This window comes from Candidatus Paceibacterota bacterium (assembly GCA_041661305.1).
In the GTDB taxonomy this organism is placed as follows: Bacteria; Patescibacteriota; Minisyncoccia; order Phycocordibacterales; family VMEP01; genus VMEP01.
In genome coordinates this window covers 114283-170338 of the sequence record JBAZUR010000001.1, presented here as the reverse complement: position 1 = coordinate 170338, position 56056 = coordinate 114283, and the positions used below count along the sequence as shown (strand labels likewise).

The following is a 56056-nucleotide window of genomic DNA, read 5'->3' as shown; positions in this document are numbered from 1 at the left end:
CTGAGTGCACCCTGTGTACCCAGCGGGATATCGATAATACGCATAATTTCCACAACTATCATTTGTTGTAGGATCTATCAAATGCGCCGATAAAAAATTATTTGATACCAGAGCTGTAATAAATGTCCCATTACCAGAGGAGTCCCATCCACCACACCCCGCATTGTCAGAATCTGGATAACTACCGAAGTTATCGTAATAAAGATCAAGTGCAATTTGCATCTGACGCATCTCTGACAACCTTTTTGCGTCACGCGCCTTGCCGCGCGCCGTATTTAAACTCGCCAAAACCACACTCGATAAAATTCCTATAATTGCAATTACTACTAATAGTTCTATCAACGTAAACCCCCTACCCTCGGATTTTGTATTAGATTTTATATTCACGAAAACAAGGATGCTTCGCTCAGATAGCTACACAATGTGTTTAGCGAATCATTGTGGACCGTACAGGACTCGAACCTGCCACCCCCGCATTGCAAATGCGGTGCTCTACCAGATGAGCTAACGGCCCGCTTATAACCTACCTGCGTAAGCTACTTGAGTATATTACCTTATTATTTATTAAGGGCAAGTCGTATTATGTGGTCGACAAATTCTGACATATTTAATCCAATAACATCAAGAGATTTCGGCAAAAGAGACTCTTTGGTAAGTCCGGGTAAAGTATTAACTTCGAGAAAATAAATATGATTTCTGCCAATAATAAAGTCTGAGCGAGAATAATGTCTTAACCCCAGATGCTCATGAATTTTCACCGCCATTTCTTCGACCTTCTTTTTTATTTCTATTGGTAAATAAGATGGACATATTTCCCTACTCTTTCCACCATATTTCGCGTCATAATCAAAAAAATCATTCTCTTCTGGTGGGACAATTTCTACGACGGGCAAAGCGTATGTTTTTTCTCCTCGAAAATTATCAATAACTCCACACGTCACCTCGCGCCCCAAAATATGCTCCTCAAGCATTATCACATCCTCCTCTTTAAAACCTTCTTCAATTCCTTGCCTTAATTTTTCATAATTAGAAGCAAATGTCATTCCAATTGATGACCCACCAAAAATAGGCTTGATTATTCTTGGCTGTGAAATACTTTTAAATAAATTTAGAGAAAATTCTGCAATATCCAGCCCTTCTAATTCTTCACGTCTAAGTAAAATATGTTTTGGCGCCTTCATGCCAGCTTTCTCAGCAAATTCCTTTGAAATAATTTTATTCATTCCTAAGGAAGATGCTAATGCCGATGAACCCGTATACGGAATTTGAGACGCTTCTAATAATTGCTGGACTCTCCCATCCTCACCAAATTCACCATGTAATGCATTAAAAACGACGTCCACGTGACGCGAGAGGTCTCCAAATTTTGAACGTATTCCATTCACAACAAGCGTTCCGTCCTTCTCCATTAAAATATCAACTCCTTTATATTTATGAACCGGTAATACACCAAGAACACTACCTCCTGTTTTGAGGGAAACATCATATTCGTTTGAAACTCCTCCTCGGAGTACTCCGACTCTAATCGCTGACATAAGAATATTATAGCAAAATTATTGGAGCAAATACCTTTTATTTACTAATTTTATCTCTTAACTCTCTATGATATCGAATGGCAAATCGATGAGCCTCACTATTTACCAGAAAAATCTGCTGTTCCCTTCCTCCCCATGCGGTCATCGCCCCTAAAATCTCCCTTGGACGGTGTTTTTCATCCTTAACAACAGAAACAACAGGAGAATCAACCGCAAGGGCTTTTATAATTTTACACGCGACGTTTAACTGAGCCCGCCCCCCATCAATCACAATGAGATCTGGAAATTGCCACTCGGGATGATTAAATCTTCGCTCCAAAACCTCTGCGAGGGCGCCAGTATCATTTGCGCTTTTAAATCCACGAATTTTAAATTTGCGATAGTCTGCTTTTTTCACCTCACCATTCTCAAGGACCGCCATAACACCAACCATCTGCTTCCCTGAAATATGGGCGATGTCGTAGGATTCAATTCTAAAGTTACTTTCACTAGTGACGAATGGTTCACGTTTTATAAGTGCCACATCGTGAATATGTAAAAGTGAGAAAAGCATTCTTTTTAATCTGCCGGCTTCTTCAAATTTCTCCTTTTTTGCCATATTTCTCATCTCTCGCTTAATTCCCGAAATGAGTGCTTTCTTTTTTCCTTCAAAAAACAACTTCAAAAGACTAATGTGTTTTTTATATTGGACAGATGAAATCTCTCCAGTACATACTCCTGGGCACAATCCAATTTGTCTTTCAAAACAGGGTTTATTAAATCCGTTCTTAGGTGGTGCGCACTTATCTCTAAATGGAAAAATTTTACGAATTAATTTCATGGCATCACGCAAAGCACCACCACTTGGAAATGGGCCAAAAATAGTTTTTATTTTGTATCCGCCAGCCTTCTTATCAGTCCTTAGCTCATCAAAATCAATCTCCCTTTTCCTTAAAACCAGGACTCGTGGAAATTGTTCGTCAGTTATAACGACACAATTGAAACTCTTATCATCCTTCTCTCGGGTATTATATTTTGGTTTCCATTTCCTAATTAAATTCGCCTCAAGTAAAAGTGCTTCCAAAACAGAGTCGGTAACTTGCCAATCAATTTTACGCGCCTGTAAAACCATCGCACCAATTTGCGCCCCACGCATTTTATTTAAATCTTTTGAAAAATAACTCCGCACACGTTCTTTAAGCGAGGTTGCTTTACCAATATATAAAACCTCGTTACGCGCCCCTAAAAAGCGGTAAATACCCGGCTTTGTTGGCAATTTAAATTTTTTAAAATTATCAATAGTCATAATAATATTGATTTAACATAGGTTGCAATTTTGTAATTTATATAGTATAGTATTAGAAGGAAACGCTCAATCGAGCGTCGTTTTTGTTTCTGGTAAAGGAGTTCTTAATGAAAAAAATAGATTTTCGTGGTGGGGAGAAGGTTGCATCATTCATGGCCGAAATGACTGAAAGTGGCTGTCACGAGCTACATCAGTTGGCTTCACTTATCGTGAAAGCAGAGATCAGCGCGATAAGAATCGCACAAAACAATGTTGCGATTTACTTCTTCGGCACAGCAGATCCGGTCTTCATTCAAACTTCCGAAAACAGCCGAATCAGGGAGTTGTTCAAGGAAGACTGTGTCATCAGAAGTGAGCATTTCTGGCTCTGTATGGGAGAAATCTGTGGCCAGTTCGAGTCGCTACACGTGAAAGCGACGCGAGAACTCTGGGAAGAGTGGTGTCGGGCCATAAACCCGTTCATACACGAAGCTATCCCAAAAAGGAAGAAAAAAGTAGCCTGAAGGCAACCTTCTGGCAAAACTACTGGGGCGACGCTTATTGCGTCGCCCTTTTGTATTTATCTTTTCTAACCACGTAAAACTTTTTTCAAATATTTTCCAGTATGTGATTTAGTACTATTAGCGATATCCTCGGGTGTCCCCTTCGCAACAAGATTACCGCCACCATCTCCACCTTCTGGCCCAAAATCCATAACATAATCCGCGCTTTTTATAACGTCCATATTATGCTCAATAACAACAACCGTATTCCCCTTATCAACAAGTTTTTGTAAAATTTCTATCAGCTTCCGCACATCTTCATAATGCAGACCAACTGTTGGTTCATCTAAAAGATAAATTGTTTTTTCAACATGCGGGCGATAAAGTTCTGAGGAAATCTTTACGCGTTGCGCTTCTCCACCAGAAAGTGTTGTTGCTGATTGCCCAAGCTCCAAATATCCAAGTCCGACATCTGAAAGTGTCTTAATTCTGTCGTAAATTGCTGGAATATCTTCAAAAAAAGTGAGCGCCTCTTCGACTGTCATTTTTAAAATATCGTGAATATTTTTCTTTTTATATTTTACGTGGAGGGTTTCTTTATCAAACCTCTTTCCGCTACAGATATCGCAGGTCACATAAACTGTTGGCAAAAAGTGCATCTCCACTGCTATTTCACCATTTCCTTGGCATGCCTCGCAACGACCACCCTTAACGTTAAATGAGAACCTATTTGCTTTCCACCCACGCGTACGAGCTTCTTCTGTTGAAGCAAAGAGTTCACGGATATACGTGAATGAGCCGGTATAAGTAGCTGGGTTTGAACGTGGAGTTCTTCCAATCGGAGACTGGTTAATCATTATCACACGAGAAAGATATTCTGAGCCCGTAAAACCGGAACAATTGTATATTTGATTACTTCGATATCGGCGCTCCAGTCGAGCTTGTAGATTGCGATACAAAATTTCGTAAAGGAATGATGATTTTCCGGAACCAGACACGCCGGTCACAATAGAGAGTCGTCCGAGTGGAATATCAATGTTTAGATTTTTTATGTTAAACGCTTTTCCACCAGCAATTCGTAATGTTCCCTTATCTTTGTCACGGCGCCCGTCTGGCACTTCAATTTTTTTCTCACCGCGAAGATATGCCAGTGTTAACGATTTGGAATCATTTTTCTTGGCGGTTAATAATTCTTCTAAATCTCCTGCAACAACAATATTTCCACCGTGAATACCGGCCCCAGGACCAATATCGATAATATAATCTGACGAAAAAATAGTATCCTCGTCGTGCTCGACAACAATGATTGTGTTACCCATATTTCTTAAGTCTTGAAGTGTTTTAATAAGACGATCGTTGTCTCGCTGATGGAGTCCAATTGTTGGTTCGTCTAAAACATAAAGCGCTCCTACTAGCCTAGAGCCAAGTTGTGAGGCAAGTCTGATACGCTGTGCTTCCCCGCCAGAAAGCGTGTTGGCACGCCGATTGAGTGTTAGATAATCAAGACCGACATCAAGCATGAAAGTAAGTCTTGCTTCAATTTCCTTAAAAACTACACTGGCAATACTTTTTTCTTTGGCGGTTAATTTTAAGTTTTTAACAAATTCACTCGCCTTCAAAATAGATAGGTTTGTAAAATCAACAATATTTATACCATGACCTTTTGCTCCTCCGATATAAACATTAAGGGCCTCTGGACGAAGGCGAGCACCTTGGCAAGTATCACAAGGCTCGTCTCCAAATAAATGCTTGGTACCAAGACCATTACATTTAGGACAAGCTCCATATGGCGAGTTAAACGAAAACAATCTTGGCTCAATTTCTGGATACGAAAATCCATCCTTAGGACAAGAGAATCTAGCCGACATAATAAATTCTTCGCCTGAAACTACTCCCGAAACTAACCCTTCTGATTCACCGACTGCGCGCTCAATCGCCTCAGCAAGTCTTGTTTCTGCTTGTTTTTGATTGTCTTTAAACTCAACCACACCAATTTCATCAACAAGTACCTCAATTGTGTGTTTCTTTGTTTTCGAAAGCGCAATTCTTTCGCGAAGATTTTTTAATTCACCATCCACGCGTACCTTTGTGTAACCACGAGAAAGAAGATCGTAAAGCATTTGGTAATATTCCCCTTTTCGCCCGCGAACAAGTGGTGAAAAAATCTGCACTGTTGCATCGCTATATTTAACCCCTAAAACTTTTTTCTCTTTAAAGTGAGTGGCTGTTTCTATTTTCTCAACAACAAAACTAACAATTTCTTCCGTTGTTAATTTTTCAATTTTTTCTCCACACACTAAACAATATGGTTTCCCTATACGAGCATAAAGCACGCGAAGGTAATCATATATTTCAGTGATAGTTGCAACTGTTGAGCGGGGGTTGTTTGAACGAGATTTCTGGTCAATTGAAATTGCTGGAGACAAACCGATAATTTCATCGACGTCAGGCTTTTGCATTTGATGTAAAAATTGTCGCGCGTAAGCAGACAATGATTCAACATACCGACGCTGACCCTCGGCAAAAATAGTATCAAAGGCAAGAGACGATTTTCCAGAACCTGATAGCCCCGTAAAAACAACCAGCTTGTTACGTGGCATTTCAACGGTAACGTTCTTAAGGTTGTGAGTTCTCGCCCCCTTAACGATTATCTTATCAACGTGTTTTTTATCAGAATCTTTCATTTTAATAATTTCAAATGTTAATTTTAAATTTCAAAATAATGTCTTAAATATTAAAAATTTAATTGTTTATTTAAAAATTGAAAATTTGTAATTTAGCATTTACTTGTTATATATGACGCCAAAAACCGCCCTGTGGCCTGCCATAGGGGGTGTGTATGAATAAACTATATATTAATTTATTATAAATTGGAACTAACCCTTTTTTATCAGCATTTCTTTAAGCACTGCGATTTCATCTCGTAAAATAGCGGCGGACTCGAAATCAAGCTCTTTTACCGCCATGCTCATTTCTTTTTCTTTAAGCTTAATGAGTTTCTTAGGATTCTCTCTGAATACTTGTTCGTCTATATCCAGATTGAATTTAACAGCCTTTTCGTGATTACTTTCGAGATGTTCGGCGATATCATGAATTTTCTTTTTAATTGTCGTCGGAGTGATACCGTGTTTTTTGTTGTATGCAACCTGAATAACACGACGGCGATTTGTCTCACCTATCGCTTTCTTCATTGAGTCTGTTTCAACATCAGCATAAAGCGTCACTCGCCCCGCAGAATTTCTAGCTGCACGACCGATGGTTTGAATAAGCGAAACTGCGGAGCGTAAAAACCCTTCCTTGTCTGCATCCAAAATTCCAATAAAAGAAACTTCTGGCAAATCTAAACCTTCACGAAGAAGGTTTACTCCAACCAAACAATCAAATGTGCCTCGTCTAAAATCTGACAATATTTTAATTCTATCTATTGTCTTAATATCGCTGTGTAAATACTCTGCCTTAATACCTTTCTCTCTTAAATACACACTGAGCTCTTCTGCCATTTTTTTGGTCAAAGTCGTTGCAATAGAACGTTCATTTTTCAAAACAACCTTTTTCGTCTCAGCCATAAAATCTTCAATTTGTCCGCCATATGTGCCTTTTGAAGAAATTGGTTTTATCGTAATTTCAGGATCGACCAAACCGGTTGGACGAATAATCTGTTCAACTATCTGATCACTCGTCGTCATCTCAAGCTCACTTGGGGTTGCTGAGGTATAAATCACATCAGCAATCCGCTCCTCAAATTCCTTAAATGTCAGCGGGCGATTGTCTATTGCTGAAGGCAAGCGAAAACCGTGATCCACAAGAGTACTTTTGCGGGAAAAATCTCCCGCCTGCATTCCGCGAACCTGTGGGAGGGTCACGTGTGATTCGTCTATAACAGTAAGGAAGTCTGGCTTGCCATCTTTTGTTTTTGGAAAATACGAAAGAAGTGTGTCTGGTGCAGCACCGGCTGGTCTTCCTGAAAGAGGTCTTGAATAATTTTCAATACCTGAACAATAACCAACCTCACGAATCATCGCCATGTCATAATTTGTCCTCCGTTTTAACCTTTCGGCTTCAAGCAATTTCCCCTCTTTCTCAAATTTTTTCAAACTCTCTGCAAGTTCTTTTTTTATAATTTTTATTGCACGGTCTCGCTGTGATTTTTCTGTAAGGAAATGTTTGGCTGGAAAAAGAAAAACACTTTTTTCTTCACCAAGAATTTTTTGCGACACTGGGTCGACAATAATAATGTTTGAAATTTTACCATCGACAATATCAATATTTAAAACATAACGCTCTGATGTTGGCATTATTTCAACCCTCGAACCGATACTTCGAAACTCTCCGGGATTTATATCCGCATTTGTTCTTTCGAAATGAATACTGATTAAACGGCGGATTAATTCTAGCCGCTCGACACGATCCCCAACCTTAAGCTCAAGATTTTCTTTGCGATACTCTTCCGGGCTACCCAAGCCATAAATACACGACACTGAAGCAACAATTATCACGTCACGGCGTGACATTAACGCCTGCGTAGAAGCATGCCTCAAGCGGTCGATTTCTTCATTAATCTGTGCGTCTTTCTCAATGTACGTGTCTGTCACGGGCATATACGCTTCTGGTTGATAATAGTCATAGTAGGAAACAAAATAATGCACCGCGTTTTCTGGAAAAAATTCTTTGTACTCTTGAGCAAGCTGAGCAGCAAGAGTTTTGTTGTGAGCAATCACGAGTGTCGGTTTCCCTTCTTTGGCAATAACGTTTGCCATCGTGAATGTTTTTCCAGAGCCAGTCACACCAAGTAACGTCTGCTTTTTATAGCCTTTTTTTAATCCTTTAGTAAGCGCAGTTATAGCCTTCGGCTGGTCTCCGGCTGGGGTAAAGTGTTTTGATATTTTAAAAACTGACATATGTAAAATAAATAATACTGTAGTAAAGCAAAAAGGAAAGCCGTCGATATTTTCGACGGCAAACCGACAACAAATCGGATTAGCAAACAAAACCGCTTAATCGTGAACAAGCGCGGTAATTGATTTCTGGAACGGACTGTCTTTCGCCGAGAGGGAAATGTACCCAACTAAAATATAGGCAATGTGAGTAAAAAAGAAAGACCAGAGACTAACCGTCATCATCATAATAACCAAGCCGAGAGAAAAAGAACCAACGACACTCAGCTTGGAAAAAGATTTTATTGGCACCTTCCTTATCGGATGAAGCCAAAGAACCGAAAGGAGAGAGTATGTGTAAAGAAATCTCACACCATCTCCCTCCGCCCAAATTGTTGATACGACAACAATCACAAGGTGGATGATTGTTTGGAAAACAATCGCAAAACACCAAGTAAAAAGTAGACGTGACATAATCCCCCTCCAGAAAATGAAAGAATCTTTTTTAATGGTACAATAAAAATATCTTTACGTCAACTTACGATACTTCCCTAAAAATTCCTCTTTAAACTCTGTAAAATTATCGTCCAAAATTGATTGCCTAATTTTTTTCACCAAATTGACGATGAAGTGCAGATTATGAATAGAACCTAGTGTTGGACCAAGCATTTCTTTCGCTCTAAAAAGGTGCGCTATATAAGCTCTACTAAAATTCTTACAAGCATAACAATCACAGCTTTCTTCAATTGGTTTTAAGTCTTCTCTAAATTTAGAATTTTGCACTATTATACGTCCTTCGTTTGTATAAAAATTACCATTTCTGCCTTGGCGAGTTGGAGCAACGCAATCAAACGTATCACATCCGTTTTCTACTCCCAAGAATAAATCTTCTGGCTCACCCACCCCAAGCAAATGTCTTGGTTTGTCTTCCGGTAAAATTTCATTTACCCACCTTACAGCTGTCGCCATATCTTCTTTGACGAATGATCCACCAATACCAAAACCATCAAATGTTTTACCACCCACCTCAAGTTGAGCGAGGACCTTGGCACTTTCTTTTCTTAAATCTTCAAAACGCCCTCCTTGAACTACCCCAAACAACGCTTGATCATTTTTGGTGTGTGCTTCTAAGCATCTTTTTGCCCAGCGATGAGTTCTCTCCATCGCTTCCATTTGATATTCTCTCGGAGCCATCGGCGAAGTGCATTCATCAAAAGCAAAAATAATATCGGCTCCCAAATTTTGCTGTATCTCCATAGAACGTTCTGGAGTAAAACGATGCTCACTGCCATCCATAAAAGACCTGAAGGTTACACCCTCTTCATCTATTTGCGCGAGCTTCCCGCCAAAATTTCCCTCGTCTGTGTATTCTGCAATCTCTTCTCCTGTGGCAATTTTACCAACACTTTTCCCCATAGCAGCCCCGAGAGAGAAAACTTGGAAACCACCAGAATCAGTAAATGTCGGTCCGCTCCAATTCATAAACTTTCCCAAACCACCAGAATCTTTTACAAGTCTGTCTCCTGGCTCAAGATAAAGATGATATGTATTCGCCAAAACAGCCTGTCCCCCTAAGGCTAACACCTGCTCAGTTGTAAGAGACTTAACACTCCCTTTAGTCCCAACAACAATAAAAGACGGAGTTTCGAGTGTTCCGTGGGGAGTCTCAATTACCCCAGCCCTACCCAAAGCATTTGGTAACTTTTTATCAATAGTAAATTTAATCGGCTTCATTTGTTTAGCCTATGCACTTTGCCAAAATTTTACGATTAGGTCAAAAGATAAAACGTCTTTTAATAAATCTCAAAAATAAAAACAAAATTACGGCAATAATCCCATAGAAAATAAACTGGTTACCAAAAATATAACCAACTAACGTTAGTAAAAAAGAATACACGTAATTTAGTGGGCGCTTAACAGCAGACCATGTATCGGACCCTGCATCATTCTTGGCAATCTTCGCGCCTATCGCTTCTATGTTTTTTTGCACTTGCGCTGATTTGCTATCACTCCAAATCTTTACATCTTTTCGCGCCGATTCAACGACACTCGTAATAGAGCTTGTTGTCTCAACAACTGGAGCTGGAAAATTTTCAGTTGCATACTCTTTTGCAAAATTAATTTTTTGTTCAACAATTTGCTGGGCTGTACTAGTTGGGCTAGTTGTTTTTATTGGAGCTCCAATAAAATGCTCACTTTCTTCTGTTTTTGAGTATTCAAGAGTTGCTCCACTGCTTCCAATCTTGGACGTTCCAACAACTGCATAAACCTTGTGATAACCCTCAGCAACACTCCAATCAGCCGATGCAATTTTTGTACTACCAGTCGAAAGAGAGAACGCGACCTTATCCAACACTAAATCATTATCATAAAAAACAACCTCACCAGTAATTGTTTCTTTCCCTCCATTCCAAAGAATTGTATAAATTTTTACAACATCTCCTGGAGCAAAATCATTTTTTGAAAACCAAATATTACCAGGGGCAAAACCAGCATTCTTAACAACGGCGTCTACTGCCAAAGAAATCGTTGGCGTAAAAGCAAACAAAGCTAACCCAATAATTGTGGCTAAGATATATGTTTTTTTACTATACATATTAAATTTTATTTTTAATGTGCAAATATTGTCGCAGAAAACATAAAAAGAACTCCAACAATCGTTGCTAAGACTGCACGACCAGACGGTCTTTGACTGTGTGCCTCAGGTAAAACTTCTGATGCTCCAATATAAAGAAAGAATCCAGCAAAAAACCCGAGATAAATAAGAAGGATTTCTTGTGGAACACTAAAAAACAATGTTGAGATACCACCTAAGACAGGGGCAACCGCGACAATAGACAAAAACAACATAATTTTCTTTGCGGGGTTGTGATTTTGAAGCATGATTGTCACAGTATTTAAACCATCAGAAAATGCATGAGAGATCACACCAAGGGAAACGAGCATGCCTAATTCCGGAGAGACCTGAAAGCCTAGTCCAATACCAACACCGTCTAAAAATGAGTGTGCCGCGAGAGCTAAGGCCGAAACAACTCCAACTGTTGGATGAGTGTGTGGTCCGTATTGATCTTCGTTTGCGTGATGTACTAAAACAGCCTTCTCAAGAATGTGGAAAAGGAAAAACCCAGCTATAAGAGCAACCATTGGAACCATTGGATCGACCGCGAGCTCTTGAGTCATTTCCATAATTTCTGGCATCAAATCAAAAGCGACAACAGAAAGAAGAATACCTGCAGTAAACCCCAAAACTATGTGTAAGTGGTCACGATACCTAAAAGCAAGAAGACCTCCAAAAAAAGAGGAAATTAGTGTAAGAAAAATAAAAATAATAGCTGACATAATAGTTATATTAACACGCGAGCATTAATCATTAAATAGGTCTTTTTCCTCCTTCCTAAGAAGCTCGACCAACGCCTTAAAGTATTCCTCGACTTCACCAGAAACGGCAACCTTGTCTTTTTTGTGTTCAATAAGCATTTGTAGTCCAACTTTATGTAATTTCCAGGTTCGCCCCTTGTCCGTATAGATATTTAATACTGGCTGAATTTTGTCCAAAGCATAAACAAAGCGACTCTCTTTGTCTTCTCTTTTTTCATACTTTTCAATCAGCTGGTGCATGTCCTGAAATTCAGGGAAATTTTTCTCTAACTGTTCTGCCGCTTCTTTTTCCCTTTGCATCTTACTGCCTGTATGTGTTTTATCTAAAGAATAAATATAAGTATCGCCAGCGTAAACTTCGACAAAATCATGTACCAATGCGTACTTGATTACCAAATCAAGGTTTAGGTCTAGTTTGTTAGTAGAAATCACATACCACGCAAGCATAGCCAAATAGTAACTATGTTCTACGTCATTTTCGTTTCTCTCCTCTTCGTTAACCAAAAGAACCCGCTCAACAGAGCGAAATTTATTTAAAAGTTTTGTAAAATTAATTAACTTGCTAAGCATATAAATAGGGTTCTCATTAAAACATTAGTCGGGGTACAGGGAATCGAACCCTGTCTTCACGCACCCGAAACATGCGTACTACCGGTATACTATACCCCGAATTACAAACCCACCTTTAAATCTCCCTGTCTATCTCAAGCAACCTATCATATTTTGTATGTCTAGCAACTTGAGTTGGCACACCCAATTTCAGGCCAAAGGCACCAATTGCATAAGCAAAATCTGCAATAAAAGTATCCTCGGTCTCCCCGCTTCGATGTGAAGCAACAACCTTCCAACCAAAACTATTCGCTGTACGCACAGCATCCAAGGCTTCTGTAATCGTGCCAATTTGATTTGGCTTTATTATGACCCCGTTTATACTTTTTTTCTGGTTAGCCATTCGCATCAATTCAGAGTTTGTCACAGTAAGATCGTCCCCTGCAATTATCATCTTATCCCCATATGTTGCAGTCATTTTGGAAAAAGAAGTGAAGTCTTCTTCTCCGTATGGATCCTCAATGTAAGTGAGCTGGTAATCTTTTATTGCCGTCTCAAAAAGAATACCCCTCTCTTCTAGTGATAGTTTTGCATTCGCTCCTGCTACGTCTGTACCCAACGTAACAAAACCATCCTCGATAAGTTCCCCTGCTGCAGATTTGATTAGGCGAAAGGGCTCGAGGTTATCGCTCATTGCCTCTGGGGCAAAACCACCTTCATCGCCAAGAGGTAAAGCATCTCCAAACTTATCGTTAAACATTTTTTTAAGATTACTCCAAAGAGACGCCTGGACCTCAATCATTTCAGCAAAATTTGCTCCATCAATAATTGCCAGATACTCCTGAAAAGCGAGATTGTTTTTTGCGTGTTCACCGCCGTTTATTAAATTAACAAAAAGTCGCGGACGAGAATTATCCAAAATTGGAATACCTGTCATCTCTCTAAGATGTGCCCACAGTGGTATGTTACGCGCGACAGATGCTGCGCGGGCAACGGCGATTGAAACAGCGAGAATGGCGTTTGCTCCAAGTTTTTCTTTTGTTGGTGTTCCATCGAGCGCCTTAAGCCTAGCATCAATCTCTTTTTGCATAATACTCATCGAGTTCTTCAATGCAGGTGAAATAATTTCTTGAATATTTATCACTGCATAATCTGGAGAAACATAGTGGGCTTCTCCAGCCCCGCGACTTTTTCCTTGTGGAACAGAAGCAGAAGCAGTTATTCCGCCCGTAAGAGTAACCGTTGCTTGAACCGTTTCTTCCCCGCGAGAATCCTTAATAATTTCAGCTTTTATGTCGTCTATCTCGTACATGCTTTTATTTAACTACGTTTGATGGGGTGCCAGCCAAATAATTTTTTATGTTTTCTACGGTTGTGTCCAAAATACGGCGAAGAGCTTCTCCAGTATTGAAAGCGTTGTGTGGGGTCATTACAACGTTTGGCAAATCTATAAGCACATGATTAGCAACAATTGTTTTTAAATCATGACCCTCTCCGCTTCCTTTTTTCAAAAACTCCATCTCGTCCTTGATTACCGCTTCCTCCTCAAGAACATCGAGCCCTGCACCAGCAATTGTTCCATCTTTAAGTGCTTTTACCAAAGCTTGCGTATCAATAATTGGTCCACGACTTGTGTTAACAAGAATTGCAGTTTTTTTCATCAATGAGAATTTTTGCTCATTGAACATGTGGTGAGTTGTTGGAAGATACGGCACGTGAATAGTCACAACATCGCTCGCTGAAAGTAGGTCGTCAAAAGATTTATATTCAAACCCCAGCTCTTTTGCTAATTGTTCATTTGGGTATGGATCATAGGCCACAATATTCATACCAAACCCTTTTGCGATATTTATGGAAAAGCGCCCAATATGACCTGTCCCAACAACGCCAATTGTTTTTCCTCTTAAGTCAAAACCTTGAAGACCGTCAAAACTAAAACTACCTTTCTCTTTTATTCTGTCATATCCTTCAAAAATTTTACGTGACAGTGATAGTATTAGCGCGAAAGCAAATTCCGCGACAGTATTTTCGCCATAAGACGGAACTGAGGAAACTGTAATTCCTTTTTCTTTACATGTTGCTAGGTCGACGTGGTCATATCCAGTAGAACGAGTTGGAATAAATTTCAAATTTGGAAACTTGCTAATAACCTCACTGTCGACGGTAGAATCGACGAAGATTGAAACAATATCCGCACCTGCGTCAGCTGGAGTATGGCTTTTATCTAGTATTTCCGTAGAGAAAGACATCTCCACTCCGGGCACAGATTGCGACATTTTCTCTTTGAGATATTCCTCTTCCCATTGCTTCACACCGAAAAATGAAACTTTTGTCATGTTTATATTGTACTACATTAATTAATACCCAACTCTTTTTCCTTTTCCGCGACCACGCCACGTGTTTTTATTATTGTATCTGGATTAAGCGACATACTCTCAATTCCTGCTTCCACTAAAAATGCCGCAAACTCTGGATAATCTGATGGTGCTTGTCCACAAATACCGACGTATTTATTGCGAGCTCTACATTTTTTTATCGCTTCGCTAATCATCTTCTTTACGGCTTCGTTGTTTTCGTTTGCCACATGACTGACAATTCCAGAATCTCTATCTAAGCCGAGGGTTAGTTGCGCAAGATCATTTGACCCAATGGACATACCATCGAAAATATCCAGAAAGTCATCGGCGAGCATAACGTTCGATGGAATCTCACACATTACATAAACAGGAACACTTTTTTGCCCCTCTTTTGCCAAAGATTTTGCCACAAGTCCTGCCTCCGCCATAATTTCAAGGGTCTGTTTTCCTTCTTCAACTGTTCTACAAAACGGAACCATTGGAGTAACATTATCAAGACCCATTTCTTCTCTAACTTTTTTTATTGCTAAACACTCAAACTTAAAAGCTTCTTTAAATTTAGGGTCATAGTAACGAGATGCCCCGCGCCAACCAATCATTGGGTTTTCTTCCGACGGCTCATAAGCCTCGCCACCCAAAAGAGTTCTGTATTCATTTGTCTTGAAATCAGAGAAACGCACGATTGTCTCGCGTGGGTGAAAGGCTGCCGCAATTTTTCCAATTCCATAAGCAAGTCGATCAACATAAAACTGTGTTTTGTCAGTATAGCCAACAGTTTTTGCATCAATTTTTTTCTTAAGTGCCCCCGACAGTTTTTTATAATTTAAAAGCGCTAGCGGGTGAATGCCGATTTCTGAAGCAATAATAAATTCTTCTCGAGCAAGACCAACTCCATCAGCTGGCAAAAATGATTTTTCAAAAGCAGTATCAGGTGTTGCAATATTTAGAGAAATCTTTGTTTTTGTTTTTGGTATTGAAGCCAAATCATGGGTCACAATATCAAACTTAAGTGCTCCGGCCATAACAACCCCGTCCGAACCGGTTGTGTCCACAGTCACTGTCATTCCCGTTTTAATTTTTCGAGTTGCATCACTCGAACCAACAACTGCTGGAATCCCAAGCTCTCTAGCAACAATTGCTGCGTGAGATGTTCGCCCCCCTTTATCTGTAATAATCGCAGAAGCAATTTTCATAATCGGCTCCCAGTCTGGGTCTGTCATGTCAGTAACAAGAACTTCACCGTGCTTAAATTCCCCAATCTTTTTGGCGTCCATGATGATGCGCGCTTTACCAACGGCAATAGAACTACCAACTGACACACCAGCAGTTAATACCTTCCCTTCTTCCTTGCGGATATATTCCTTCACCTTAGAGAAATCGCGAAGTGCCTGCACTGTCTCTGGTCTCGCCTGTACGATAAAAAGCTCTCCAGTATTGCCGTCTTTTGCCCACTCCATATCCATTGGTGTCCATTTTCCACTTTTATCTGAGTAATGTTTTTCAATAATCATCCCCCATCTAGCAAGTTTTAAAACTTCTTCGTCGGAAAGACAAAATTTATTTCGCTCGGCTGGCGTTGTCTTGATAATTTTCACAGGGCGAATTCCTTTGGCCCCTGCTGAATAAATCATCTTGTCGGCTTTTTCACCAAGTGTTTTTGAAATAATTGCTTTTGGGGCAGTATCAATTGTATTTTTAAAAACAAAAAATTCGTCGGGTGTTACTTGCCCTTGAACAACCATTTCTCCTAATCCGTAGGAGCCGTTTATAACAACGGTGTCTCTAAATCCAGATTCGGTATCAACCGTAAACATAACTCCTGAAACCCCTTTATCTGAACGGACCATCCTCTGGACACCCACGGAAAGAGCAATTGTGAAATGATCAAAACCCTTATCAACACGATACGAAATAGCCCTGTTGGTGAAAAGCGAGGCAAAAGCCGCCTTTGTTGCTTGTGTCACATCCTTTGCTCCACGAATTCCTAAGTACGTTTCGTGTTCTCCTGCGAACGATGCACCAGGTAAATCTTCCGCTGTTGCAGAGGAACGAACAGCGACGTCAATATTTTTACCATACCTCTTTTCCATCATCTCATAACAAAGTGCAATTTGACGATCAAGCTCTACGGGTACTTTTGTTGCAATAATACTTTCGCGAACCAACTTTCCACGTTTTGACAAATCTTTTAGGTTTTTAGTGTCGAGCCCATTAAGTGCTTTTTTAACAAACTGTTCCATTCCCGTCTCTTTCATGAAATAACGATATCCGTCTGCTGTAATAACAAATCCAGAAGGTACTGCAACCCCTTTTTCTCCTAAATTTTTTATCATTTCCCCTAAGGAAGCGTTTTTCCCACCAACCGTTCCAACATCTTCGATTCCGACATCCTCCATCCAGACAACGTATTTATTTTCATTCATCTCGTTCATTTTTATCTTGTTAAAATTTTATCCCTATAATTAAATCAGAAACGTTTGACCCAGTATACCCCGATTTGAGCAAACCTCCTGTTTTCTTAAAAAACGAAGAGCTGTCGTTTTTTTCCAAAAACTCCTTCGGCTCTAGTAGTAGTTTTTCGGCTTCTTTTTTTAAAACATTATCAACTATCGCCCCCATGTAGTCTCCATTATCCCTACCGTCGGTAGCAAAAGAAACTACAAGCTCGCCAAACCCAAGGTGAGAAAGCGCACTTAGTGCCAATTCTTGATTTCTTCCACCAAGTCCTGACCCTTTAACCTTAACGGTTGTTTCTCCGCCATAGAGCAAAACCGATCTTTTGTGCACGTTACGTAATGATTCCGCCACCAACAAACCAACCTCTCTAGCTTCACCAGAAAGCGTATCGGTTACAATTTTTGCTTCAAATAAAAGTTCTCGCGCTCTTCTTTCCATCGCCTTAAGGGCAATTTCATTTGAAACAACAATCACATTATAAACGTTTTTAAAATATTGATCTTCTTTTGGTGTCTCAATCAAAATTACTGGCGACCCTGTTAAGTTTACGACGTTGTACTTATCAAGAATCACCTTAGCTTCTTCTACTGTAGTTTTGTCTTCAACTGTTGGGCCGGAAGAAATAAAGCCTAAGTCATTTCCAGGAACATCCGAAAAAATTAACGAAACAACTCTCGCTGGGTATGCGTGTTTCGCCAAAAAACCACCGCGCGCTGTGGAGAGATGTTTTCTAACTGTGTTAATCTCCTGAATCGTTGCTCCTGACTCAAAAAGTCCTTCAATTATAAATTTTTCATCAAGACAAGTTTGGCTTCTATCTGGCAAACAAAGTAGAGTCGAACCGCCACCAGAAATTGCCATAATCACAAGATCATTTTCGGTTAAATCTGAAAGTAAAAAGACAATTTCTTTTGAAACGGCAACATTTGTTTCTGATGGAAATGGGTGTGTACCGGCAAAACTTCTGACCCGTTTCAAAACATTTTCCTCGGGAATATTTACATCAAAAACAATACCACCTGTTAATTTTTCTCCCAATATTTCTTCAACCACAACAGCTGCGTCATAGGCACACTTACCAACACCAATAAAAAAAATCCTCTTGTCGTTACTAAGAGGCTCAACCGTTAAACCAGCACCAAAAACAATCCTACCTTCGTCCTTTGAAATAAACTTTCTAACAACCTTACCAGTATCAATGGCACAAAGACCAGCTTCAGCTATTTCAAGAGCAACCCGACGCGAGTCATTTATCGCGAGTTCTTTAAAATTCTTAATTTTACCACTAGCTACATTCTGCATTGCGCAAATTGTAGCATATTTTCATGCCCCAAAACTGTGATTTCTTTTATAAATCTAAGTTTCGAATTATTTCCACCTTACCAATAATTGGAGAGTCGGCTTCTTCTATTTCTCCATAAAACCTAACCTTGTCCCCCGCCTCAAAGCGCGAAAGCTTAACTGATTTTCTAAGATTATTCAAAACAACAGTAGCTTCATTTAACTTAACAGAGTAATCAACCCCACCAACTGTTGCCGTAAAAATGAGCGGGAGTGTTGTTCCAGAAATTTCCTTAATCTTACCTTCAAAATTTCTTGGCTTAAAGGTCTTCATGTCTACATAAACCACAACACTACGAGCAATCATTTGATTTGTCGCATGATTCAAAACACCGTCAACCTTTGTAACTTTATCCCCGTTACGTAGCGAGGAAAGATTGATAATACGGCTACCTTTTCTAATTTGAGTAGAAGTTCCATTGTTTACCGAAATTGTAATCGCCCCTTTTGTTTTTGTTGTAAGAGTAAACGTGTCTGAATCGAGGCGTATATTACTGACTGTTCCAGAAAATTCGTTATTTTGAGTTTGATTTGAAATATCACGAATAACACTTGGAATAACCGTAATCGTTTGAGAAGCGGATTCTAGTTCGCCCTCCACCACTAGAATATCGCCTTCTGCAATTTCCTTCGCCAACATAGGCTCTCCATATTTATTCGCAAACTTAGTTTTACTATTAGCCTTCACTGTAATTCTGACAAAACTTTCACCCCAAATTAAACGAGAAAAGTAGGTGCTACCAGCAACTTGCATCACCTTAATTCCACCAATAACCGCGTGCCCATTGCGGTCAACATAAATCTGCGAGGCGCCATCATTAACAAGAGTTTCGGTTGTTGGAATAGTTGCAGCGTTTACACTTGCACCAAAAGCACCTATCGTGGCCACAAAAATAGTAAGTACCCATATTTTTAGAGTGGTTTTTTTCATCTAAAGAATTCTACAAGCAGGAAAAACAAAAAGCAAAGACTTCAAAGTCGCGACTAATTAAACCTTATTTGAAAATTATACATTCCCATTGAGCATAAGCCTTGCATTGTCCCTTTTGCTTTATCCTTAGAAATCAATATTTCTTCAACACCAGTTGGCGAAAGAAGCTTCTGGTAGGAAATTTCTGGAATAACCAAACTTGCTGAACAGTCAAAAGTGCCTTCGGTTTTCATTTTAATAATGGTATCAACCCCAGCTTTCGCGTTGACGATTCTTGGCGAGTAGCCACCCTTTGCAGACATATTTATAATTTGCTTCCCATCAACCATTTCAATCGAAGCGATTTCACCAAGGTCACTCTCTCTAGAATTATCTCTTGTAAAAAAGACGGCTCCTCCAATCAGTGCCACAGTTATCAGTAGAGACAAAATTATTTGTTTATTCATAATATTTATAAGTTGAAAATTGGAGCGATAACCCCAGCTACTACTAGAGAATTGGTGATATTAAGGAGGGCAAGAGCAATAACTAAAATACCGGCTATTTTAAAGAATGTCCCCCTCCAAGAACTGTTAGCAATATTGAGAGAGCCGAACGAAAGCAATGCTAGTACTGGAAATGTCCCTAGGGCAAAAACAAACATGGTAATAGCTCCCTCAATAAAACCACCTGCTGTTAAAACATATACCTGCATCGATTGAGTAAAACCACACGGCAAAAAGAAAGTCCCAGCTCCAAATAATGCTGGAGTAAAATAATAATTTCGCTCACTTATATTCAATACATATCGTGAAAAACATTTAGGTAATCGCACCTGAAACTTTCTTATAGGGCTAAAAACATCCAAAAGGTTTATTCCCAAAATAAGCATCACTATCCCAACAATAATACCAAGAACAATGTTAGCTATAATACTAAAATGAAATGTGCTACCAATAAGTCCAATTATTCCCCCTAAAACAAAAAATCCTACAAGTCGTCCAATATGAAAAAGTACTTGGGGGCGCCATGTTCCCCCTCTTTTTGCCGAGTTGGCAGACAATGAGAGAACTATTCCACCAACAACTGCAAGACACGTTGAAACAGAGGCAATGAGTCCAATAACAAATGCCGTTCCGTAACTAACGTCAGACGAATTAATAAAGTTGGCCAAACCAGCTTTTTGGATTAAAACGAATCCCAAAATAACTAATGCGGAAATCGGAAGTGCATAAACAAACTCCCCCCATTTTATAATTTTATCTTCCTCGGATAACAGTTCTGGGTTAGACATAATTTATTTTCTTTTTAGCTTATATACTTCAATAATTTCACCAATCGCCTTTTTAGTATTACCATTTCTTATTTGACTCACCGCACAATCAGACAAGTGATTTTCCATGAGTATGTCCTCGAAACTTGAAAGTCCTTGTTTAGCAGCAGAACTCTGGGTAATGATATCAATACAATATTTATCTTTTTCTATCATCTCTATTAAACCACGAACTTGTCCTTCAACAATTTTAAGGCGTCTAATTAATTTTGTCTTTTGTGGATTCATATCAACTAAAAATATCCTCTCATTATACCCCCAGAGGGTACTTGGTCAAGAAATTAAAATCCCCCTAGTTTTTAGGGGGATTTTAATTTTCTAAAAATTATCTACGAGATTTTGTACGGTCGTTTTCTGTTAGGAATTGTTTACGTAGGCGAACGTTTTTAGGAGTGACTTCCAAATACTCATCTTCGGACATAACTTCGAGTCCACGCTCAATAGAAAGCGTAAACGGTGGCACCAAGTTAATAGCTTCGTCAGTACCAGAAGAACGCATGTTTGAAAGCTGTTTTCCTTTTGTTGGGTTAACATTCATTTCTTCCCCTTTTGAAGTATTGCCGATAACCATTCCTTCGTAGACTTCCGTTGCAGGCCCAATATACAAAACACCACGCTCTTGTAGAGTCCACAAAGAAAATCCGAGAGTCTTTCCCGCAGCCATAGAAATCATAGACCCAACGGCACGCTTCTTTATCTCTCCCGCATATGGCTTAAATCCAATAAAGTGAGAAGCCAAAATTCCTTCACCTTTGGTATCAATAACAAACTGGCCCCGATATCCCAAAAGACCACGTGTTGGTCCCTCAAAAATCATACGCACAGTTTTTTCAGCATGATGCATATCCTTCATCAAAAAACCGCGCATACTCAAACGCTCAATAATTGCACCTTGAAAATCAGCTGGTGTATCAACAACAACCTCCTCGAAAGGCTCGTGCTTCTCCCCATTAATTTCACGGATAATTGCCTGTGGTTGAGAAACTTGTACTTCATATCCGGCACGGCGCATGTTTTCAAGTAAAATTGAGATATGTAGTTCACCGCGCCCAAAAACACGAAAGCTTTCACCGCCAGCTGAATCAAAATCCACCTTTAGTCCGACGTTAACCTCAAGTTCACGTTCAAGGTATTCACGAATTTGTCGTGAAGTAACAAATTTTCCTTCGCGCCCAGCAAATGGCGAATTATTAACCAAAAAAGAAAGAGCGATAGTAGGCTCATCAATATTTATAGCTGGAAGCGGCTCTGTGTTTGTATCGTCTGTAATAGTTTCTCCAATGTAAATATCTGGTAACCCAGAAATAAGAACTATATCGCCAGCAACAGCTTCATCTTCCTCAACACGATCAGTTCCATTAAACGTAAAAATCTTTAAAACTTTTCCCGAACGGGTCTCTCCTGTTGGCTTTTTTATAAACAAATTAGTATTTGCTTTCAATATCCCCTGGTAAACACGCCCAACAGCAAGTCTTCCGAGAAAATTATCGTAACCAAGATTGAATGGTTGAAACTCAAGCGTTTTTGTCGCCAAATCTGAAGATGACGCCGCAGGAACTTTTTCTAAAATTGTTTCCAGAAGTGGAGTTAGGTCCTTTGAATCGTCATTTAAGTTTGTTTTTGCAATCCCCTGCCTACCGATTGCATATACAACAGGAAAATCAGCCTGAGCATCATTGGCTCCAAGCTCAAGAAAAAGTTCGAGAACCAAATCTTCGCAGTATTTTGGGTTGGCGGCTGGTTTATCAATCTTGTTAATAACAACTATTGGTTTTAATCCGAGTTCAAGCGACTTCTTTAGAACAAAGCGTGTTTGTGGCATTGGCCCCTCCTGCGCGTCAACAACTAAAAGCACTGAGTCTATTGAACGCAAAACACGCTCAACCTCAGAACCGAAATCCGCGTGTCCAGGAGTATCAACAATATTTATTTTTGTTCCTTTATAGGGAACGGATGTATTCTTGGCGTAAATAGTAATTCCACGCTCAAGCTCAAGCGCATTTGAATCCATCGTGACCCCCTCCTTCATAACGCCAGTTTGACGCATTAAAGCATCGGTCAAGGTGGTCTTGCCGTGGTCAACGTGAGCAATAATTGCAATATTTCTAATTTCCATTTGTTTTGAATAAAAAAAATAGGCCGTCTACAGGTGCCTATTAACTACCGATATGGCCCTGCATCGGCCAAAGATGCATGAAGATTAACACACTTTACCTATTTTTGTAAAGGATAAAATAGTTATCCAAAAACCTACCAAACTTACTAAAATTCCCTAATCTTAATCGTACGAACTTTTACGGTAACAGTCTTCGAGTCTTTTCTACCACTGTAGGCATTGGAACAAGTTAGGGTGAAGTCTGTGTTTTCTTGTAGTTTACTTGATTGATAATCAAGAGCAGGGCCACCGACAAATCTATCTGTTTCTTTTCCACTAACAGCCCCGACTCCAACAAGAGTACATCCTGTTGCTCCACTAACTGACCAACTTACCGTTGTTCTTGTGTTGGCGAATATTGGGTTTGGTGTAGCGGTGAGGGTCCACTGTGAGGCTTCTGTCCAGAGGGCTCCTTCTCCAGCAGGTGTTGTTGGTGTTGCTGGGGCGACATATGGACAGTCGGATGGGCAGTTTGAGTTGTCTTCACTTGAGTTACAGACATTGTTACCACAGGTGGTGCAGTTTAGATCAGATGGAGTGGTTGCTGTACATAGACCGACACAACCGATTATTCCTGTAGCTTTTTGACCACAGCTATTTACCGATGACTGACATGGTGTTCCGTATCCCGAAGGGAGTGCTGGTGCTTCTTTAACAGTACATGATCCATCACAACCTATTGTTCCCTGGTTTGATTGACCACAGACGTTTGAGACGAGACAGACTCTGCCGTAATTGCTGGGGACGGCTGGGGCTATGGCATTGCAGACTCCGTCACAACCTATTGTTCCCTGGTTTGAACCACAGACGTTTGAAGAGGAACAGGATTGGTTAGCATAAACACTACAAAGTAACCTCCCATCTAAAATACTGCCACCACCAATACCTCCCAGAACACTTGGTCCTCCATCACCGCCACTACTCCCAGCACCTGCACCAGCGCTAGCTCCTCCATCACCACAGGATGCAGCCCCCGCATCGGCAGAACATGAAGCAGACGCAGCCGCTGAACCAGAAGACCCAAAAGCTATATTGTAGAAAACTCCTTTTGGCAACAAAGAAACTGGCACAAAAAAATTAAAAAAAGCTAAAACCCCTAAAAAGAAAACTAGTGACAATATATCTTTTTTTAGTTTATTTACCATAAAAAATTAATTAAAAACTTTATTATTTCACCCAACCACCAAACCAAAAATACTCATTTGCATATTTATTCAACTTTACAACATCAACCAAAGTTGATGTCTTCAGCTCATACGCAACAATAACAATATACTCATTACCGGTTTTAGGGGACAGTCTAATCTCTTGTATTCCCAAATGAGTTCCATCCGGAGAAAAAACTGACCAATATGCTTTTATTGGAATAGACTTAAAAGGAGTGACGGAAAACGTATCCCACGAAGTAATTTTATAGACCATGAGATTATTCTTACTAGGAGAAGACCAGGCAAGCATATTTCTGTCGCGCGACAAAGAAAGTTTCATTGTCTGAGACGCCCTTCCTCCTGCTGTCACTAAAACAAGGCCTATTTCCTTTATCTCCTCAGTATCCTTAATATCAAAAAGATGAACACCATCGTTCTTTAAAACCAAAAGTTTTTCTCCGTCTGGGGAAAATAGTGGGTTAGTTCCATTTGATACTTTAATTGCCCTTCCAGCAAAATCTGCCAGAAAAACCGTCCAGCTCTCCGGTAGCTCTGCGCCTTCTGCTTCTTTGACGTCAGTCCGCTGGACGATATATGCAATTAATTTATTGTTAGGACTAACAACTGGTTCTCTTTTGAAAATTTCTGGCCCTCTAGTAATTTGCTTTAAATTAGTACCGTCTGGAGATGCCATGTATATCTGGGAAACACCCTCACTTTTTTTACTTTGCGAAAACACCATTATCTTCTCATCGTCTGAAAAAGATGGTGAAAAATAAGCATTATAATCCGATGTCTGTGCAGAAGGGTCAACCAACACACGACTAAGCTTTCTCGTAAAAATATCATAGGAATAAATACCTAAAGGCATTGATGCGTTATCTGGAATCATCGAAAAAAGCATGTGGCCAAATACCTGTTGTTGAGATTGAGTTTCCTCTTCGGCTATTTTGGGAACGTCGTTTTTAAAAAAATCAAAGAGTGCTGGTTGAGAGAAAAACAAAAAAGAAACAACGGCAGCAGTGGCGACCAACGCAACAAGAGTTAGAATGATTACTACTATAGACTTTTTATTTTCCATAAAAATTACAAAAATATTATACTTATAATATTATCACATTTGCGCTGTAAACAACCTGGTTTTAAGCATATTAAAATCATTTACAAAAACCCTACTGCACACAGTAAATACTCCATATGCGATAAACGGAGCTGCAAAAACATCAATTGTATAGTGATAGTGACCAAGAAGAGCGCTGATTCCAAAAATTATAGCTGTGGATAAGAAAAAGTAGCGTAAAAACTTTCTGTCCCAAAAAACAAGAGACATCAGGTAGCTTGTCGCCACGTGTCCAGAAAAAAATAAATCCCCGCCAAAAGTAGCTAGGGAGTTAATCGGAATTGAATCAGGGTATATACCAATATTAGTCATATTAATAAATCCTGCACGAACAACCGTTAATACAGCCATAGTTTTCATCGCAAACGGCAAGTAGCGTGGAGTTAAAAAAAGCAAAAACAAAGTTATGTCACGAACTAGTCCAGTGATTTCCCCGTGAATGAAGCTCGTATCCATTCTAGGAATGTTGCTAAGGACAATATCATTAACATAATTACTTGCCCTTTCTGTCGCAAGGATACCAGCCATTGAGTTAATAATGGTTGCCAAATAAAGAAGACTAAACGAGAGAATGGCCGATAGCAAAAAATTTTTATCAAGCCATAGCCTCATATTATTTTCAAAATATTCTAGAATTTTCTGGGAAAAAGATGTCATCTTTGAAATAAAACAATTAATTAGCGCCTTCTGATTCTACTTCGCGAATTTTTCTTGAAAAATCATCCATGTCAGCGTAACGTCTAATCTTTTCACTAATAAGTGCGTCTTGCTTCATTTTTTCAAATCTAGTACTCGTTGCAATTAGATTATTGTCGTAAAGATATGAATCCGAAAAACTAGAAACAAAAATTTTGAAATTAAACAATGGCACATCGCTCTGTACTGATTTTTGTATGTGACGAACAACGTTGAGCGCACATGCATCGCTAAACAGACTATACCATGTCGGACTGGAGAATAATTCTTTTGAACGACCCAGCATATCTAAAGCAAGCGTCTTCCTACTTTCACTTGTTAAAACGAGCGGGTAAAGATAGACGGAATTATTTCGCGCAACGGCCCGCAAGGTTAAAGCATCATTTTCACTAGTTATCAAATATGCAAGTTCAAGTCGCCTAATTGTTGCATTAAAAAGTGAGTACTGCTCCCCTTTTTCTCTCCTTCCCTCTGGAGAAAGCGTGAAGCTTGTACCATCCTCAAAAACAAAAGAAAGCATTGTATGAGCCTTTAATTTATTGTCGCTGAATGGGACTAAAATATAATCAACGGATTTGATCTTATTTAAATCAAAAGTAGCGGTGTAATAATTTTTTTCAAAATCATCCTCGGTTATATATGAAAAATTCCTTATGTTATGTATCGTAACAATATCACCACTAAAACTAACTTCAGGTAATATTTGATACATAGAAATATACTTGTGGTTATAGGTTGGCCTTACCGTGGCATACCAAAAACCAAAAAATATAAATAAAACAAAGGACAAAGCAAACAGGGGTCTTGCAACTTTTTTAACAAACAAAAAAATACTTTGGAAAACTTTATTAAAATTCATTTATTACACAATATCGCATCAACATAAATAAAACAAAATGCCACCTAGGTTTCCCTGTGGTGGCATTGAAACAACAGAACATCTTCACTCCTTCCCCTTGATGGCCGAGATCAACTCCCGTAACTTATCCTTCACGCCACTGTCGATGTTTCCGGCATTTTGGACCCAGATGGTGAAGCCGAGAGTTTTTTCCTTTTCCCCGTTCTGGTCGACAAACGAACCACCGGCCGGCATCAGAATATCGAAATGATAGAAGGAGACATAGAACGTTCCGTGCTGAAGTGGGACTGCACAGTCGCGCACAACCCCTCTCTCGTTGATAAAAGACGACACGAGTTCCTCGCGACAAAGAATCTTTCCGTAACCAAGCCCATCAGACATGGCGTTATACACCGTCTTCTCGATTGCTTCCGGTGCCACCATGTTTGTCCTCCAGAGAATAACGGTCCAAAAAGTTCGATCTTTCTGAACACATACCGGAAAACGAAAGACGTTAACTCCTTCCTTGGGAAAAATCTGGCCGTTTTTGGGACAGTTAATGTTCCAAGAAAAACCGAAGAAGCTCTTTTCTTTGTTGCCAAGGTCGATGGTCCAGCCGTAATTCTCCAAGAGAAATGGCCTCATCTCGACAGCAGAAACAACCGAACAGAAAGAAGTGAGAAGAAAACAGAAAAATAGCTTTTTCATGGCACCCTCCTAAAAAATCATTTTACTCAAAAAACAAGTTTGTTAAAACACAAATCTATTGTAATTAATTCATAAATTACACTTTTTGTCAATGGTAACATAAAAATAAATACTAACTACCACCTGACCAAATATTGCTCCTTAAAAAAAATAAAATAGGGGGAGACACTTTCGTGCTCCCCCTGTTTCTTCTTGCTGGCGACGCCGGTCGGTTACATGCGCCAGATCTTCTGGATGGCGGCGGTCTTGGCTTCCTTGTGGATGTACGGGCTCATCTCGCAACCCATCGTGGCCACTTGCTTCAGGATCATCTTGTCACGCACGGCCTTGTTGACGGACGGAACGAAGCGGTAGTTCTGGGACGCCAGCCCGACGTCGAAGTTCTTGACGCGGCAGTTCTTGTCCATCTTCGAGTTGTACTTCTTGGCGAGAATGATGACGGCGACCTGATAGTCTTCCCCGCCGGCCACCCACATCGCGTCGGCGATGACCTGCCCGGGCTCGTTGCTTTCATTGGCGTTGGCGAGCATCGTCTTCCCCTTCCCGGGGTCAGCGAAGGCCGACGGCGCGAAGAAAACGAGGGCGAAAAGCGAGGCAAACAAAACACTCAGAAGCTTTTTCATGGACTTCTCCTCTTTTAATGATACTACGTTGTTTCGGGGACCCCCGAGACATTCCATACCAAATGATACCTATAATTAACTTTTTGTCAAGGGCACCTCAAAACACCGTATCTACATCATTTCTTTTGGTTTATGTTTGGTTACACCAAGAAAAAAGCTGAAATAAATGCCCCTAACCAACCTAACGTGGAAGCCATGCCACTAATCATAAGTGGCAACCTTTCTTTAAAATTAAGCTCAGCGTAAGTTTTTACAACCGCCACATTCATCAACCTTCCTATAAAAAAACTATTAACAATAAGGATTGAAACAAAAAACATTTTTAAGTAAAAAACATTTGACGCAAGCAGGTATTCTCGCATTGACCAAAAAAGAGTAACTCCAGTTATAATCATCAGGGACAAACCAGCAAGTACATGGTGGTGATATTTTAAAAGTATCGTTCTATTAAGTGTTGGCTCCTTCCCCAAGAACCACCTAAGAGCCTTGTGGTCAGCCAATAAAATTCCTATTACCGAAAATATAAGTGATGAAATATGTAGCGGAAAAACAATATCTGGAAGCGACATGCTATTAATGGTAATGATAATTATCGAGTAAGAGCCCCCACATAAAATGTGGTGAGTTTTTCCTCGGGCTTACTATCTCCTTCGTGCTGGCCAATAAACGCAGAGGTGCCATCTTTGCCACAAATAGAAAGAATCGCCTTGCTTCCACCAGGGTGTTTTGAAATCCAAGCAGTTAAATCGTAAACTTTGTCGTTGACCACAGACCAACAGCTAGCCTCTGAATTATGTAAAATGACATCAGCTAAGGTGTAAACTTTTTCCGCACTGGTTGAACTCACTGTCGGAGAAACCTCTACATTTTGACCGGATGAATTATCAACCGGACCGAGTTTGTAATCTCCACTATTCCATCCTTTTATTAAATAAAAACCAATCGCACCAACCACTAATAAAGTAATAGTTCCAATTAAAATATTTTTCATGGAAATATTTTATCATAAAAAATTATCCTACAAACAAAATACCCCCTTTGGGGGTATTTTGAAGATAATTCTTAAAAACTACCTATCGTCGTCATCTTCGTCGTCGTCACGAGAAGAAGTACTTGTGCCATTCCTGCTATCTCTTTCGTCATCACTTCGCCCTCTTTCATCGCCCCTAATACTTGTGGATGATGCGTTATTTCCTCTATTCCAATCATCTTTCTTTTCTCCTTTTTTATCATTATCTCCTCTCTTATCCATATCGTCTTCAATATCATTTCTGATGGCATTTTTAAGAGCAGTGACCCTCCCTTCGTTTGCTAATTTAATAACTTTGTGGAAACTATCTCTAGCATCAGCAAACTCTCCTGTTACTATTTTGGCCTTACCTTCCACAAGGGCGGTATTTGCCTCAGCAAAGAACTTGTCGACTTCAATAATAGTTTCTACTGAAAGCTCTGCCTTAACTCTCAAGTAAGCTCTTTTTGCAGAATCAAGAACATTTTCCGCTGCTCCTTGTTTTCCAAGAGCACTTTCTTTTGTTGTGCTAGCCTTATTATTTTCTTCGTCACTCTTAGAAATATCTTTTCCAAGTTTAGAATCTATTTTTTCGCGATGATCCTTAACGACATTTTCATTATTTTTCAATGAAGAAAGTATTGTTGCAATTTGCTCTCTTGTGCTTGTCGCAACATTTTTATTTTCAGAAAGCGCCTTAAGAACATCTTGGTGGGCCATCAATGCAGCTTCAAGACGAACTGCTAATTCAGACGAACTGGCCCCCTCTTTCTTAGAAAGCTCGTTTGCGCTTGAAGCGAATTTCTCAATCTGATTATTTAATCTTGATTCAAGATCATTTCTTTTTTCCTGATCAAAATCACCCTTAGCAACAAGTTTATCTACTTCTTGTAATCTGCGCTCTGTGAGTCTCTCCTGCCAAGCTGTTTTCGCCTCTTGTGATACAGAAAACAACCCGACAACTGGTTCATTTAAAGATATTTTAACTGGATAAAGTGCGTCACCTGGCAACGCATTCTCTGCTACAACCGATGTCCCTCCTGAGAGAGCTAATATAAGTGCAATAATTAATGTTGGCATATTTTTTAATTGATTAACTAATAAGCTGGTTACTAATGAAAAACCGTCTAACAAACTACCCTCGCTATTAAGACGCTCCTCAGCGCCATTTCTTACATCTGATTTTACTAAATTAATAGGGTTGCTATCAATATAAGATATCAACCTTTCATGAATAAGAGCCTTTTCGCTTTCTGAGAGAGAAATTTCCTTTAATTTTTTTAATTTTTCTTCAAAATTTGTATCCATGTTTTTATTCCTTACCACCCGCAATATTCCGCAAACGAGCTACCGCACGGTTAATCCTCACTGATATTGTATTTTCCTTCTCGTTCAAAATATACGCAATTTCCCTTGGGCTCATGTCTTCAACGTACCTCATCGTAATCAAGTCACGGTCATCTTTTGAAAGCTTTTGTAAAACAGAAAGGAAGATAGAGTATTCTGCTTGCAACTCGGTATTTTCTTTCGCCTCCATGTTTTCAAAAAAACCTAGTGGTAGGTCGCTTTCGGGAACTGATTTACTTTTTCGCCAAAAATCAATTACCGCGTTATGGGCCACTTTATATAAATATGCTTTCATATTTTGAACTTCTCCACCTTGAGCCAGATATTCCCAAGTTTTCATAAAAACATCTTGTGCAATGTCTTTCGCTATTTCTCTATCGCTTGTTTTAAAATAACAAAAACGAAAAATAGAGTCAGCGTGTAGGTTGTACGCTCCAAGAAACATATTTTCAATATCGTTTAAATGGTCTTCCATAGATTGAGACGAACAAAAACACCCATTCTTACTTGATGTAAATTAGAGAAATAAATTACTACTCCTTCTTTTTGTCTATTTTATCAAGACCAATAAGTTTAACTCCAAAATAAACAACAAGAGCTATCACGATAAAATCAATAAGAACACTAACAAAATCACCCCAGAGAATACTAACTGAGCCAATCTCTAGGCTTGCAGCCTTTAGCCCCCCCGCTGCACCTAAGGCGACGCTTAGAATTGGATTAATTATATCTGTAACCAAACCAGCTACAACCTTAGAAACAGCACCACCTAAAATAAAACCGACAGCTAGTCCGACAACCCCCTGTTCGCGAATAAAGTTTAAAAATCCTGTCATAAAATTAATTTAAGCTAATAATTACTAATAACTATTGTATCGCTTCTCCAAACGCCTCGTCTTCGTCGTCTGCGTCAGCATCAGCCTTTGTGGCATGAATTCGTCCGTCTATGTGGTTTGCTGGAGCATAAATCGTATAGACTTTTAGAGGTTCTGCTCCTGTATTTAGAAAATTATGCTTTGTTCCCGGAGTCACCACAACAACATCACCAGCGCCAACCAAGCTCTCTTCACCGTTTAAAATTACCTTCCCAGTACCACTCATAAAAAATAGAGTTTGCTCAACATGTCCATGTGTTTCTTCTCCGATTTCTCCACCAACCGGAATATCCATCACCACAAGCTGGCTTTTATTGCCTGTAAAAAGCACTTTTCTAAAATTGGTATTTTCTTCCGTTTGTTTGAGAATATTAGTTATGTATGACATTTGTTAATTTTATCTTAATTAAATAGGCTTTTCCACTAAAGGCCCGCGAACTTCAACCATATTGACAATCATTGATATGTGTTATATCCTTCATAAGGTTATTTATCGTGATCTTTTTGAGGAGGCAAAAAATGGCGACGACGGGTGACAAGAAAAAGTTGGCAAAACTGCTTGAAAAGCTCCGCAATCGTATCAACGAGAGCGGTAGCAAGAAAAGCTACTGGATTGAGCTTGAAGAACTGCGTTTCCTCTTGTGCTCAGCCAATTACGATACCTGCCAGCTCAACGCTGATCAGGGCGACGGCACTTTCAAGACCGTTGTCACGGTCGAGGGCAAGAAGTTCCAGTACGTCGGCGAAAAGGTGGAGTGCTAGTGGCTTCCACCAAAATCATCCTCGGCAAATGACGGGCGCCCTGCAACATAGTGCGCAAAACGTCTAGCAGCATCAGTATCGTCTCGGGAGGTTTCCTGCCAGGACGTCCCATACAGTTTTATACAGAGCTCTGCGTGCAGAGCTCTTCTTGTTTTTCCACTTGTCTCAAAAAATTTTGGGCTATGTGCAATCATCTCTTGGGCAACCGCGCTTGAGTAAGCCTTACAAGTTTTTTCCAAAGACTCATAAGCTCCAGTTCCCTCTTTCGGCAAAACAACATCTCTTCTTAATCGGGCGTCGTATGCCGCCTCTTCAAGATCGCTTTTTTGTTCAAATCCACCGGAAAGTTTTTCGCTCATATTTTTATTTTTACATTCTACCCCACAAACAACCAGTTATTCAACCAGCTAATCATCATTAGCAATTGCTTCCAGCTACATGTCCCGTCGTCCAACAAATCTGAAGACTATAACCTCCAGACGGCCTATCAATATTCAAAACATCACCAACTAAATAGAGGTTTGGTATTAATCGTGACTGCATTGTCCTAAAATCAACCTCCGTAAGCACAACCCCACCAGAAGAAACGACTGCCTTATCTCTGCCAAGTAATTCCTTAATATTAAGAGGGACTGCTTTCATTAGAGCAACAAGCTTCGTACGATCTACACTTTTTACGCTGTGGTTGGCCGTCTCTCCGTCAATTTCTAAAATTTGCAGTAATGCCAAACCAAGAGCTTCTGGAATTAGTCTGCCAATAGTATTTTTTAATTTTTTATTACTTTCAGCGACCAAAAGTGTTTGTAGTTTTTTCTTCAGCTCGCTGTGGTCAAGCTTAGGAAATAAGTCTAAATCAATCCTAACTTCTCCATATTGCAAATACTCACCAACTTCTCGGCTCATATTTAAGACAGTCGGACCACTAATACCCAAATGTGTAAAAAGTAATTTTCCTTTTTGAACGCCACGTTTTTCTCCATTTTGGAAAACAGTAAGTTTAATTTCCGATAAAGTCACCCCGCTTAATTTTTTAGTCCAAAAATCTTTTAATTTGAGTGGCACAAGAGCTACGTCATTTTCCACGATTTTGTGTCCAAGTTTTTTAAGCCACATAAACCCTTCCCCAGTAGAGCCAGTTTCAGGGTGCGAAGTTCCACCCGTCGCGAGAACACAGCTTTTGGCAATTATTTCTTTTCCTTTTTTTAATTTGATAAAAATATTTTTTGTTTTTTTATCAAAAGAAATACTAATAACCTCAACATCAGATTGTATTTCCACCCCACCATTTTTCACATATTTTACTAAAATATCCCAAACTGACTGAGCTTTGTCCGAAACAGGAAAAACCCTCCCTTCATTTTCTTCTTTTGTTGCCATTCCACGCTTATTAAAAAATTCGAGAGTTTCTTTCACTCCAAACTGAGCGAAGGGAGAAAAGAGGAATTTATCACTACCTTTATATTTTGAGAGCATCGTGCGAACATCTTTTTTATTATTGGTAACGTTACAGCGTCCACCACCAGTAATCAAAAGTTTTTTACCAAGAGTAGTATTTTTCTCAAGCAACAAAACGGAACGCCCAAGTTCAGCAGCTCTCCCAGCCGCCATCATACCGGCCGGACCTCCACCGATTACAACAACATCTATTACCTTATCTTTCATGTATATATTTTACTTCTCTAAATCCAAAGTTTCATCAATACGAATTTGTTCCACAAATTCAGGAACGTGAGAAACAATAATCATTGCGCCGAGATACTTATCCAAAGCTTGCGCAATAACTGGAATGTGTCGGAAATTTATGTGGTTTGTCGGTTCGTCTAAAATAAGTAATCCTGGTCGCAGAAGTACGAGCTGAGCAAAAGCAACAAGTCCTTTCTGCCCTTCAGACAAGCTACCGATTTTTGTTTTTACAATTTCTCCGGTCAAGAGAAATCCAGCGGCAACACTTCTCATTTTGTCTTCGTCTCTTGTTTCCATTACTGCCATCAAAGACTCAAAAACAGTGTCGTCAAAATTAAGCGTTGAAAAATCCTGTCGATAATAACCAACACGAACACCGTCTGCTATTGTTGCCCCTTTTGCTTTTCCGCTCGCGAGAGCCTCGAGTAAGGTGCTTTTTCCAATGCCATTCGGACCTCTCAACAACAAGTGTTGCCCACGCTTTAGAGAAATTTTTGCCTTTCTTTCAACTGGTTTATGATTTTTACCAATTACCGAAAAAGAAGTTATGCTTAGAATCTCTCCGACTACTCCATCTTGAGCAGGGATAATAAACTGCCTAATTGTCCTGTCTTCTTTTCTCACATCAACCATTTCCTCTTCAAGCTCCTCTGCTTTCTCTCTCATTCTTTTTGCAACAAGACGCATCTGCCCTCCTTTGTGGGCAAAGAAGTTTGATTTATCTTTGTTCTCTTGTATTTCTTTTGCTAGTTGAGCATTTTTTCTATTTTCTTTTTCGATACGCGCAGAAATCTCTTTAACCACGTCAAAATAATTACCTGCATATTGCTCAATCTTTCTAGTATGAAGGTCTAGATATAAAACCCCATGACTGAATGAATTTAAGAAATCAGCATCGTGAGAAATAACAATTACAGTCTTTTTGTAATCAATGAGAAATTTCGTTAAATGTTCAATTCCTTCTTTGTCTAAATTGTTTGTTGGCTCATCAAGAAGCAGTAAGTCTGGGTTCTGAATAAGAGCCGATGCGAGAAGTAGCCTAGCCTGTTGTCCCCCAGAAAATGATTTTACAATCCTCTCGTGTAGTTTTTCATGCCCCTTCAAATTAACAACCTCAAGAACATCATCGATTCTTGGGTCAATATCATAGACCTTGTCTGTAAAACACTTTTCAAAAAATGCGCGCACGGTCAAATCCAAGTCTTCACGTGGGATGACCTGTCGCGATAAAGCAATGGAAAGATTATTAACAATATTTATTTTGCCAGATTCTGGATGTAAACCCTTTGTAATAAGATGAAAAATTGTACTTTTACCTGCACCGTTTTGACCCATCAAAGTAATCTTTGTTCCACGACGAATAACAAAATCAGCCTCGTCTAAAATAGGCTTATTAACCCCGTACTCGAATGATACTTTTTCAAATGAAATTATGCTCTCTGATTTTGCCATAAGATATATTACTTTAGCACACAAAAATCCATATTATCTCCAGATAGGACATACACACTTGAGTAAAGCTCGAGGCGCAAACGAGCATTTGCCCGAGTCGTACAGAAAGGTACGATGAGGAAAAAGCGGAGTTTGCAACGAAGAGATTTGCCGAGTGCGGATGTCTTATCTAAAAGAAAAACACCCCGAGCTTTGGCCCAGGGTGTTTTTCTTAAACGTCAGCTTATGCGCGTGATACGTTTGTTGCTGCTGGGCCTTTTTCACCGTCAGTAACTTCAAAGCTGACAACATCGCCAACCTTTAGTTCATCAAATGTGACACCATTCAACTCCTTAGAGTGGAAGAAAAGATCCTTTGACTCGCCTTCGCGGGAAATGAATCCAAATCCTCTATCTGTGATAGTTTTGATTGTTCCTTGCATATTGATTTCTATATTTATTGCTACTTAAATTGCTACTACGAAACTCGACTCTGCTCCTGTGCTTAGGGATATGTATAACATAAAAGCCACGAAAAATCAATAATTAGAAAATCCGTCTCTATATGAGACGGATTTTCTAATGCATGACTACTTCTTATTCTTTTTTGGTTTCTTTGTCTCTTTACGAGGACGATCATTTCCTTTTGCCATAAAATTTAAATATTTGTTAGCTTCTAATAATTTAATTATACCAAATCAAATTTATTATTGTATTTTTTATACTAATTCATCTCATAAATTACATCTTTTCGCTCCACCACTATTTTCCATTTATTTCTCTTAGCATGTTTATATAGTTTCATATTGGGATTAAAACAAATCGGATTTGTCACCATTTCCAAAAGCGGAATGTCACTTTCTGTGTCCCCAACCCCGATTGAGCCCTCAAGTGTCAAATCTTCTTTTTCTACCGCCCTCTTCACTATATTGGCCTTATTCATTATGAGGTGTTCTTCGATAGGCTTTCCCGTGAATCGGTCTGTTGGGCCAATTTCCAAAAGACTTCCGTAAACCTTATCGAAGCCCAACCCTTTACAAAATTTTTCGGCAATTCCTTTTGGAGAATGAGTAATCGCCAAAAGAAAATACTTCTCTTTTTTCAGCTGAGTAACCAAATCTCTAGTATAGCGATATGTATGATTTTGATATCTTTCTATGACAGTCTCTGATGCCTCAGCAAAATCAGCATAATGAACTCCTTTAATGTGCCCGATAAATGATTTCACTACCGCCCCGATATATGATTCGTAGTCACCCTTACGCATAAGCCAGTGTTTATGTTCTCTCTCATATTCTTTACGCGCAGACTCATCTATGTTTCCGCGCTCAATAAGGACGTCCATCAATTCAATCAAAAGACTTGAGCGAAAAATCGTCCCGTCTATATCAAAAATGGCTACTTTTTTCATCTTATTATTATATATCATAACGCTAGCCAAATAATGACCGCACGACAGTGTCCTATTTTTCCCAGTCTAATTTAATCCTTTTTGTGAAAATCTTTGCAACAATGAAAAAACCAACACCCCCCAAGGCAACCCACAACAAAAGACCTTTAATATCACTGAAGATAAGTGCCCCACTTGCATAGACCGCAACAATAGCGAATGGTATCTCAGAAATAAACGTTGCCAATAAATATTTAGTAAAGTTGTAACGCAAACCACCCAAAACAAGCCCTGTTATTTCAGAAGGTAAGGCTAATCGAAAAAGAACCACGAGAATAAATTCTGAATTTTCAGAAAGTTTTTGCTGATAAGCTACAACTTTTTTAAGAAAAACACTTCTTTTGAAGATCGTGTAAAGTCCATATCTCCCCAACACATAAGAAACCAGCGAACCAATAACCCAACCAGTGATGAGAAAAACAAATGTGAGTGTCTTCCCCCAAGCCAAAACAGCAAATGGAACAGCGGGAAGACTTGAGAACATTGATATTACCGTTGAGAAAGCCGCAAACAAAATAAAAATCAAAACTCCGGTCGTTCCACTCTCGATAATATAAAGATTAACCAGATTCTCAATATTGATAAACTGAGACTGAAATAAAAGCGCAGCACAGAAAATAACGATGAGGCCAAAAAAGACAACGAGAACTGATAATTTTTTCTCCATTTAATTAAAGTTTAGCACGGTTCCATAAAGCACAAAGACAACCAAGGCAAACCAGTGGTATTAACCAAACGGCCTATAAAATCGATAGTTTAGATGTATTGCTTAGCAAAAGATTCGATTTTTCGAAGAACTGGCAACATTCCACGGCCTTTTTTGGTCAATACATAAGAAACCGAAAGTTTATCAATTGACTCCATTTTTCTATCCACAAAACCCTCGCTTTGAAGTTTTTTTAAGCGACTAGTCAGAGTGACTGGATTCAAATCACCAACCTCGCGCTGAAGTTCACAAAAACGTTTTTCACCAGTAGAAAGAGAGTTCACAATAAAAAGTGTCCATGTATCACCAAAGATTTTAAGACCAGTAGCTAAAACCTTCCCACAAACAGGATTACTTTTTGTTTTTTTGTCGCCTTTTTTGGAAATTGCTTGACTCATTGATTTAAATAGAATACTATAGTTTTTATAGTACTATAGAAACATTAGTAATAAACATATTGTACGACATAAAATAAATTATGCAAGAACAAATCAAAAAGGCGCTTTCTTGGCGTTATGCAGTTAAAACATTTGACCCAGCTAAAAAAGTAACGGATTCAGATTTAAATACAATCCTTGAGAGTGCTCATATGGCACCGAGTTCATTTGGTATTGAGGCCTGGAAGTTCATTGTGGTTTCAAACCCTGAAATTCGCGCAAAAATTAGAGCAGTTAGTTACGATCAAACAAAAGTGACTGATGCTTCTCATTTGATAGTAATCGCCCGTCGTACTGATGTTCGCGAAAATATTACTCGCGAACTAGTCGAGCGAACAGCAAAAACTCAAGGTAAAGATATCTCCGAACTAAAGGGTCTTGAAGATATGGTGGCTGGTGCCATCTCACATAAGGCAGGAGACGCAGTTGATGCTTGGGCACAAGCTCAAACTTATATCCCTCTTGGTATGATGATGGAAACTTCTGCCCTCTTAGGTATAGACGCTGGGCCAATGGAAGGCTTCTCCGGCGCAGAAATAGATGAGATTCTCGGACTAAAAGAGAAAAACCTAGCAACAGTGACGATGCTCGCACTAGGATATCGTGGAGATGATGAGTTTGCAGATCTTCCAAAAACACGTCGCTCATTCGACGAAGTTGTTGAATTTGTAAAATAAAAAATATCAACAGGAATAAAAAACTCCGACATAAATCGGGGTTTTTTATTTGCTTGTCTGGTGCTAATTTTCTACTTTTTTAAATCGTGGAATCTTGACCCCATCCTTTTCTACAAACTCCTTAAACATCAGAAGCGGCCGCACCCACAATTCTCCATTGTCTAAATGTTTATAGAGAACCATTTTTTCAAGCGTTTCGCTGTGGTTCACCACCCCAACTACTTCATATAAACCACCTTTGTAGTGTTCGTATAAACCTAATTCTATTTCGTCTTCATTTTCCATTATCTTAATTTTTCTAAAACAAGTCTTTTTATTTCTTCTTTATCAAAATGACCACCGTTACTAATTCGCAAAAGAGGAAATCCTGCCCCGCTTAAAATCCTCTCAACTTCTTCGTCTCTTTTCTTTCTATTCTCTAGCTCATGAGTTCTATCATCTAGCTCAATGGCAAGAAGTGGTTTTATGTCTGCCTTATCGCAAATTACGAAATCAACTGATTTTTGATTGACGTGTCGAAATGGGAAAATTCTTTTCCCAGAATATGGTTTTGGGTAAATTATTTCATCCAAATGCACTTGAGGAAATACGTGATATTGACCACCTATAACCTCAATTAAAACATCGAAAAAAGCGTGCTCAGCCCGAGTCATCAAAAAATCTTTGCGACCGTAATTAAAAACGGGTTTCCCATTTTTGTCCGAAGATTCAACTGTTGTAAATGTTTCAACCGCAATTACAATAGCGACCACTAAAGCCGTAAAAACTATCGCAATCATTATCATTGTCATAAAGTCTATTTATTCAAAAAAGTTATGGTTAACTGAAGGACTGTAGCAAAAGAGACCCAGAGCAGATAAGGGATGTTCACGAGAGCCACCCATTTCATATGTGGATAAATAGAAACCAGCGCCCAAATGAGTGTTGCAAGAACAAGGAGAATATCAACCGAAGCAAGATAATTATTTTTCAAACCAAACTGAATCCACGTAAAAGAAAGGTTAAAAATTAAATTGAGTGCAAATGGTAAGGCAACTAGCCACGAGATTTGCTTCTGCCACAGCATCAAAAATACTTTTCCAAAAGACACTGCTATCAAAAGATAGAGCACACTCCAAACCGGTCCAAATATCCAAGCTGGCGGACTCCATGTTGGCTTAATCAATTCTTGGTAATTCGTATAGTTTTCCATCCATACATATTACCCTATCCTCTCCGTCGCAACCACAAAAAAAGCGTCCCGAGGTTATCGGGACGCAATTGAGTAAAACAAAACTAAGGTACGATAGCGCCATCAAATCAGCGACATCCCCCAGTAATCGTGGTGACCACGAAATTCTGGAGAACCGCCGTCCTTCGATGGGCCGATGATTGCTTCTTTTCCGCGAAATTTTTCGAAGGTGCTATCCTTCTCAACTTCATTCGCGTAAACCAGAACACCACCGTTGACGTGATGTGCCGGGATAGCAAGGCTCGTCGGCCCACGTCCTCCGAAAAACTGCTTCTCAGAATAAACGCGAGTAAGGGCATTCTTTAGGAAAGGGATGTCCTCCTTCAGATAAGCACCGCCGTAGCTCATGAACCAAACCGGGTCGTGACTGAGCCAAATTGTTGTTGTGCCAGCAGACTTTCCCGCGCCCGAAACGCAGTAGCGATCAACAACAAGAAACCACTTCCTTTTGTACAAAAGCCCGGCGCTATAAGAGACCTCCTTGCTGTCAAAACTTCCAGGAACTCTGACCACTTTCTTGTGGTCCCCGCCCGCCACCCAACCATGCAACATCGCATAGAAGAAGGCCTCGCGGGCACCCGCAAGAATTTCGCTTCTATTCTTCTTCATCTTTCGCCTCCTCGTGTAAGGTGCATCGAGCGACACAATAAAGTGACGCGACGTTAAAACTACCCCCTACACCCTACAATAAAAACAACGTATGTCAAACCAACCATCAAATATGGCCTATCTAAAAACAAAGGAACCGCTATCAAACTTTAGAGAAAAAACTAACTCCCCTTTTGAAGTAAAGTGATAACTCTGAGTATCCCTTAACATTTTCAAAAATTCGCTTTCTTGAGAACCGTCACAGTACATCATGGTTGATATCATTTTACTGAACGTAATCTGACTTCCATCAACCTCGTAATTTCCGCCGACACCATTACAATCTGTTGTTGCAGAAAAACTACCATCGCTTTTGAGGGTTAGGCTAAAAATATTTTCTTTTTTGGGAACTATCGTCTGGTCATTGTTGTACGAGGTTGAAACCCAATTCCATTTTTTCATACCAAGAGTCATACGGGCGGAATCTGCTTCGCCTTCAAAATTTTGAGCAACTTCTCCGAATTGCATTGTCTTTGGATCAAGCTTCAACCAGATACTTTTTCCCATGGATGGTCGTGCCGTCATGGGTTCCCCAGGGAGACGAACGGCATAATTAACAACAATAACGTTCTGTCTTCTCGTACCTCCGTCTATTTCTTCTTCCTCCATATGAGTCGTCTGCGGAGCAATGCGGTCACCCAATAAAACAGCATCTGAGCCTATGTACCCAGACGGAGTATTTAAGGCTGCGACAACATAAAAAAAGGTTCCGCTTCCCCCTGTCTCTTGGGTTAAAAGAAAAGCTATATCTTCTCGGCCGTCATCATCAAGGTCGTGCTTAACCTCATTTCCAAAATAGCGAGTAATTATTTTTGAAGCTGAACCAGGCGCAACCTCAATCTCTGAAACACCATCCGTCAATTTAACTTCTCTTCCATCTAAAACATATGTGGCATCAAGATAGCTTTGTGCCAATTTTATTTTTCCCTCTTCGTTATTTTTAGGAACAAAATTATGTGGCGGTGGCAAAAAATTCATGCCGACAAACAAAAGCGCTACCACAAAAATGAGCACTAGTATTTCTTTAAAAATAAATTTCATATATTTTGTTTATTTAAAAATAAGTTTGTAATCCAAAAACCTGTCAACTCATTATATATTGAAAAGAAAAAAGGCGCTCCCGGAGGAGACGCCCTTGTATGGTGCCGATATTACTATCGGCGGTTGTTGTTGCCGTTGTCGTTCAGGTCGAGGCCTTGGTGCCACCCGGCGGCATGATTTCGTAGCCGAGGCCGGTCAGGTGGTCGGCGCAGAAGCACTCGAGTTCGCCATTCGTTGCCGTCATGAAGCCGCCCTTGCCCTTGATCGCGATCGAATCGGTACCGTCGATCTTCTGGCTTTCCAGCGAATGCACTTCCACGCCGGCGACGGGGGCCTTCCCCGAATGCTTCTTCCAGCCGTCCTTGGCCAGAGCCGAGCGGTCGATCATGCCGACGATGTTCGTTCCAGCGAGGATGACGGAAATCTTGCTGGGAACAAAGGGGCCTTTGCGTTTCGATTGGTTGAATTGCTGAGTCATGGGATGAATCTCCAAAAGATTTATGGGTTTTTGAACGAGAAACGGTTTTAAAGAGCATCCACTTGAACCACGTGGGACAAATGAAATCGACCCCAAAAAGGTCGATTGGGCTATATTACACGACTTAAAATAGGTGTCAACTAATACATCAGCTCTTCCTCTTTTTTCTCTTCCTTTTCTTCTTGAGCCAAAAGATCAGCGTATTCTTCCTCCGCTTGTATTATATTTTTTTCCTTCTGTGATTGTCGTAGCATTCTTGCTCCATTTGTTTCCCAATCGTGATTTTTCAAAAGATTCAAAGCAAATCCATAAAACCCTTTTCTCGCAGCCAGATTGGACAAATCGATTTTAAGCTCCTCTGCTATCATCATTCTCTTTTCAAAAAAATCTTTTCTCCCGAAATTGCTAACATCCGCATCCAAAATATAAAAATTATTACTTCTATCATGAACCAAGGAAGGCTTTCCGTCCTTATCAACTTGAACTTGTGTATCTAAAATATTTGCAATTATTTCTGCTCGGGCTTCTTCTGACAGCGTTTTGTATGCTTCACTTTGTTCAAACAACCTGACTGCATTTGGCTCATTTTTTTGATATTGCTCAACAAAACCAACATCATGCCATGCGGCAGAAATCGCTTGTTGTTCTATTGTCTCTTTGTCAGCTCCGTCAGCAAGCGCAAATAATATTGTCTCCATCACAACATCTTCGGTATGAGCCCTATTGTGATAACGAAGTTTCTCGGCAGGTAGTCGATCAAGAATAGCAAAAGCTTCAGAAACTTCCGGTTTCTTCATGATTTCAGCATAAATGGCGAGGGCTTCCTTCTTTAGCTCCCGCTCTAGGCTTTCTTCTATAATTCCGTCTTCCATTCTTTCCATATCTAAAAGATAGCAGATTTATGATTTTTGTCTCGTTTTTTTGGTTTTTATTAAACCCAGCTTTTCTGCCCTTGTTAGACGCTTAAGTTCAACCTCTCTCCCTCGCGCTTCTTTCAGTGTTTCAAACGCCTCAGAATAAACGAGTTCCACTGGTCTTCTAATTTTTGTGTAATGAGCCCCAGACTTTGAGTTGTTGTGCTCTCCCAACCTTTTTTCTAAATTATTAGTCGAGCCAATATACAACGTATCGTCAGCGCACTTTAAAATGTAGGTAAAATTGACCATTAGTTAATATCGCGAAAACCAAAACAGTAAACTCGCTGTCTTAAAAAACTAAACGTCCTGCCTTCCCCAACGCACGCGAGCCCACGCTCTTTCATGAAGATAGTACAACATGGTGCTGTACAGGTTCACAAATAAAACAATTCCCGCCGAAAGAGCGATGTTGTGAGTAAAAAGATATGCGACAGTTGAATCAACTCCAACGGAAAGAGCACGGTAGCTAATAGATTTTATTGCCGAACGATGATGAGTTTCAATTGATTTAGTTTCCATTTTCAAATCATATCAAACAAAACAAGAACAACGAACGTCGGCAAACATTGTTTAAAGTAAAATTTTGGGAATAAACTTGGTTCCTATTTTTTCTCCGCGCACCACATCAAGTAAAATATTTTTTTGTTTGCCGTTTACAACATGTACGACTATTCCTTTTTCAGACAATTCTTTAGCAATAGCAAATTTTGAAACCATCCCCCCGCGCCCAGACGACGACTTACTTGGACTGATAAGTTTGGCGACCATGTCAACATTAGAAAAATCGACTTCTGCAATTGCATTATTTGTTTCATCTAAAATACCATTGGTTCCAGTGAGAAGAACCAAACTATCAACACCAAGTTGCTCCGCCACAAGTGAAGCGAGTTCGTCGTTGTCTGTAAAAAGTAGCTCTGATGTCGCGACTACATCGTTTTCATTTACAATCGGAATTACGTTATCTAAAAGCAAACCTTCAAAACAATTTTTCATATTGAGATAGTGCGTCTCATCTCGAAAATCCTCTTTTGTCGCCAACACCTGAGCACAATAATAATTATATTTTGCAAAAAACTCAGAGTACGTCGACATGAGCTTCACCTGTCCAATAGCAGCAAAAACTTGTTTTTGTACAGTCTCTGACTTTATCTCCCCGAGTGAAACCAAGCTCTTCCCAGCGCCAACGGCCCCTGATGTCACAAGCACCACCTGTAGTCCATTCTTTCGCAACTCGACTATTTGTTGAACAATATGTTCAAGAACCCCTAAATCAAGCGTTCCGTTCTCCCGAGAAAGAACCTTCGTTCCGATTTTTACAACAATTCGTTTCATTTTATTTATAGGCTTTTAAGCCGCTTCAAGCATGTGTCTTCCTTCGACTTCCCTTTCTTCTCCCCTAAGAAATGCGTCAATCATTCCGAGATCACCGGCGAATGTTGTCTTGTCGTCATTAGAAATGTCGCTTTTGGCGAGTTCGCTTTTTATCCACATATATGTCATTTCCTTGCTCACCTTTCCGCTTTTTGCGTGTTGAATCAGAATGACGAGAACTTTCGGCAATGGCATCTGTTTTTTATATGAACGCGGGCTCAAGAGAGCATCTGTTACATCAGCAAGATGAATAATATCTGCCATAGAAATTCCAACGACATCAGCTCCAACCTGAAGAGCTTCTACAGACAAACTTTCGTTTGCAATATTCTCTCGCGCATAATTATGGTGCATGCCAGCAAGTTTTGCCTCAACAGGAAAACCTGCACTCTCCAAAATACGACGCGACTCATCCTCGTGCGCCATAATTATTTCGGCAATAGTATTCTCTGAAGAAAAACCTCGCTTGGTTAAATCGCGAACTTCCTCTTCAGAAAGAATTGCCGAGACTGGGCAAACTTGCATTGGTCGCACTTCTTTTGCATTAAGATCACTTTTATATGTATTGAGACTAAAAGGAACACCTGACAGCGCCGAAATATGGGCACGAATTGAATCTGCTTCCTTTCCTTTAGTACTTACGGCTAAACTCAAAATATCCCACCAATTTGTATTTGAAAGTGGGTTGTCGAGAATTGAACGAGGTATCACAATTTTGCCGATATCGTGAAGCAAGGCCGCACGCAAAAATTCTTCAATCTGAATATTTTCCGCAATAATATTTGCGTCGAGATTTACAGCCGAACCATCTGGTCGAATAAGTGTTTCGTGAATTTTGTGCGAGAGAATTTCCAAAGTACGAATACAGTGTTCAGCCGTATCTAAGTGAAACAAACGCATAACGGTGAGCATCTCCCAATCTTTTTCTGCGGGACTAAAATGTGCCTTTTCAATACGCGGGTAAAACTCCTCTTTTGTCCGCTCCATACACCCTTCCAATAGTTTTTTATCAGAAAGCTCTTTTATGATATTTTCGTACGAACCACTTTCTGTTATATCGCGTGCTTCTTCTTCAGAGGAGACTTTTCCAGAGATAAGATTATCTTCTTCTAGTGATTCTTGATGAGTCATACTTAATGCTAATTATATCAAAATCCTGAAAATATTGGTATATTTTCAGTGCATAAGCGACTATCGTCCACATTTTTTTCAAATAATCAGTTAGCAAAAAATTAGCAGTTCATGTAGTGTTCTAAACATATGACTATTATCAACAAAATTAACTCCGCAGAATTTGTACGGGGAATAGTTGGGACTAATGACATCCTCGAAGATGGCGTGCCTCAAATCGCCTTTGTTGGACGTTCCAATGTTGGTAAATCAAGTCTCATAAATTCACTCGTAAATAAGAAAAATCTCGTGAAGGTCGGCAAGACACCGGGAAAAACTACCGAAATAAACTTCTTTTCTATCAACAACAGAAAGTGCTATTTTGTCGATTTGCCAGGCTATGGCTACGCCAAGGCGTCACCAAAAGAGAAGGAAAAAATCGAGAAACTTATTCTGTGGTATCTAATGTATTCAAACACAACCCTGCACAAAGTAGTGCTCATTCTCGACGTTAAAGCTGGCTTCACCGCTTTCGACGAAGAGATGATTCGAGTTCTCCGAGAAAAAAACTACCCTTACCTCATTGTCGCCAACAAAATAGACAAATTAAACCAAAAAGAAACAGTGGCACAAATGCGCGCAATCGCACAGTCGTCTCGTGAAGAAAACATTTTCCCGTACTCAACACTCACAACAAAAAATAGCGGAAAACTTTTGCAAAAAATTTTAGAGTAAGTACTCTTACTTGCTAAAAAGAAATTCTACTAGAACAAAAATTATCCAGAACAAAAGGAGCGCGTGCGCTTCTTTTTTTGTGAGAGTCTCTCCTGTCTTCATAAAATAAAATAAGACAAACGAGGCCACCACCATAAACACACCGGTGATGTAAATAATCTGAAGTGGAAATGTGAATGGACTAATGAGCGCGAGGATTCCAACTACGATAGTCGCGTCGGCAAGAACAGTCCCTAGGATGTCGCCGATAGCAAGAGAGTCATCTTGTTTCTTAACCGAATGCAAAGCAAAAAATAATTCTGGCATAGTTGTACCAAGTCCGACGACAAGCATACCAATAAGAATCGGGTTCACTCCAAGATAATTTGCCAAACCCACAGCCGAGGCGACAACAAAGTATGCGCCGACGAGCAGTACTGTCATACCAAACAACAGCATAAAAAAACTTTTTACCTGACCATTGTGTCCTGTCAAAGTACTCTCGCCATCACGACCGTCCCTGAGCGCGAGATAATAAAAAACTCCTCCGGCAATAATAAGGGCCAAGCCTTCCATTCTAGAAAAATGTCCATTCAAACCAAGGACAATCGGCAAAAGAAGTATCAGCGGGTAAACAATGTTATTTTTTAAAATCTTACTCTCCACCACTATTTTTCGTCTTGCCAAAAACACAACCACCGCAAAAACCAAAGACAAATCAGCGACATTAGAGCCAAGTAGCGTGCCGAATCCGAACGCCGGAACACCTTTAATTGCTGAGTTTATTGCAATAAATGTCTCCGGAAGAATAGAGATAATTGCCACAATAATAAAGCCGACCGTATATTTTGAAAGGTGAAAACTCTCCGCCAAGCGTCCAGCGTATCGCGTTGTCATCGTCGCGCCTTTTATAACCATAAAAAGCGAAGCGGCAAAAATAAATAAACTGTTAATCATTAATCATTTTTTTAAATCTATGGAACATAAACTTCTTCTATGTGTATCACTTTTCCGTTTTCAATTGTGACATTATACGGCACCTTATCCCACTGAGCACTCTTGTCAGAAACGAGCTTGGCAAAATCAGAAAATCCAATTTCACGGTCTAGTATTCCTAAATTTCCAACTTCCCAAGTCTTCATAAAAAGAACCACACTCGGATCAACCGAAAGAACCTCATCTTTTTCCAAAGAGTTTGAAATAAAATAATCATTTGGAAGACAATCAATACGTGTTTCTTCTGTACAGTGGCCTGCTTTAATTGCCGCCTCCTCTCCTTCGACACCAGAAAGCCAAACAGTTTTATCAAATTTAATTTCTCCTTTTTCCACATCAACGCCGTGGATAAAACCAAAATGAGTCCCATCTCGAGAACCTACAAGTTCCTCAGTTTCGTTCACAACCTCATTCACAATCTCTTGTGGAATATATTCTTCGCTACTTTTATTGTTAATAAAATAATATCCGGCACCAATAACTCCGAGAATTAAAATAAAAATAATTACGTTTCTATAGATATTCATATTCTTTTATTATAAATTCGCCAGCCGAATTAAACAAGAATTATTCAATAATCGTCCTTAAACCTCGCGGACCTCTCCAGCCGGCACCGAACTCTGGTTGAATATTATTTTCTTCCAGGTATTGCCTCATCATTCCTTGCATTGGCCCTCTTCTAGTTAAAGCCTCATTCAATCCGGTCATATCAAGAACCCACCCCGCCGAAAACACAACAGCCACAAAAACAACAACTATAATTTTGTAGTCCAACTTATAAGAAAAATCATATTGGCGAAGTAGCCATATTCCAACCACTAGTCCCAAAATTGCGACAGCTGGCGACCACCATGGAAAACTCGTCAGTAATTGTTCTGCTCGATATTCCCCCATTGGTCCGTGAGCCCTCAAAGAAAAACGCATCAATCCAATAAGAAAAACAGAAATCAATACAGAAGAAACCAGTCCCACAAAAGTGAGGACTGAACCCATGACAAAATATATCCTCGGGCGCATCTTCACCTTGCCCTGATGAATTTTGCCCATGACAGACTCTTTAATATTTTTTAGTTCTTTTGACATAGATGTTTCATTAATATTTTTGCCCTACTTATGCGCGTTGCGACCGTCCCCATTGGTATTCTTAATATATCACTGATTTCCTCATAAGATTTTTCCTCAATGAAGCGTAATATCAATGGCTCAGAATAAAGCATTGGCATCTCTCCTAAACATTTCTCGACCTTTGCGACAACCTCTTTTTTTATAAAATCATCTTCAATATCTTCGTCACTCTGAAAATCCATATCATCTGGAATTGATATCTCTTTCTTGTTTTTCTTTAGAACATTCATTGCTTCGTTGTGAACAATTCGATATATCCAACTAGAAAATTTCTTTTTTGTATCAAAACTATTCAAATTCACGAAAGCTTTAATGAAAGACTCCTGAACTACATCAGCTGATTTGTGCTCATCTTTAATTAAATTATTGGCATAACGAAAGAGCTTGCTCTGATATCGTTCAACGATTATGGCGTAAAGCTCCTGATCGCTAGAACGAACTTTTCCAATAATTTCCTCGTCAGATAGTTTTTTATTCCTTTCCTCGTTCATAGTTTGAGTATACCAATTACACAGCAAACTCCAGTTTTGTGGCTGGAGTTTGCTGTGTAAAAACATTACCGTTTATCTGCCCATCATACCCCTCCCCATTCCGCCAACTTTCTTCCCCAAACCATCATGGAGTCCTAATCCCATCTCTTGTCGAATCTTCTGTGCTTCAGTAAATTTACCTTGTTCTGCCAATTCGTGCGCTTCGGCAAATTTTGCAAAGTTATCTTTATTAACAACTTGCATTACTCTGCCTCTTCCGGGCATAAGATTTTTCCAAGCTGTATAATCTTTGCTCTCAAACGCCTTCTCCATTGAAGCGTGACGTTCCGCTGAATAATTTGGGCCTCTAACTGACGGATCTCCTTGGTATGCAAAAGCTGTACCAGTAAGTGCCCCCATAGCCCCAAGCAAGAGTGCCAATGCGCCTAATTTTAATGTTCTTTTTTCCATGTTATTTTTATTATTTTTTATTAAGTAGAGATTCGCGATATCTCTACTGTTAGTACAACGCGATATACAATTTTCTTTCATTTAGACAAAGATTCCCTCTGCACCAACGCTCAAAAAGCTCATTCCGATTGAAATGAGCTTTTTGACGAGTCGAGTATTGGCTTCTAAAACTAAAACTACTTCTTTTTCGTTTTGCGACTTGCGAGCATTTCCTTCTTTATAGCAAGGCGCTTCTTTGTCTTTTTAGAGCGAGACTTTCCCCTATTTATATGAAATCCTTTTACTTGTGGCATAGTCGTCCGATTGTAGCACCTTTTTTACTGGGTTCAAAGAGCTTTGCTTTTCTTCTCTCGTTTTGTTTTTCTTTTCATTTTTGAGCAAAACCACTGAAAACAATCAACAATTGCTCCCTCTTTTTCTAGTCGCAGAAAATCTTCCCGACTTTGTAATTCTTGATAATTCTCTGCGACCTCGGCACCACGATGAAGCACCGCATGAAGATGAGCGCCGGTTGTGGATGCGCCGGTGTTGCCGGAATAAGCAATTATCTCTCCTTCTTTGAATTTTCCCACAGCGGGCAATTCTTTTAGATGACACAGCTCAAGGCCCCAAGTAGTTTTTCGATAATCAAATATATACACACCAACATTTCCTTTATATTTATCAAACCAAACTTTAAACATCTCACCGTTCGCCGGAGCAAATATTGGCGTACCAACTGCAATTTTAAAATCTGTGCCTACATGTGTGCCTGTTTTTGGGTAATATTCCCACAAAGGAAAAGCCCCGAATGGATTGTCCGCATTGTAGACCTTCCTAAAATTTTTAAGAAAATATCGCACGAAAATAAGTTGATTTATATGAAGCTAAAATGACGGGAGAAAAGTTTGGCCGGTGATAAGAATCGTTGCAAAAATAATCACGAAACAAGCAAAAAATCCGACAATCTTAGCAAAGTAGATAATAGCTTCTCTCTTCTTGCCTTCAACTAGTAGAGATAACGGCTCAGATAAAAACAAGAACCCCATAACCGCAGCTGACAAAACAAAAATACTCAGCATAGTCATCGGAATAATTATAGTTTCAGGCACATCTTTCAAAAAACGAGAGGCAAGATATATAACGGAAATAAGAGAAACAATATATAGTGCGGCGGAGAATGCGTATAGGAATGGTTTTTTCATAAAAAGATTATATCAAGTTGTGATTAAAATATTAACGGCTCGTTCCACAAGCCCCTCTCGTCTCTTTATAACAACTACTTCAGCATCTGTGTTACTAACGCCACCATATGTTTTGCCTTCGATTCACAGTGTGCATTTTTTGCACATTGTCTTTTCATCCTTAATTTTGTCTTGGTTGCGGGATGAATCTGACTGATTCAAGAAGTGGAGTAAAATCTTTTCGCAAATCTGATTCAGCGTCCATATAGTTTCCGCTGAGCACATATACGTTCTCGCCGTGAGCCACCACCACATTGTCTGATTCATAAAGACCAGTAGCAGAATATCTAATTGCGTTTGCTCCACCGAGAACATACTCACTCACCTCGCCTGTTTTAAGATTGATATTGCTGTATATGTTATTCGCATTTGCCCACGCCTCTGACTGTTGTTTCTTTGAATTCTTAAGCACTTGAATAGTGATAGTTGCTGGACCCTCACCACCGACAGGCATTGGTCTCTCGGCGTCTTCAGTCCTCATGAGTACAATCGTGCCAAGCAAATCTTCAGCTGACTTCGATACAAAGTGTTCTTGTATCACATATCCGTCTGGTCCTGCGCGATAGGCAAATTCGATACCAAGCACTTCGTTTGAATAATTTGGATACGTGTTGTTATTATTTGTCACTTTCTTTTCATCAACTGTAAGCGAGAAATAAACCCCGACAGACAAAGCGATTAAAATTGGGATGATTGTATAAAAATTTTTCATATTCATTATTTCTTTAAAAAATCTGCGCGGAGGAATAAAAGACCTAGGGCGAGAAAAAGGCCTGCTTCAATCCAATTACTTCTTTGAATTGCTTCTAGAAGAGCAACACCAAAGAAAAGGGCAAAGATGGCTAAATTTGTGTATGGTACCTTTTCCATTTTTGTATTATATCATTTTGGTGCCCGCAAAAAATCTATCTCGGGAGAATCTTTATTACATTTTCCGCGAGTCGTAAGCCCAGTGAAGCAATGCTTGTCTTTGCCGAGGTCGGCAAAAAATATCTCCGGTTCGGCAATTGTTTTTAATTTGCACAATGTGCCTGCGTATGGCTCTCCACCTTTTTATTTGTCGCTCATCATCAACAGTCCGACGCCCAATGTAATATCTGCAGTACCACTGAAACCATCCACGCGGATCTTGTGGATGAATCCACCCTTTAGTTTTCCACACAGAAAGCGGTTGGCTCGCATTTATGCCGAAAAAGTTCAGTTCTTTGTGGCGTTTTCCATCAGGCGACAATTTTGCTTTCACAAACCAACTCCTTGGAAACTCTTTAGGTTTATCAGAAAAATATAATCCGCCAAATACACCGAGCTCAAGCATTTCCTTCGGAGTTAAGTCCGGCTTAAAATCTTGGTCGCCGGCATTTTTTATTGTTTTTCGTGGCATATGAATTGCTGAATGCTTCGGTTTCGTAAAGTCTACCATTTTAAAAATATCATTTGCCCCCTTTTCTAAACTGATTTTAAGACTCTCCAAATTTCAACCATCGCCAAAGTATCGAGATGACAATAATCCTTGAGTGCTTGTATTTTCATATTTTTGTCATTTTCAGAATATTCTCCAGACACAATACGATTCCATGTGTCGGCTGCCGTACCTCCTTCTTGAATGTGCATATCTTTATAAGACAGAGTGGGAACAAGAGCAGGCAAAACATATTTTATTGAAGCACTACCTTTGAATTTTGGGTGGTCATACATTGTTGTCTTGCCAAAGAAAGGAATCATCAGGTCAACTACACGATTATTCACTTCCTGCATAAAATTTTTATAGTCAGGCAAACGTTCACCAATTTGTTCATTGATACCTTTTTCAAATCTTTGGCTCCACACAACAATACTTCCTATTTTTGGAAGATGCTTTTTTAATGCTTCAGAAAAGTATGTATCTGGGCACTCTTGATCTGTATAAATAAAATCATAGTGAACAGATTCACTGGTTGGCGAGTCAATAACATGAAGTGAAAATTGGAATGGAATTTGTTGATATGGTCTGTATCCATTATATTTTGGGATTGCAGAAGGATATGTTTCGTAATCAAGAAAAGCAAGAGGATATTTCATAGTCTCCAAAAACTCTGAGATTCCATTCTTATCAATATACTCCCTACCCGACTGTGCGGTATTTACCTGTCTTCGTTGATTATCTGACAACTCAAAACCGTCTGGAACATCATGAATACTAAATATATTACTATCAACTAATTCAATTAGTTTTTTCTTGTGAATTCGAGCGATTGAATGAACAGAGTACTCGGGAAGATCAGAGTTTGAATACCACGAAGTCGTGCAGTGCGAATTTTTCCCTTTCAAAATACAATCACAGTGCCCTTGCGGTTCTTTTTCTTTAGATAGTAGCTCGTAAGCACCATCCATTTTTTGTTTTATATCCTCAAGTTTTTCGTTTACTTGATCAGTAAAATTTTCAATAAAAAATAGTTCTTTTAACTCAATATTTCCCATTCGAACATATGTTTTGTTGAGTCGAATTAAATTAAGAGTGCCAATCTGAATACCTAAGTCATTTAGAATATTTTTTTGAAAAGCCATATCAATCAAATAATCTTCAGTTTTTCTTCCACCCTCTTCTTCTGAAGAAGTTGAAGATTTTACTTCATACAGATCATATAGATTTGTATCCGCATTCCAAACAAAAATATCGGAGGCGATAATAAATTTTTCTGTAGCAAATACTGGCTGATAAATTACAGGTATTTTATCGGCCATGAGTTTTTTTGTAAGTTCCGTATCCTCACGAGAATCAACAAGTGTTCCGTTTGGGAAAAGATCACGAGCAAGCTCGTCAATTTGATTACCAGTATCAATGATGTTTAACTCAAAAGAAGAAGGAGATTTTTTCTTGTATATGTCTGGTTTATGAATCTTAAGCCATGCGTTTTTTGCACAATCAAGACATATTAGAAAATTGGTTTTTGATAACTTGAAAGACATGTTAAGTAATATATTCTAAGAGCTCATCTAATGGTTAGTGCTCAAGAACAAATACGGTTAAGTTTGTATAAGGTACTTTTTCCATTTTCGTATTATATCATTTTGAAAATGCCATTCATCTCACCCCTCGTTCGCGCGCAATATCCCCGCCGTGGGAAAAAATAGGAGACGGCGGGGATGCTCCCTTTACCCGCACTGCAACAAAACACCAGGAAAATCTTTATGACTGACAATATATCGAACAGGTAAATTTTTATCTCGTTTTTCTTCTGGAATAAATACAATAATCATGTCTTCTTTCAACTTAAGGCTCAAAAGAAAAACGATGACTTCCTCACAAAACATACTCATGCTTTGCCAATATGACTCCAAAATTTCTTCAATAGTTTGACTGGGGGATGTCGGTAACCGAACCTGCACTTTATTATTTGAATCAAGTGTGTACTGCAAATTCGGCAAATGCCACCCTTCGTGTTCAATTTTATTGCGAAGGTCATTGAAAGATTCGTACCATGTTGTTCGATTATGCTTCATGAACGCATTTAACCCCTTAAAACGCTCATCGTTCTCGTTTAACACAAATTTTGCCAATCCCTTGCGAAATTTCTTTTCGTCGTCCGTAAAAAGAAACCCGATATTTGATCCCACGTATCGCGAGTGTGCAATAAGACTTCCTATTGCCATTTCACCACGAATGAAAAAGTCCTTAAAGAAAATATTTAGTTCATCCTCAATAGGTTCGTTTACGTCAATTTGGTTACCATGGTATTTCCCATCTTTGCCTGTTTCAACCGCCTCACGATGTTGAGAAATAAGTGCGACGCATTTCTTTTTTACAATATTCATTTCAACTAGATTTTGGAAAACCGGACTAAAACTTTTATCATACTCAAGTTGCTTATCTCTTCCGTATGCACAACTTCTGATGTTGCCAAGACCAAATAAAAAACGAGTATAAAAATCATGGTCTTTACCCATGTCGTATGCTTTGCGTAATACTCCAATCTCTCGGGATTTGTTCATATGACATTTCTTATATTTCAAACCACTTCCGCATGGACATTTTTCATTTCTCCCTTTTTTCATCTTGTGGATAAGTCGCCCTTATGTTTCGGTTTATTTTCGGTTATAATATAAACTGTATCGCAAATAAATTTTTTTAGCAATATGGCAAACCTAACAAAAAAACAAAAACAGGTCTTCGATTTTATAAATACATACATCGCTGAAAATGGCATATCGCCAACCCTTGAAGAAATAAGGAAAAAGCTAAAGCTTAAAGCGATATCCACAATACATGAACATATTCACTATTTAAAAGAAAAAGGCTACCTCTCAAAATCTGAAAATTTATCTAGAAATATTTCACCCAAAAAAGATATAAAATATATTTTTGAAATTCCTATTTTAGGAACCATTGCCGCCGGTCAGCCAATTGAAGCCATAGAAGATAGGCAGGACACTATATCGATAGTAAACCCCAATATTAAGAATTCCAAAGATTACTATGCTCTCCGTGTCATTGGAAACAGTATGATGGATGATGGAATTTTTGAGGGAGACATCGTGGTCATAAGAAAGCAAGACGTAGCAGAAGATGGCCAAACTGTTGTAGCCATAATTGATGAAAACCAAGCCACGTTAAAAAAACTTTATCGTGAAAAAAAAGGATTCCGCCTTGAGCCGAGAAATCAAAATATGCTCCCTTTTTATAGAAAAGAAGTTGAGGTCCGAGGTGTAGTTGTCCAAATAGTAAGAAACATTAATGAAAAAACGGAAAAAGAACAAAATTATTCTCAACAAAAATTACTTAGAGTCATAGATCTATTTGCAGGAATAGGTGGTATAAGAACAGGCTTTGAAAGTATAGGGGCGAAATCAGTTTTCAGTTCGGAGTGGGATGAACCAGCGCAAAAAACTTATCGTGCAAATTTTGCCGAAATTCCGTTTGGAGATATTACCAAGTTTAAACCAGAAGAAATCTCACCTTTTGACATATTACTTGCTGGCTTCCCTTGTCAGCCATTTTCTCAAGCTGGGAAAAAACTTGGTCTTGCAGATACAAGAGGTACGTTATTTTTTGATATCGCTAAAATTCTTGAATACCACAGACCTAGAGTAGTTTTTCTAGAAAATGTTAAACGATTTAAGAGTCATGATAATGGAAGAACTTTTGAAACAATAAATAATATCCTTGAGCAACTTGGTTACGAAGTCTATTCAAAAGTTCTCAATGCAAAAGACTTTGGTGTTCCCCAAAACAGAGAACGTATATATATAATAGGATTTTTAGGAAAAACTAATTTTTCTTTTCCTGAACCTTCGGGCATAAAAACTCGCCTTGGAAATATTCTTGAAAAAAAGGTTGATCCTAAATATACGATATCCGACAAGTTGTGGGCGGGGCACCAAAGGAGAAAAAAAGAACATAGGGAAAAAGGAAACGGTTTCGGATATTCTATGTTTAATGAAAATTCAGAATACACAAGTACTATATCTGCACGATATTATAAAGATGGTTCAGAAATTCTCATTGAGCAAAAAAGTAAAAATCCTCGAAAACTCACTCCTAGAGAGGCTGCACGATTACAAGGGTTTCCTGATTCATTCAAGATACCGGTCAGCGATGCGCAAGCATATAAACAATTTGGGAATAGTGTTGCTGTGCCTGTAATTACAGCATTAGCAAAAGAAGTCTTAAAATCTCTGAATCAATTGGAGGAGAAATCTTCTAATAAATTAGGTAGAATAGATATTGAGAAAATAAAAAGAGCTAGTGTCAGTAAAGTGTTAGCTAAAAATAAAAACTTAGCATTTACCGATTAAGTTTTTCAAGTGTTTTTTCTACTCTTTCAAAGAAAAGATATGGGGCAAGCATAGTATCCTCCCCACCTCCGCCTCCTCTACCTTTTGACCAATCAGATCCAGAAAGAAAAGTATCAATGGTTATAGAATCCCACTGAATAAATTTTCTTTCAGTCCTGTTGTTAATATGTCGAACATTATAAATAATTGGCATATTAATCTTACTCGAAAAATATAGATACCATAAAATTCTTCTCGAGTCCCAGCCATATTTCCACTGCATTTGATCGGCTGGATCCCGTTCACCAACAATTGGTGTTTTTTCTTTTATCTCGATGAGTGATA

67 protein-coding genes, 2 tRNA genes and 1 pseudogene (2 of these 70 running past the window's edge) are annotated in these 56056 nt (G+C 39.3%); 6 read left to right on the top strand and 64 right to left on the bottom strand.

Annotation, left to right across the window (positions count from 1 at the left end; translation table 11 throughout):
- From WC724_01040 to WC724_01025, 4 genes are all read right to left on the bottom strand, one after another.
- On the bottom strand, positions 1–387 hold the 5' portion of the coding sequence (locus WC724_01040) for a type II secretion system protein (GenBank protein MFA6077583.1). 132 nt of this gene lie to the left of the window's left edge; 387 of the gene's 519 nt are visible here — the first part of the coding sequence; the start codon lies at positions 385–387; its stop codon lies off the left edge, out of view.
- 54 nt (positions 388–441) lie between these two features.
- Positions 442–514 (bottom strand) — tRNA-Ala (locus WC724_01035).
- Between the two features lie 43 nt (positions 515–557).
- Entirely contained in the window at positions 558–1535 is a 978-nt protein-coding gene (locus WC724_01030; protein ID MFA6077582.1) for a D-alanine--D-alanine ligase, read from the bottom strand.
- Between the two features lie 37 nt (positions 1536–1572).
- On the bottom strand, positions 1573–2820 hold the full coding sequence (locus WC724_01025; GenBank protein ID MFA6077581.1) for a GIY-YIG nuclease family protein: 1248 nt from the start codon (positions 2818–2820) through the stop codon (positions 1573–1575).
- Between the two features lie 107 nt (positions 2821–2927).
- Between WC724_01025 and WC724_01020 the strand changes: the two genes are divergently transcribed.
- On the top strand, positions 2928–3323 hold the full coding sequence (locus WC724_01020) for a hypothetical protein (GenBank protein ID MFA6077580.1): 396 nt from the start codon (positions 2928–2930) through the stop codon (positions 3321–3323).
- Positions 3324–3388: 65 nt separating this feature from the next.
- Here the strand turns inward: WC724_01020 and uvrA are convergent, their stop codons facing one another.
- The 29 genes from uvrA to WC724_00875 form a co-directional block, all read right to left on the bottom strand.
- Complete coding sequence (uvrA, locus tag WC724_01015) at positions 3389–5986, bottom strand: excinuclease ABC subunit UvrA (protein ID MFA6077579.1); 2598 nt, start codon at positions 5984–5986, stop codon at positions 3389–3391.
- Positions 5987–6178: 192 nt separating this feature from the next.
- Positions 6179–8200 (bottom strand): excinuclease ABC subunit UvrB, encoded by a 2022-nt coding sequence (uvrB, locus tag WC724_01010; protein MFA6077578.1) that lies wholly within the window; start codon positions 8198–8200, stop codon positions 6179–6181.
- 96 nt (positions 8201–8296) lie between these two features.
- Positions 8297–8650 carry a hypothetical protein gene (locus WC724_01005; GenBank protein MFA6077577.1) on the bottom strand — a complete coding sequence of 118 codons (354 nt, stop codon included), beginning with the start codon at positions 8648–8650 and terminating at the stop codon, positions 8297–8299.
- A 54-nt stretch (positions 8651–8704) separates the two neighbouring features.
- Positions 8705–9910, bottom strand: a complete 1206-nt coding sequence (tgt, locus tag WC724_01000) for a tRNA guanosine(34) transglycosylase Tgt (protein ID MFA6077576.1) — start codon at positions 9908–9910, stop codon at positions 8705–8707.
- Positions 9911–9950: 40 nt separating this feature from the next.
- On the bottom strand, positions 9951–10772 hold the full coding sequence (locus tag WC724_00995; GenBank protein MFA6077575.1) for a hypothetical protein: 822 nt from the start codon (positions 10770–10772) through the stop codon (positions 9951–9953).
- 14 nt (positions 10773–10786) lie between these two features.
- Positions 10787–11515, bottom strand: a complete 729-nt coding sequence (locus WC724_00990; protein MFA6077574.1) for a ZIP family metal transporter — start codon at positions 11513–11515, stop codon at positions 10787–10789.
- A gap of 24 nt (positions 11516–11539) precedes the next feature.
- Positions 11540–12124: an HD domain-containing protein gene (locus tag WC724_00985; protein ID MFA6077573.1), complete on the bottom strand. Its 585-nt coding sequence runs from the start codon at positions 12122–12124 to the stop codon at positions 11540–11542.
- 28 nt (positions 12125–12152) lie between these two features.
- Positions 12153–12223 (bottom strand) — tRNA-Pro (locus WC724_00980).
- Positions 12224–12239: 16 nt separating this feature from the next.
- Complete coding sequence (locus WC724_00975) at positions 12240–13415, bottom strand: enolase C-terminal domain-like protein (protein MFA6077572.1); 1176 nt, start codon at positions 13413–13415, stop codon at positions 12240–12242.
- Positions 13416–13419: 4 nt separating this feature from the next.
- Positions 13420–14439 (bottom strand): hydroxyacid dehydrogenase, encoded by a 1020-nt coding sequence (locus WC724_00970; protein ID MFA6077571.1) that lies wholly within the window; start codon positions 14437–14439, stop codon positions 13420–13422.
- A gap of 17 nt (positions 14440–14456) precedes the next feature.
- Complete coding sequence (gene ppsA / locus WC724_00965; GenBank protein MFA6077570.1) at positions 14457–16883, bottom strand: phosphoenolpyruvate synthase; 2427 nt, start codon at positions 16881–16883, stop codon at positions 14457–14459.
- A 19-nt stretch (positions 16884–16902) separates the two neighbouring features.
- Positions 16903–18219, bottom strand: coding sequence for a DUF4147 domain-containing protein (locus WC724_00960; GenBank protein MFA6077569.1), 1317 nt, complete (start codon positions 18217–18219; stop codon positions 16903–16905).
- A 46-nt stretch (positions 18220–18265) separates the two neighbouring features.
- Positions 18266–19189 (bottom strand): hypothetical protein, encoded by a 924-nt coding sequence (locus WC724_00955; GenBank protein MFA6077568.1) that lies wholly within the window; start codon positions 19187–19189, stop codon positions 18266–18268.
- Positions 19190–19242: 53 nt separating this feature from the next.
- Positions 19243–19635: a hypothetical protein gene (locus WC724_00950; GenBank protein MFA6077567.1), complete on the bottom strand. Its 393-nt coding sequence runs from the start codon at positions 19633–19635 to the stop codon at positions 19243–19245.
- A 5-nt stretch (positions 19636–19640) separates the two neighbouring features.
- Complete coding sequence (locus WC724_00945) at positions 19641–20462, bottom strand: sulfite exporter TauE/SafE family protein (protein MFA6077566.1); 822 nt, start codon at positions 20460–20462, stop codon at positions 19641–19643.
- A 3-nt stretch (positions 20463–20465) separates the two neighbouring features.
- Positions 20466–20729 carry a metal-sensitive transcriptional regulator gene (locus WC724_00940; GenBank protein ID MFA6077565.1) on the bottom strand — a complete coding sequence of 88 codons (264 nt, stop codon included), beginning with the start codon at positions 20727–20729 and terminating at the stop codon, positions 20466–20468.
- 97 nt (positions 20730–20826) lie between these two features.
- Positions 20827–22617 (bottom strand): translational GTPase TypA, encoded by a 1791-nt coding sequence (gene typA / locus WC724_00935; protein MFA6077564.1) that lies wholly within the window; start codon positions 22615–22617, stop codon positions 20827–20829.
- Between the two features lie 146 nt (positions 22618–22763).
- Positions 22764–23801, bottom strand: coding sequence for a hypothetical protein (locus WC724_00930; GenBank protein ID MFA6077563.1), 1038 nt, complete (start codon positions 23799–23801; stop codon positions 22764–22766).
- A 22-nt stretch (positions 23802–23823) separates the two neighbouring features.
- Complete coding sequence (locus tag WC724_00925) at positions 23824–24885, bottom strand: hypothetical protein (protein MFA6077562.1); 1062 nt, start codon at positions 24883–24885, stop codon at positions 23824–23826.
- Positions 24886–24918: 33 nt separating this feature from the next.
- On the bottom strand, positions 24919–25581 hold the full coding sequence (locus tag WC724_00920; GenBank protein ID MFA6077561.1) for a phosphatase PAP2-related protein: 663 nt from the start codon (positions 25579–25581) through the stop codon (positions 24919–24921).
- Between the two features lie 16 nt (positions 25582–25597).
- Positions 25598–26332, bottom strand: a complete 735-nt coding sequence (locus WC724_00915) for a DUF4105 domain-containing protein (protein MFA6077560.1) — start codon at positions 26330–26332, stop codon at positions 25598–25600.
- Positions 26333–26563: 231 nt separating this feature from the next.
- Positions 26564–27166, bottom strand: coding sequence for a hypothetical protein (locus tag WC724_00910; protein ID MFA6077559.1), 603 nt, complete (start codon positions 27164–27166; stop codon positions 26564–26566).
- A 212-nt stretch (positions 27167–27378) separates the two neighbouring features.
- Positions 27379–27789, bottom strand: a complete 411-nt coding sequence (locus WC724_00905) for a hypothetical protein (GenBank protein ID MFA6077558.1) — start codon at positions 27787–27789, stop codon at positions 27379–27381.
- 140 nt (positions 27790–27929) lie between these two features.
- Positions 27930–28358 (bottom strand): hypothetical protein, encoded by a 429-nt coding sequence (locus WC724_00900; GenBank protein MFA6077557.1) that lies wholly within the window; start codon positions 28356–28358, stop codon positions 27930–27932.
- Between the two features lie 20 nt (positions 28359–28378).
- Positions 28379–28780, bottom strand: coding sequence for a cytochrome b5-like heme/steroid binding domain-containing protein (locus WC724_00895; protein ID MFA6077556.1), 402 nt, complete (start codon positions 28778–28780; stop codon positions 28379–28381).
- 78 nt (positions 28781–28858) lie between these two features.
- Positions 28859–30106 carry a DUF5667 domain-containing protein gene (locus WC724_00890; protein ID MFA6077555.1) on the bottom strand — a complete coding sequence of 416 codons (1248 nt, stop codon included), beginning with the start codon at positions 30104–30106 and terminating at the stop codon, positions 28859–28861.
- Between the two features lie 4 nt (positions 30107–30110).
- Positions 30111–30620 carry an RNA polymerase sigma factor gene (locus WC724_00885; protein ID MFA6077554.1) on the bottom strand — a complete coding sequence of 170 codons (510 nt, stop codon included), beginning with the start codon at positions 30618–30620 and terminating at the stop codon, positions 30111–30113.
- Positions 30621–30678: 58 nt separating this feature from the next.
- Positions 30679–30981 (bottom strand): MscL family protein, encoded by a 303-nt coding sequence (locus WC724_00880; GenBank protein MFA6077553.1) that lies wholly within the window; start codon positions 30979–30981, stop codon positions 30679–30681.
- A gap of 31 nt (positions 30982–31012) precedes the next feature.
- Positions 31013–31408: a cupin domain-containing protein gene (locus tag WC724_00875; GenBank protein ID MFA6077552.1), complete on the bottom strand. Its 396-nt coding sequence runs from the start codon at positions 31406–31408 to the stop codon at positions 31013–31015.
- Positions 31409–31539: 131 nt separating this feature from the next.
- On the opposite strand from WC724_00875, the gene WC724_00870 reads away from it, so the two are divergent.
- Complete coding sequence (locus tag WC724_00870) at positions 31540–31782, top strand: hypothetical protein (GenBank protein MFA6077551.1); 243 nt, start codon at positions 31540–31542, stop codon at positions 31780–31782.
- Here the strand turns inward: WC724_00870 and WC724_00865 are convergent.
- The 7 genes from WC724_00865 to WC724_00835 form a co-directional block, all read right to left on the bottom strand.
- Positions 31779–32141 carry a hypothetical protein gene (locus WC724_00865; GenBank protein MFA6077550.1) on the bottom strand — a complete coding sequence of 121 codons (363 nt, stop codon included), beginning with the start codon at positions 32139–32141 and terminating at the stop codon, positions 31779–31781. The two genes, WC724_00870 and WC724_00865, sit on opposite strands and share 4 nt — an antisense overlap.
- Positions 32142–32199: 58 nt before the next feature.
- Positions 32200–33444 (bottom strand): aminoacetone oxidase family FAD-binding enzyme, encoded by a 1245-nt coding sequence (locus WC724_00860; GenBank protein ID MFA6077549.1) that lies wholly within the window; start codon positions 33442–33444, stop codon positions 32200–32202.
- Positions 33445–33453: 9 nt separating this feature from the next.
- A complete protein-coding gene (locus WC724_00855) occupies positions 33454–34917 on the bottom strand; it encodes an ATP-binding cassette domain-containing protein (protein MFA6077548.1) in 1464 nt (487 codons plus the stop codon).
- A gap of 223 nt (positions 34918–35140) precedes the next feature.
- Positions 35141–35338: a cold shock domain-containing protein gene (locus WC724_00850; GenBank protein MFA6077547.1), complete on the bottom strand. Its 198-nt coding sequence runs from the start codon at positions 35336–35338 to the stop codon at positions 35141–35143.
- Positions 35339–35619: 281 nt separating this feature from the next.
- Entirely contained in the window at positions 35620–36324 is a 705-nt protein-coding gene (locus WC724_00845; GenBank protein ID MFA6077546.1) for an HAD-IB family phosphatase, read from the bottom strand.
- Between the two features lie 34 nt (positions 36325–36358).
- The gene (locus tag WC724_00840) at positions 36359–37012 is read right to left on the bottom strand and encodes a VTT domain-containing protein (GenBank protein MFA6077545.1); all 654 of its coding nucleotides are present in this window, start codon (positions 37010–37012) and stop codon (positions 36359–36361) included.
- An 89-nt stretch (positions 37013–37101) separates the two neighbouring features.
- Entirely contained in the window at positions 37102–37449 is a 348-nt protein-coding gene (locus WC724_00835) for a helix-turn-helix domain-containing protein (GenBank protein MFA6077544.1), read from the bottom strand.
- Positions 37450–37529: 80 nt separating this feature from the next.
- Here WC724_00835 and WC724_00830 point away from each other — a divergent pair, with 80 nt between their 5' ends.
- Complete coding sequence (locus WC724_00830; GenBank protein MFA6077543.1) at positions 37530–38165, top strand: NAD(P)H-dependent oxidoreductase; 636 nt, start codon at positions 37530–37532, stop codon at positions 38163–38165.
- A 63-nt stretch (positions 38166–38228) separates the two neighbouring features.
- On the opposite strand, the gene WC724_00825 is transcribed toward WC724_00830, so the two are convergent.
- The 11 genes from WC724_00825 to WC724_00775 all read right to left on the bottom strand — a co-directional run bounded on the left by WC724_00825 (position 38229) and on the right by WC724_00775 (position 44982).
- A complete protein-coding gene (locus tag WC724_00825; GenBank protein MFA6077542.1) occupies positions 38229–38450 on the bottom strand; it encodes a DUF1653 domain-containing protein in 222 nt (73 codons plus the stop codon).
- The gene (locus tag WC724_00820) at positions 38450–38956 is read right to left on the bottom strand and encodes a DUF2726 domain-containing protein (protein ID MFA6077541.1); all 507 of its coding nucleotides are present in this window, start codon (positions 38954–38956) and stop codon (positions 38450–38452) included. Before WC724_00820 ends, WC724_00825 begins: the two co-directional genes overlap by 1 nt.
- 5 nt (positions 38957–38961) lie before the next feature.
- Complete coding sequence (locus WC724_00815; GenBank protein MFA6077540.1) at positions 38962–39357, bottom strand: TspO/MBR family protein; 396 nt, start codon at positions 39355–39357, stop codon at positions 38962–38964.
- 102 nt (positions 39358–39459) lie between these two features.
- Positions 39460–40005 (bottom strand): DUF5680 domain-containing protein, encoded by a 546-nt coding sequence (locus tag WC724_00810; GenBank protein MFA6077539.1) that lies wholly within the window; start codon positions 40003–40005, stop codon positions 39460–39462.
- Positions 40006–40122: 117 nt separating this feature from the next.
- The gene (locus tag WC724_00805; protein ID MFA6077538.1) at positions 40123–41085 is read right to left on the bottom strand and encodes an META domain-containing protein; all 963 of its coding nucleotides are present in this window, start codon (positions 41083–41085) and stop codon (positions 40123–40125) included.
- Between the two features lie 142 nt (positions 41086–41227).
- Entirely contained in the window at positions 41228–41563 is a 336-nt protein-coding gene (locus tag WC724_00800; GenBank protein MFA6077537.1) for a hypothetical protein, read from the bottom strand.
- Positions 41564–41703: 140 nt separating this feature from the next.
- Positions 41704–42444: a hypothetical protein gene (locus WC724_00795; protein MFA6077536.1), complete on the bottom strand. Its 741-nt coding sequence runs from the start codon at positions 42442–42444 to the stop codon at positions 41704–41706.
- Between the two features lie 18 nt (positions 42445–42462).
- Entirely contained in the window at positions 42463–42729 is a 267-nt protein-coding gene (locus WC724_00790; protein MFA6077535.1) for a GIY-YIG nuclease family protein, read from the bottom strand.
- Positions 42730–42777: 48 nt separating this feature from the next.
- Positions 42778–42999: a DUF2061 domain-containing protein gene (locus tag WC724_00785; protein MFA6077534.1), complete on the bottom strand. Its 222-nt coding sequence runs from the start codon at positions 42997–42999 to the stop codon at positions 42778–42780.
- Between the two features lie 51 nt (positions 43000–43050).
- Positions 43051–43812, bottom strand: a complete 762-nt coding sequence (gene proB, locus WC724_00780; protein ID MFA6077533.1) for a glutamate 5-kinase — start codon at positions 43810–43812, stop codon at positions 43051–43053.
- A 15-nt stretch (positions 43813–43827) separates the two neighbouring features.
- A complete protein-coding gene (locus tag WC724_00775) occupies positions 43828–44982 on the bottom strand; it encodes an HD domain-containing protein (GenBank protein ID MFA6077532.1) in 1155 nt (384 codons plus the stop codon).
- Positions 44983–45111: 129 nt separating this feature from the next.
- Here WC724_00775 and yihA point away from each other — a divergent pair, with 129 nt between their 5' ends.
- Positions 45112–45696, top strand: coding sequence for a ribosome biogenesis GTP-binding protein YihA/YsxC (yihA, locus tag WC724_00770; protein ID MFA6077531.1), 585 nt, complete (start codon positions 45112–45114; stop codon positions 45694–45696).
- Positions 45697–45702: 6 nt separating this feature from the next.
- On the opposite strand, the gene WC724_00765 is transcribed toward yihA, so the two are convergent.
- From WC724_00765 to WC724_00710, 12 genes are all read right to left on the bottom strand, one after another.
- Positions 45703–46632: a sodium:calcium antiporter gene (locus WC724_00765; GenBank protein MFA6077530.1), complete on the bottom strand. Its 930-nt coding sequence runs from the start codon at positions 46630–46632 to the stop codon at positions 45703–45705.
- Positions 46633–46649: 17 nt separating this feature from the next.
- Positions 46650–47198, bottom strand: a complete 549-nt coding sequence (locus WC724_00760; GenBank protein ID MFA6077529.1) for a hypothetical protein — start codon at positions 47196–47198, stop codon at positions 46650–46652.
- Between the two features lie 40 nt (positions 47199–47238).
- On the bottom strand, positions 47239–47754 hold the full coding sequence (locus WC724_00755) for a hypothetical protein (protein MFA6077528.1): 516 nt from the start codon (positions 47752–47754) through the stop codon (positions 47239–47241).
- Positions 47739–48287 (bottom strand): sigma-70 family RNA polymerase sigma factor, encoded by a 549-nt coding sequence (locus tag WC724_00750; protein MFA6077527.1) that lies wholly within the window; start codon positions 48285–48287, stop codon positions 47739–47741. The genes WC724_00755 and WC724_00750 overlap by 16 nt, the downstream gene beginning before the upstream one ends.
- 72 nt (positions 48288–48359) lie before the next feature.
- The gene (locus tag WC724_00745; protein ID MFA6077526.1) at positions 48360–48737 is read right to left on the bottom strand and encodes a hypothetical protein; all 378 of its coding nucleotides are present in this window, start codon (positions 48735–48737) and stop codon (positions 48360–48362) included.
- Positions 48738–49063: 326 nt separating this feature from the next.
- Positions 49064–49579 (bottom strand): M23 family metallopeptidase, encoded by a 516-nt coding sequence (locus WC724_00740; GenBank protein ID MFA6077525.1) that lies wholly within the window; start codon positions 49577–49579, stop codon positions 49064–49066.
- Positions 49580–49603: 24 nt separating this feature from the next.
- Positions 49604–49921, bottom strand: coding sequence for a hypothetical protein (locus WC724_00735; protein MFA6077524.1), 318 nt, complete (start codon positions 49919–49921; stop codon positions 49604–49606).
- Positions 49922–50081: 160 nt separating this feature from the next.
- Positions 50082–50672 carry a hypothetical protein gene (locus tag WC724_00730; protein MFA6077523.1) on the bottom strand — a complete coding sequence of 197 codons (591 nt, stop codon included), beginning with the start codon at positions 50670–50672 and terminating at the stop codon, positions 50082–50084.
- A 5-nt stretch (positions 50673–50677) separates the two neighbouring features.
- Positions 50678–50830, bottom strand: coding sequence for a hypothetical protein (locus WC724_00725; GenBank protein ID MFA6077522.1), 153 nt, complete (start codon positions 50828–50830; stop codon positions 50678–50680).
- Positions 50831–50885: 55 nt separating this feature from the next.
- Positions 50886–51341: a hypothetical protein gene (locus WC724_00720; protein ID MFA6077521.1), complete on the bottom strand. Its 456-nt coding sequence runs from the start codon at positions 51339–51341 to the stop codon at positions 50886–50888.
- A 65-nt stretch (positions 51342–51406) separates the two neighbouring features.
- Positions 51407–52906, bottom strand: a complete 1500-nt coding sequence (locus WC724_00715) for a DUF2779 domain-containing protein (protein ID MFA6077520.1) — start codon at positions 52904–52906, stop codon at positions 51407–51409.
- A gap of 186 nt (positions 52907–53092) precedes the next feature.
- Positions 53093–53992 (bottom strand): SEC-C domain-containing protein, encoded by a 900-nt coding sequence (locus tag WC724_00710; protein MFA6077519.1) that lies wholly within the window; start codon positions 53990–53992, stop codon positions 53093–53095.
- 81 nt (positions 53993–54073) lie between these two features.
- Between WC724_00710 and lexA the strand changes: the two are divergent.
- Together lexA and WC724_00700 are read left to right on the top strand one after the other, a co-directional pair.
- Positions 54074–54658 (top strand): annotated as a pseudogene (gene lexA, locus WC724_00705) (transcriptional repressor LexA).
- A 9-nt stretch (positions 54659–54667) separates the two neighbouring features.
- Complete coding sequence (locus tag WC724_00700; GenBank protein MFA6077518.1) at positions 54668–55732, top strand: DNA cytosine methyltransferase; 1065 nt, start codon at positions 54668–54670, stop codon at positions 55730–55732.
- On the opposite strand, the gene WC724_00695 is transcribed toward WC724_00700, so the two are convergent.
- A protein-coding gene (locus tag WC724_00695; GenBank protein MFA6077517.1) for a hypothetical protein crosses the window boundary here: on the bottom strand, positions 55722–56056 show its final stretch. It continues 700 nt past the right edge of the window; only the last 335 of its 1035 coding nucleotides appear in the window; the start codon falls outside the window, past its right edge; the stop codon is at positions 55722–55724. The genes WC724_00700 and WC724_00695 overlap by 11 nt on opposite strands.

What these genes read in the sequence shown, in the direction of transcription:
- WC724_01005 (MFA6077577.1), bottom strand. Translation starts at nt 8,650, where the DNA reads ATGTCACGTCTACTTTTTACTTGGTGTTTTGCGATTGTTTTCCAAACA.
- WC724_00940 (MFA6077565.1), bottom strand. Translation starts at nt 20,729, where the DNA reads ATGAATCCACAAAAGACAAAATTAATTAGACGCCTTAAAATTGTTGAA.
- WC724_00885 (MFA6077554.1), bottom strand. Translation starts at nt 30,620, where the DNA reads ATGGAAGACCATTTAAACGATATTGAAAATATGTTTCTTGGAGCGTAC.
- WC724_00730 (MFA6077523.1), bottom strand. Translation starts at nt 50,672, where the DNA reads ATGAAAAATTTTTATACAATCATCCCAATTTTAATCGCTTTGTCTGTC.
- yihA (MFA6077531.1), top strand. Translation starts at nt 45,112, where the DNA reads ATGACTATTATCAACAAAATTAACTCCGCAGAATTTGTACGGGGAATA.
- WC724_00845 (MFA6077546.1), bottom strand. Translation starts at nt 36,324, where the DNA reads ATGATATATAATAATAAGATGAAAAAAGTAGCCATTTTTGATATAGAC.
- WC724_00900 (MFA6077557.1), bottom strand. Translation starts at nt 28,358, where the DNA reads ATGTCGCTTCCAGATATTGTTTTTCCGCTACATATTTCATCACTTATA.
- tgt (MFA6077576.1), bottom strand. Translation starts at nt 9,910, where the DNA reads ATGAAGCCGATTAAATTTACTATTGATAAAAAGTTACCAAATGCTTTG.
- WC724_00930 (MFA6077563.1), bottom strand. Translation starts at nt 23,801, where the DNA reads ATGGTAAATAAACTAAAAAAAGATATATTGTCACTAGTTTTCTTTTTA.
- WC724_00760 (MFA6077529.1), bottom strand. Translation starts at nt 47,198, where the DNA reads ATGAATATCTATAGAAACGTAATTATTTTTATTTTAATTCTCGGAGTT.
- WC724_00960 (MFA6077569.1), bottom strand. Translation starts at nt 18,219, where the DNA reads ATGCAGAATGTAGCTAGTGGTAAAATTAAGAATTTTAAAGAACTCGCG.
- WC724_00920 (MFA6077561.1), bottom strand. Translation starts at nt 25,581, where the DNA reads ATGACATCTTTTTCCCAGAAAATTCTAGAATATTTTGAAAATAATATG.
- WC724_00830 (MFA6077543.1), top strand. Translation starts at nt 37,530, where the DNA reads ATGCAAGAACAAATCAAAAAGGCGCTTTCTTGGCGTTATGCAGTTAAA.
- WC724_00910 (MFA6077559.1), bottom strand. Translation starts at nt 27,166, where the DNA reads ATGAAAAAGCTATTTTTCTGTTTTCTTCTCACTTCTTTCTGTTCGGTT.
- uvrA (MFA6077579.1), bottom strand. Translation starts at nt 5,986, where the DNA reads ATGAAAGATTCTGATAAAAAACACGTTGATAAGATAATCGTTAAGGGG.
- ppsA (MFA6077570.1), bottom strand. Translation starts at nt 16,883, where the DNA reads ATGAATGAAAATAAATACGTTGTCTGGATGGAGGATGTCGGAATCGAA.
- WC724_00755 (MFA6077528.1), bottom strand. Translation starts at nt 47,754, where the DNA reads ATGTCAAAAGAACTAAAAAATATTAAAGAGTCTGTCATGGGCAAAATT.
- WC724_00725 (MFA6077522.1), bottom strand. Translation starts at nt 50,830, where the DNA reads ATGGAAAAGGTACCATACACAAATTTAGCCATCTTTGCCCTTTTCTTT.
- WC724_00765 (MFA6077530.1), bottom strand. Translation starts at nt 46,632, where the DNA reads ATGATTAACAGTTTATTTATTTTTGCCGCTTCGCTTTTTATGGTTATA.
- WC724_00995 (MFA6077575.1), bottom strand. Translation starts at nt 10,772, where the DNA reads ATGTATAGTAAAAAAACATATATCTTAGCCACAATTATTGGGTTAGCT.
- WC724_00880 (MFA6077553.1), bottom strand. Translation starts at nt 30,981, where the DNA reads ATGACAGGATTTTTAAACTTTATTCGCGAACAGGGGGTTGTCGGACTA.
- WC724_00925 (MFA6077562.1), bottom strand. Translation starts at nt 24,885, where the DNA reads ATGGAAAATAAAAAGTCTATAGTAGTAATCATTCTAACTCTTGTTGCG.
- WC724_00790 (MFA6077535.1), bottom strand. Translation starts at nt 42,729, where the DNA reads ATGGTCAATTTTACCTACATTTTAAAGTGCGCTGACGATACGTTGTAT.
- uvrB (MFA6077578.1), bottom strand. Translation starts at nt 8,200, where the DNA reads ATGTCAGTTTTTAAAATATCAAAACACTTTACCCCAGCCGGAGACCAG.
- WC724_00870 (MFA6077551.1), top strand. Translation starts at nt 31,540, where the DNA reads ATGGCGACGACGGGTGACAAGAAAAAGTTGGCAAAACTGCTTGAAAAG.
- WC724_00715 (MFA6077520.1), bottom strand. Translation starts at nt 52,906, where the DNA reads ATGTCTTTCAAGTTATCAAAAACCAATTTTCTAATATGTCTTGATTGT.
- WC724_01020 (MFA6077580.1), top strand. Translation starts at nt 2,928, where the DNA reads ATGAAAAAAATAGATTTTCGTGGTGGGGAGAAGGTTGCATCATTCATG.
- typA (MFA6077564.1), bottom strand. Translation starts at nt 22,617, where the DNA reads ATGGAAATTAGAAATATTGCAATTATTGCTCACGTTGACCACGGCAAG.
- WC724_00895 (MFA6077556.1), bottom strand. Translation starts at nt 28,780, where the DNA reads ATGAAAAATATTTTAATTGGAACTATTACTTTATTAGTGGTTGGTGCG.
- WC724_00750 (MFA6077527.1), bottom strand. Translation starts at nt 48,287, where the DNA reads ATGAACGAGGAAAGGAATAAAAAACTATCTGACGAGGAAATTATTGGA.
- WC724_00840 (MFA6077545.1), bottom strand. Translation starts at nt 37,012, where the DNA reads ATGGAGAAAAAATTATCAGTTCTCGTTGTCTTTTTTGGCCTCATCGTT.
- WC724_00970 (MFA6077571.1), bottom strand. Translation starts at nt 14,439, where the DNA reads ATGACAAAAGTTTCATTTTTCGGTGTGAAGCAATGGGAAGAGGAATAT.
- WC724_00815 (MFA6077540.1), bottom strand. Translation starts at nt 39,357, where the DNA reads ATGGAAAACTATACGAATTACCAAGAATTGATTAAGCCAACATGGAGT.
- WC724_00825 (MFA6077542.1), bottom strand. Translation starts at nt 38,450, where the DNA reads ATGGAAAATGAAGACGAAATAGAATTAGGTTTATACGAACACTACAAA.
- WC724_00905 (MFA6077558.1), bottom strand. Translation starts at nt 27,789, where the DNA reads ATGAAAAAGCTTCTGAGTGTTTTGTTTGCCTCGCTTTTCGCCCTCGTT.
- WC724_01030 (MFA6077582.1), bottom strand. Translation starts at nt 1,535, where the DNA reads ATGTCAGCGATTAGAGTCGGAGTACTCCGAGGAGGAGTTTCAAACGAA.
- WC724_00805 (MFA6077538.1), bottom strand. Translation starts at nt 41,085, where the DNA reads ATGAAATTTATTTTTAAAGAAATACTAGTGCTCATTTTTGTGGTAGCG.
- WC724_00820 (MFA6077541.1), bottom strand. Translation starts at nt 38,956, where the DNA reads ATGACAATGATAATGATTGCGATAGTTTTTACGGCTTTAGTGGTCGCT.
- WC724_00875 (MFA6077552.1), bottom strand. Translation starts at nt 31,408, where the DNA reads ATGTCATACATAACTAATATTCTCAAACAAACGGAAGAAAATACCAAT.
- WC724_00855 (MFA6077548.1), bottom strand. Translation starts at nt 34,917, where the DNA reads ATGGCAAAATCAGAGAGCATAATTTCATTTGAAAAAGTATCATTCGAG.
- WC724_00835 (MFA6077544.1), bottom strand. Translation starts at nt 37,449, where the DNA reads ATGAGTCAAGCAATTTCCAAAAAAGGCGACAAAAAAACAAAAAGTAAT.
- WC724_00890 (MFA6077555.1), bottom strand. Translation starts at nt 30,106, where the DNA reads ATGGATACAAATTTTGAAGAAAAATTAAAAAAATTAAAGGAAATTTCT.
- WC724_00865 (MFA6077550.1), bottom strand. Translation starts at nt 32,141, where the DNA reads ATGAGCGAAAAACTTTCCGGTGGATTTGAACAAAAAAGCGATCTTGAA.
- WC724_00985 (MFA6077573.1), bottom strand. Translation starts at nt 12,124, where the DNA reads ATGCTTAGCAAGTTAATTAATTTTACAAAACTTTTAAATAAATTTCGC.
- WC724_00975 (MFA6077572.1), bottom strand. Translation starts at nt 13,415, where the DNA reads ATGTACGAGATAGACGACATAAAAGCTGAAATTATTAAGGATTCTCGC.
- WC724_00945 (MFA6077566.1), bottom strand. Translation starts at nt 20,462, where the DNA reads ATGTCTAACCCAGAACTGTTATCCGAGGAAGATAAAATTATAAAATGG.
- WC724_00775 (MFA6077532.1), bottom strand. Translation starts at nt 44,982, where the DNA reads ATGACTCATCAAGAATCACTAGAAGAAGATAATCTTATCTCTGGAAAA.
- WC724_00720 (MFA6077521.1), bottom strand. Translation starts at nt 51,341, where the DNA reads ATGCCACGAAAAACAATAAAAAATGCCGGCGACCAAGATTTTAAGCCG.
- WC724_00735 (MFA6077524.1), bottom strand. Translation starts at nt 49,921, where the DNA reads ATGAAAAAACCATTCCTATACGCATTCTCCGCCGCACTATATATTGTT.
- WC724_00955 (MFA6077568.1), bottom strand. Translation starts at nt 19,189, where the DNA reads ATGAAAAAAACCACTCTAAAAATATGGGTACTTACTATTTTTGTGGCC.
- WC724_00795 (MFA6077536.1), bottom strand. Translation starts at nt 42,444, where the DNA reads ATGGAAAGAATGGAAGACGGAATTATAGAAGAAAGCCTAGAGCGGGAG.
- WC724_00785 (MFA6077534.1), bottom strand. Translation starts at nt 42,999, where the DNA reads ATGGAAACTAAATCAATTGAAACTCATCATCGTTCGGCAATAAAATCT.
- WC724_01025 (MFA6077581.1), bottom strand. Translation starts at nt 2,820, where the DNA reads ATGACTATTGATAATTTTAAAAAATTTAAATTGCCAACAAAGCCGGGT.
- WC724_00745 (MFA6077526.1), bottom strand. Translation starts at nt 48,737, where the DNA reads ATGGAAAAAAGAACATTAAAATTAGGCGCATTGGCACTCTTGCTTGGG.
- WC724_00850 (MFA6077547.1), bottom strand. Translation starts at nt 35,338, where the DNA reads ATGCAAGGAACAATCAAAACTATCACAGATAGAGGATTTGGATTCATT.
- proB (MFA6077533.1), bottom strand. Translation starts at nt 43,812, where the DNA reads ATGAAACGAATTGTTGTAAAAATCGGAACGAAGGTTCTTTCTCGGGAG.
- WC724_00800 (MFA6077537.1), bottom strand. Translation starts at nt 41,563, where the DNA reads ATGACTCAGCAATTCAACCAATCGAAACGCAAAGGCCCCTTTGTTCCC.
- WC724_00710 (MFA6077519.1), bottom strand. Translation starts at nt 53,992, where the DNA reads ATGAAAAAAGGGAGAAATGAAAAATGTCCATGCGGAAGTGGTTTGAAA.
- WC724_00915 (MFA6077560.1), bottom strand. Translation starts at nt 26,332, where the DNA reads ATGTATCAAATATTACCTGAAGTTAGTTTTAGTGGTGATATTGTTACG.
- WC724_00990 (MFA6077574.1), bottom strand. Translation starts at nt 11,515, where the DNA reads ATGTCAGCTATTATTTTTATTTTTCTTACACTAATTTCCTCTTTTTTT.
- WC724_00860 (MFA6077549.1), bottom strand. Translation starts at nt 33,444, where the DNA reads ATGAAAGATAAGGTAATAGATGTTGTTGTAATCGGTGGAGGTCCGGCC.
- WC724_00810 (MFA6077539.1), bottom strand. Translation starts at nt 40,005, where the DNA reads ATGAAGAAGAATAGAAGCGAAATTCTTGCGGGTGCCCGCGAGGCCTTC.
- WC724_00950 (MFA6077567.1), bottom strand. Translation starts at nt 19,635, where the DNA reads ATGAATAAACAAATAATTTTGTCTCTACTGATAACTGTGGCACTGATT.